Source organism: Aminobacter anthyllidis, assembly GCF_018555685.1.
GTDB lineage: Bacteria > Pseudomonadota > Alphaproteobacteria > Rhizobiales > Rhizobiaceae > Aminobacter > Aminobacter anthyllidis.
Genome location: NZ_JAFLWW010000008.1, coordinates 169328 through 225269 on the forward strand (window position 1 = coordinate 169328; position 55942 = coordinate 225269).

Annotated in this window: 48 protein-coding genes and 1 pseudogene (1 of these 49 only partly in view); 34 read left to right on the forward strand and 15 right to left on the reverse strand. The window is 63.4% G+C overall.

Features of this window, described 5'->3' with window-relative positions:
- The 5 genes in view from J1C56_RS24795 to J1C56_RS24815 are tightly spaced (at most 45 nt apart) and all read left to right on the forward strand, a layout consistent with a single transcriptional unit that may run on beyond the window.
- Positions 1-160, forward strand: the end of a protein-coding gene (locus tag J1C56_RS24795) for a FliM/FliN family flagellar motor switch protein (protein ID WP_214392671.1). Its footprint begins 773 nt before the window's first position; only the last 160 of its 933 coding nucleotides appear in the window; its start codon lies off the left edge, out of view; the stop codon is at positions 158-160.
- 45 nt (positions 161-205) lie between these two features.
- The gene (gene fliN, locus J1C56_RS24800) at positions 206-607 is read left to right on the forward strand and encodes a flagellar motor switch protein FliN (protein ID WP_214392672.1); all 402 of its coding nucleotides are present in this window, start codon (positions 206-208) and stop codon (positions 605-607) included.
- Positions 608-650: 43 nt separating this feature from the next.
- The gene (locus J1C56_RS24805; protein WP_214392673.1) at positions 651-1658 is read left to right on the forward strand and encodes a flagellar motor switch protein FliG; all 1008 of its coding nucleotides are present in this window, start codon (positions 651-653) and stop codon (positions 1656-1658) included.
- A 26-nt stretch (positions 1659-1684) separates the two neighbouring features.
- Positions 1685-2761: a flagellar biosynthesis protein FlhB gene (gene flhB / locus J1C56_RS24810; RefSeq protein WP_214392674.1), complete on the forward strand. Its 1077-nt coding sequence runs from the start codon at positions 1685-1687 to the stop codon at positions 2759-2761.
- Entirely contained in the window at positions 2758-3201 is a 444-nt protein-coding gene (locus J1C56_RS24815; protein WP_214392675.1) for a hypothetical protein, read from the forward strand. Before flhB ends, J1C56_RS24815 begins: the two co-directional genes overlap by 4 nt.
- 124 nt (positions 3202-3325) lie before the next feature.
- Here the strand turns inward: J1C56_RS24815 and J1C56_RS24820 are convergent, their stop codons facing one another.
- Positions 3326-4081, reverse strand: a complete 756-nt coding sequence (locus tag J1C56_RS24820; protein WP_214392676.1) for a helix-turn-helix transcriptional regulator — start codon at positions 4079-4081, stop codon at positions 3326-3328.
- Positions 4078-4779: a helix-turn-helix transcriptional regulator gene (locus tag J1C56_RS24825; RefSeq protein WP_214392677.1), complete on the reverse strand. Its 702-nt coding sequence runs from the start codon at positions 4777-4779 to the stop codon at positions 4078-4080. The genes J1C56_RS24820 and J1C56_RS24825 overlap by 4 nt, the downstream gene beginning before the upstream one ends.
- Before the next feature lie 410 nt (positions 4780-5189).
- On the opposite strand from J1C56_RS24825, the gene J1C56_RS24830 reads away from it, so the two are divergent.
- Positions 5190-6374 carry a TMEM43 family protein gene (locus tag J1C56_RS24830; protein WP_214392678.1) on the forward strand — a complete coding sequence of 395 codons (1185 nt, stop codon included), beginning with the start codon at positions 5190-5192 and terminating at the stop codon, positions 6372-6374.
- A 4-nt stretch (positions 6375-6378) separates the two neighbouring features.
- Here J1C56_RS24830 and J1C56_RS24835 read toward each other — a convergent pair whose 3' ends face one another.
- Both J1C56_RS24835 and J1C56_RS24840 read right to left on the reverse strand, forming a co-directional pair.
- The gene (locus J1C56_RS24835; protein WP_214392679.1) at positions 6379-7410 is read right to left on the reverse strand and encodes a histone deacetylase family protein; all 1032 of its coding nucleotides are present in this window, start codon (positions 7408-7410) and stop codon (positions 6379-6381) included.
- A gap of 17 nt (positions 7411-7427) precedes the next feature.
- A complete protein-coding gene (locus tag J1C56_RS24840) occupies positions 7428-8081 on the reverse strand; it encodes a TetR/AcrR family transcriptional regulator (RefSeq protein WP_214392680.1) in 654 nt (217 codons plus the stop codon).
- Between the two features lie 257 nt (positions 8082-8338).
- Here J1C56_RS24840 and J1C56_RS24845 point away from each other — a divergent pair, with 257 nt between their 5' ends.
- The 8 genes from J1C56_RS24845 to J1C56_RS24880 all read left to right on the forward strand — a co-directional run bounded on the left by J1C56_RS24845 (position 8339) and on the right by J1C56_RS24880 (position 17612).
- Positions 8339-10015, forward strand: coding sequence for an amidohydrolase (locus tag J1C56_RS24845; RefSeq protein ID WP_214392681.1), 1677 nt, complete (start codon positions 8339-8341; stop codon positions 10013-10015).
- 125 nt (positions 10016-10140) lie between these two features.
- A complete protein-coding gene (locus J1C56_RS24850) occupies positions 10141-11235 on the forward strand; it encodes an ABC transporter ATP-binding protein (RefSeq protein ID WP_214392682.1) in 1095 nt (364 codons plus the stop codon).
- A gap of 3 nt (positions 11236-11238) precedes the next feature.
- Positions 11239-12159 carry an ABC transporter permease gene (locus J1C56_RS24855; protein WP_214392683.1) on the forward strand — a complete coding sequence of 307 codons (921 nt, stop codon included), beginning with the start codon at positions 11239-11241 and terminating at the stop codon, positions 12157-12159.
- Complete coding sequence (locus J1C56_RS24860) at positions 12152-12952, forward strand: ABC transporter permease (RefSeq protein WP_214392684.1); 801 nt, start codon at positions 12152-12154, stop codon at positions 12950-12952. The genes J1C56_RS24855 and J1C56_RS24860 overlap by 8 nt, the downstream gene beginning before the upstream one ends.
- Positions 12953-12969: 17 nt before the next feature.
- Positions 12970-14004: an ABC transporter substrate-binding protein gene (locus tag J1C56_RS24865; protein WP_214392685.1), complete on the forward strand. Its 1035-nt coding sequence runs from the start codon at positions 12970-12972 to the stop codon at positions 14002-14004.
- A 108-nt stretch (positions 14005-14112) separates the two neighbouring features.
- Positions 14113-15147 carry an extracellular solute-binding protein gene (locus J1C56_RS24870; protein ID WP_214392686.1) on the forward strand — a complete coding sequence of 345 codons (1035 nt, stop codon included), beginning with the start codon at positions 14113-14115 and terminating at the stop codon, positions 15145-15147.
- A gap of 61 nt (positions 15148-15208) precedes the next feature.
- Positions 15209-16405 carry a serine hydrolase domain-containing protein gene (locus J1C56_RS24875; protein ID WP_214392687.1) on the forward strand — a complete coding sequence of 399 codons (1197 nt, stop codon included), beginning with the start codon at positions 15209-15211 and terminating at the stop codon, positions 16403-16405.
- Between the two features lie 28 nt (positions 16406-16433).
- Positions 16434-17612, forward strand: a complete 1179-nt coding sequence (locus J1C56_RS24880) for a serine hydrolase domain-containing protein (protein ID WP_214392688.1) — start codon at positions 16434-16436, stop codon at positions 17610-17612.
- 108 nt (positions 17613-17720) lie between these two features.
- On the opposite strand, the gene J1C56_RS24885 is transcribed toward J1C56_RS24880, so the two are convergent.
- Positions 17721-18707, reverse strand: a complete 987-nt coding sequence (locus tag J1C56_RS24885; protein ID WP_214392689.1) for a LysR family transcriptional regulator — start codon at positions 18705-18707, stop codon at positions 17721-17723.
- Positions 18708-19002: 295 nt separating this feature from the next.
- Here J1C56_RS24885 and chvE point away from each other — a divergent pair, with 295 nt between their 5' ends.
- The 5 genes from chvE to J1C56_RS24910 all read left to right on the forward strand — a co-directional run bounded on the left by chvE (position 19003) and on the right by J1C56_RS24910 (position 25045).
- The gene (gene chvE / locus J1C56_RS24890) at positions 19003-20070 is read left to right on the forward strand and encodes a multiple monosaccharide ABC transporter substrate-binding protein (RefSeq protein WP_214392690.1); all 1068 of its coding nucleotides are present in this window, start codon (positions 19003-19005) and stop codon (positions 20068-20070) included.
- 240 nt (positions 20071-20310) lie between these two features.
- Positions 20311-21852, forward strand: coding sequence for a multiple monosaccharide ABC transporter ATP-binding protein (mmsA, locus tag J1C56_RS24895; protein ID WP_214392691.1), 1542 nt, complete (start codon positions 20311-20313; stop codon positions 21850-21852).
- A complete protein-coding gene (mmsB, locus tag J1C56_RS24900; protein ID WP_214392692.1) occupies positions 21849-23105 on the forward strand; it encodes a multiple monosaccharide ABC transporter permease in 1257 nt (418 codons plus the stop codon). The genes mmsA and mmsB overlap by 4 nt, the downstream gene beginning before the upstream one ends.
- Before the next feature lie 162 nt (positions 23106-23267).
- Positions 23268-24263 carry an AraD1 family protein gene (gene araD1, locus J1C56_RS24905; RefSeq protein ID WP_214392693.1) on the forward strand — a complete coding sequence of 332 codons (996 nt, stop codon included), beginning with the start codon at positions 23268-23270 and terminating at the stop codon, positions 24261-24263.
- An 11-nt stretch (positions 24264-24274) separates the two neighbouring features.
- Entirely contained in the window at positions 24275-25045 is a 771-nt protein-coding gene (locus J1C56_RS24910; protein ID WP_214392694.1) for an SDR family NAD(P)-dependent oxidoreductase, read from the forward strand.
- A 193-nt stretch (positions 25046-25238) separates the two neighbouring features.
- On the opposite strand, the gene J1C56_RS24915 is transcribed toward J1C56_RS24910, so the two are convergent.
- The 4 genes from J1C56_RS24915 to J1C56_RS24930 all read right to left on the reverse strand — a co-directional run bounded on the left by J1C56_RS24915 (position 25239) and on the right by J1C56_RS24930 (position 28997).
- Entirely contained in the window at positions 25239-26258 is a 1020-nt protein-coding gene (locus tag J1C56_RS24915) for an aldose epimerase family protein (protein ID WP_214392695.1), read from the reverse strand.
- Between the two features lie 75 nt (positions 26259-26333).
- A complete protein-coding gene (locus J1C56_RS24920; RefSeq protein WP_246591904.1) occupies positions 26334-27566 on the reverse strand; it encodes an NAD(P)/FAD-dependent oxidoreductase in 1233 nt (410 codons plus the stop codon).
- 4 nt (positions 27567-27570) lie between these two features.
- Positions 27571-27885 (reverse strand): MocE family 2Fe-2S type ferredoxin, encoded by a 315-nt coding sequence (locus J1C56_RS24925; RefSeq protein ID WP_192568930.1) that lies wholly within the window; start codon positions 27883-27885, stop codon positions 27571-27573.
- 23 nt (positions 27886-27908) lie between these two features.
- Complete coding sequence (locus J1C56_RS24930) at positions 27909-28997, reverse strand: fatty acid desaturase family protein (protein WP_214392696.1); 1089 nt, start codon at positions 28995-28997, stop codon at positions 27909-27911.
- A gap of 161 nt (positions 28998-29158) precedes the next feature.
- Here J1C56_RS24930 and J1C56_RS24935 point away from each other — a divergent pair, with 161 nt between their 5' ends.
- The 12 genes from J1C56_RS24935 to J1C56_RS24990 all read left to right on the forward strand — a co-directional run bounded on the left by J1C56_RS24935 (position 29159) and on the right by J1C56_RS24990 (position 43209).
- Positions 29159-30190: a LacI family DNA-binding transcriptional regulator gene (locus J1C56_RS24935; RefSeq protein ID WP_214392697.1), complete on the forward strand. Its 1032-nt coding sequence runs from the start codon at positions 29159-29161 to the stop codon at positions 30188-30190.
- 141 nt (positions 30191-30331) lie between these two features.
- Positions 30332-31147 (forward strand): TIM barrel protein, encoded by an 816-nt coding sequence (locus J1C56_RS24940; RefSeq protein ID WP_214392698.1) that lies wholly within the window; start codon positions 30332-30334, stop codon positions 31145-31147.
- Between the two features lie 312 nt (positions 31148-31459).
- Complete coding sequence (locus tag J1C56_RS24945) at positions 31460-32398, forward strand: substrate-binding domain-containing protein (protein WP_214392699.1); 939 nt, start codon at positions 31460-31462, stop codon at positions 32396-32398.
- Between the two features lie 96 nt (positions 32399-32494).
- Entirely contained in the window at positions 32495-34033 is a 1539-nt protein-coding gene (locus J1C56_RS24950) for a sugar ABC transporter ATP-binding protein (RefSeq protein WP_214392700.1), read from the forward strand.
- Positions 34034-34061: 28 nt separating this feature from the next.
- Complete coding sequence (locus J1C56_RS24955) at positions 34062-35105, forward strand: ABC transporter permease (RefSeq protein WP_214392701.1); 1044 nt, start codon at positions 34062-34064, stop codon at positions 35103-35105.
- 100 nt (positions 35106-35205) lie between these two features.
- Positions 35206-36201, forward strand: a complete 996-nt coding sequence (gene iolG, locus J1C56_RS24960) for an inositol 2-dehydrogenase (RefSeq protein ID WP_214392702.1) — start codon at positions 35206-35208, stop codon at positions 36199-36201.
- A gap of 170 nt (positions 36202-36371) precedes the next feature.
- Positions 36372-38306 (forward strand): bifunctional 5-dehydro-2-deoxygluconokinase/5-dehydro-2-deoxyphosphogluconate aldolase, encoded by a 1935-nt coding sequence (locus J1C56_RS24965; protein WP_214392703.1) that lies wholly within the window; start codon positions 36372-36374, stop codon positions 38304-38306.
- A 64-nt stretch (positions 38307-38370) separates the two neighbouring features.
- Positions 38371-40221: a 3D-(3,5/4)-trihydroxycyclohexane-1,2-dione acylhydrolase (decyclizing) gene (gene iolD / locus J1C56_RS24970; protein WP_214392704.1), complete on the forward strand. Its 1851-nt coding sequence runs from the start codon at positions 38371-38373 to the stop codon at positions 40219-40221.
- Positions 40222-40363: 142 nt separating this feature from the next.
- On the forward strand, positions 40364-41281 hold the full coding sequence (gene iolE, locus J1C56_RS24975) for a myo-inosose-2 dehydratase (RefSeq protein ID WP_214392705.1): 918 nt from the start codon (positions 40364-40366) through the stop codon (positions 41279-41281).
- A gap of 60 nt (positions 41282-41341) precedes the next feature.
- Positions 41342-41545: a DUF3329 domain-containing protein gene (locus J1C56_RS24980; RefSeq protein WP_214392706.1), complete on the forward strand. Its 204-nt coding sequence runs from the start codon at positions 41342-41344 to the stop codon at positions 41543-41545.
- A 4-nt stretch (positions 41546-41549) separates the two neighbouring features.
- Positions 41550-42362: a 5-deoxy-glucuronate isomerase gene (iolB, locus tag J1C56_RS24985; RefSeq protein WP_214392707.1), complete on the forward strand. Its 813-nt coding sequence runs from the start codon at positions 41550-41552 to the stop codon at positions 42360-42362.
- Between the two features lie 40 nt (positions 42363-42402).
- Positions 42403-43209 carry a 3-methyl-2-oxobutanoate hydroxymethyltransferase gene (locus J1C56_RS24990; RefSeq protein ID WP_214392708.1) on the forward strand — a complete coding sequence of 269 codons (807 nt, stop codon included), beginning with the start codon at positions 42403-42405 and terminating at the stop codon, positions 43207-43209.
- Positions 43210-43246: 37 nt separating this feature from the next.
- On the opposite strand, the gene J1C56_RS24995 is transcribed toward J1C56_RS24990, so the two are convergent.
- The 5 genes from J1C56_RS24995 to J1C56_RS25015 form a co-directional block, all read right to left on the reverse strand.
- Positions 43247-44890 (reverse strand): GNAT family N-acetyltransferase, encoded by a 1644-nt coding sequence (locus J1C56_RS24995; protein WP_246591907.1) that lies wholly within the window; start codon positions 44888-44890, stop codon positions 43247-43249.
- A gap of 15 nt (positions 44891-44905) precedes the next feature.
- Positions 44906-46249, reverse strand: a complete 1344-nt coding sequence (locus tag J1C56_RS25000) for an HlyD family type I secretion periplasmic adaptor subunit (protein WP_214392709.1) — start codon at positions 46247-46249, stop codon at positions 44906-44908.
- A 12-nt stretch (positions 46250-46261) separates the two neighbouring features.
- A complete protein-coding gene (locus tag J1C56_RS25005) occupies positions 46262-48151 on the reverse strand; it encodes a type I secretion system permease/ATPase (RefSeq protein WP_420797431.1) in 1890 nt (629 codons plus the stop codon).
- Positions 48152-48769: 618 nt separating this feature from the next.
- The gene (locus tag J1C56_RS25010; protein ID WP_214392711.1) at positions 48770-50815 is read right to left on the reverse strand and encodes a type I secretion protein; all 2046 of its coding nucleotides are present in this window, start codon (positions 50813-50815) and stop codon (positions 48770-48772) included.
- A gap of 142 nt (positions 50816-50957) precedes the next feature.
- Positions 50958-52763: a hypothetical protein gene (locus tag J1C56_RS25015; RefSeq protein ID WP_214392712.1), complete on the reverse strand. Its 1806-nt coding sequence runs from the start codon at positions 52761-52763 to the stop codon at positions 50958-50960.
- 659 nt (positions 52764-53422) lie between these two features.
- Between J1C56_RS25015 and J1C56_RS25020 the strand changes: the two genes are divergently transcribed.
- On the forward strand, positions 53423-54286 hold the full coding sequence (locus J1C56_RS25020) for a helix-turn-helix transcriptional regulator (RefSeq protein ID WP_246591909.1): 864 nt from the start codon (positions 53423-53425) through the stop codon (positions 54284-54286).
- 7 nt (positions 54287-54293) lie between these two features.
- Entirely contained in the window at positions 54294-54776 is a 483-nt protein-coding gene (locus J1C56_RS25025) for a hypothetical protein (RefSeq protein WP_214392713.1), read from the forward strand.
- A 15-nt stretch (positions 54777-54791) separates the two neighbouring features.
- Here the strand turns inward: J1C56_RS25025 and J1C56_RS25030 are convergent, their stop codons facing one another.
- Complete coding sequence (locus J1C56_RS25030) at positions 54792-55349, reverse strand: transglutaminase-like cysteine peptidase (RefSeq protein ID WP_214392714.1); 558 nt, start codon at positions 55347-55349, stop codon at positions 54792-54794.
- A 186-nt stretch (positions 55350-55535) separates the two neighbouring features.
- Between J1C56_RS25030 and J1C56_RS25035 the strand changes: the two are divergent.
- Positions 55536-55942, forward strand: a pseudogene (locus J1C56_RS25035) (hypothetical protein); the annotation flags it as partial.

Sequence of the window (55942 nt, forward strand, 5' to 3'; positions counted from 1 at the left end):
CGAACTCGCCGAAAACACCCAGTCCAACGCGATTATCGCCGCCCGCGGCAAGACATTGTTTGCCTGCGAGTTCGGCAAGCTCGGCCAGAACTACACCGTACGCATCCGGCGTCCGTTCGACTCTACCGAAGAAACAATTGAAGGGATCGTCGCGGGTTGAGCGCTGCCTAGCAGCCACCGCGAACGACAGAACTGGAGAACACCGATGAGCAAGGCGCAGTCCAAGCCCGAGGTCGAAAAGCCCGAAATCGAGGAAGTCGAGGACGATCAGCTCAACCGTGCCATCGAAGAATTGCGCGGCGTTCTGAGCGAAGAGGAAAAACGACCAAGTGCTGCGAGCACCGCCGCCGCAGGCAACAACAGCGTGATCTTCGGCATTCCGGTCGAGGTGCAGATCGTATTGGGCAGCACCGAAATGCCGGTGTCCGAGCTGATGGCGTTGCAGAAAGGCTCGACCGTCGCGCTCGACCGACGCATCGGCGAACCGGTCGACGTCGTCGTCAATGGCCGCCGCATCGCCCGTGGCGAGATCACCGTGCTCGAAAGCGACCCGTCGCGCTTCGGCATCCGCCTGACCGAAATCGTTGCGGCGACCAAGAGCGCCTGAGGACTTTGACCGTGCTTACCCTCGCTTCTAGAAAGGCTTCCGCATGACGACGCTGGCGACGCTTACGCGGCCGCAGAAGGCGGCGGCCATATTGGTGGCGATGGGCAAGCCGTCGGCAAGCCGGCTGCTCAAGTTCTTCAAGCAGGATGAGCTCAAGGCGCTGATCGAAGGTGCGCGGCTGCTGCGCACCATCCCCCAGGCAGACCTCGAACGCATCGTCGCCGAGTTCGAGGCCGAGTTCACCGAAGGTGCCGGCCTGCTCGATTCGGCCGACAAGATGGACACGATCCTCAACGAGTCCCTGTCGCCGGAAGAGATGAACGCGCTGATGGGCGGCGCACCCCTGGCGATCAAGGACAACTTGCCGCCGGTGTGGCCGCAGGTCGAAAGGCTCGAAGCAACCCAGATCGGCGCATTCCTCGCCAATGAGCATCCGCAGACCGCGGCGATGATCCTGTCGAATCTCGCGCCGACCTATGCGGCAAGGGTGGTGTTGTCGCTGGAAAAGCCGGTGCGCAGCGAGATCATCAAGCGCATGATGGAACTGGCGAGTGTGCCGGAGGCCGCGACCAAGCTGGTCGAAGACCAGATCCGCAGCCGCGTCCTGACCGAAAGCGCCCAGAAGGACACTTCGGTTGGCCAGACGCGTGTCGCCAGCGTGCTCAACGAACTCGACAAGTCGCAGCTCGAAGAAGTCATGAGCGACCTGAGAGAGGTCGGCATGGCTGATCTCGACGCCATCCGGGCCCGGCTGTTCTCATTCGAGGACGTTCCGGCCATGTCGCAGAAGGCGCGCGTCGCACTGTTCGATGGGCTGTCGAGCGAACTCATCACGCTTGCCCTGCGCGGCACGGCGCTGCCGCTTGCCGAAGCCGTGCTGTCGTCGATCGGCGCACGCACGCGCCGCATGATCGAATCCGAACTCGGCCAGGGATCGGAAGGCGTTCAACCGGCCGATATCCTGCGCGCACGCAAGACCGTCGCCTCCACCGCTTTGCGCATGGCCAACGAGGGGCTCCTCGAACTGCCATCGACGCAGAACGCCGCCTGACCCCGTCGGCCGCGGTCTGCTGAGCGATGTCGGGCGAGGACAAAGACTCCAAAACAGAAGAGCCGACAGAGAAGAAAATCCGCGACACGATGGAGAAAGGCAAGTTGCCTGTCTCCAAGGAAATCGCGATCTTCACCTCGTTTCTGGCGATCATGGTCTACGCCGTGTTCTTCGCCGGCTCGGCGGTGACCGAACTTGGCGTCTTCCTGGCGAACTTTCTCGAGAAACCCGAGGCGTGGCCGCTCGGCACCGAGCGTGACGTCACCGAGCTCTACCAGGCCGTTGCAGTAGAAGTCGGCCGTGCCGTCGCCAGCCTGTTCCTGATGCTGATCGTGGCCGGAGTCGGCGCTTCGCTGATCCAGAACGTGCCGCAGTTCGTAGGCGAGCGAATCCGCCCGCAAGTCGACCGCATTTCGCTGACCAAGGGATGGAAGCGGATGTTCGGCGCGCAGGGCCTCGTCGAGTTCCTGAAGTCGCTGTGCAAGCTCGGCTTCGTCATGATCGTGCTCTACTTCGTGCTGTCGGACGATCATCGAAGGCTGCTCGCCGGCATGATCACCAACCCGGTTGCCTTCAGCGATGTCATTCGCGGCATCACCGTCGATATCCTGGTGGCGATCGTCTTCGTCATGGGGGCCATCGGCGTCGCCGACATCTTGTGGTCGCGCTTCCACTGGTTCCAGGAACAGCGCATGACCAAGCAGGAGGTCAAGGACGAGATGAAGCAGTCGGAAGGCGATCCGATCGTCAAGGCCCGCCTGCGTTCGATCGCCCGTGACCGCGCCCGCCAGCGCATGATGACGGCGGTGCCCAAGGCAACGCTGGTGATTGCCAACCCGACCCACTTCGCCATCGCGCTGCGCTATGTCCGCAACGAGGATGCAGCACCTGTCGTGCTGGCCAAGGGGCAGGACCTTGTGGCGCTGAAGATCCGCGAAATTGCCGAACAGAACGGCATTCCAGTATTCGAGGACGTGGCTCTTGCCCGCTCCATGTACAAGCAAGTTTCGGTGGATAGTGTCATTCCATCGCAGTTCTATCAGGCCGTCGCCGAACTGGTGCGGATCGTTTACGGAAACAGGGCTCAGCGCAATCCGTCATGAAAAATCAGCAGCATGCTTCGTCCCGTGAAGTCCTTGTCGCAACGGCCATCCAGCCGGTGGTGCGCGAATTGCGCCTCGTCGACCTGGCCGACTACATCGCCTTCATCCGGCTGGAGCATTTCGCCAACGTGGCGGATCTCGTCGATTCAGCGGCGGAGCTGTATTTCATGCCAGGCGCGCTGCGTCTCGGCCTGGGTGGCGAGGCGCATGTCAGCTGGACAGGCGCTCCGCGCATCGTTCTCGACCTCGAGCTCCGGCCCGAAGGGGCCGTGGTCTATTTCCAGCTGTCGATGACGGCCAACAACGCATCGGTGGAAGTCCACTACGTGTCGTTCGAAAAGCCCGATCCTGAGCCCGAAAAGAACACCGAATATCTCGCCGCGGCCATCCAGCACGCGATGATCAGGCAGACGGAAGCACCGCAGGCCGAAGCGGCCTAGGATTCAGGTGAGGCCGGCCTGCAAATGCCGGCTCCCTGCGCTTCCGGTGCTCACGTACTTGAATTTACGCTCCGCTCCGGTTCTCGGAATCCGCCATTTCGGCTCGGCCTGGCGTGACTCTACGTTAGTCGATCAGGCCCATCCGCAAGGCCTTGGCGACCGCATGCATGCGGTTGACGGCATTGAGCTTCTGCGTCGTCTGGGTGAGGTACTGGTTGGCGGTGTGGACCGAAAGCTTGAGCAGCTTGGCGATCTCTTCGCTGGTGTAGCCGCGCGAGGTCAGCTTCAGGCACTCGATCTCGCGACGCGACATCGACGGCAGGTCGCGGGACTGGGTGGAAATGATGCGGGCGACCGCATCGAACAGGGCAAAGCAGCGTCCGTGCAGGTCGTGCAGCGATTGTGGATTGGGCGAAAGCTCCGCGCCGGCGAAGATGAAAAGGCCGACCTGGCCGCGATCGGTGTAAACTGGGAAGGCGATGCCGCGGCCACTCTGCGCAAGCGGTTCGATGCGGCTCGTCCAGGGAAGTGCCGCAAAGGCCTGCGCCGCGTCGGCGTCGTCCGCCCACCAGCATGGCGCCGTCGACTGGCGCGCATGACGCATCAGGTGTTCGCCGATGCCGCCGCCAAGCAGGCGCGCCGCGGACATGGTGCTGGGATAGTCGGAATCAAAGCATGGCGTCAGCCGGCCGCTGTCGGCCGACGATCCGGCGAGGCACAGTGCGAAATCGCGGGCGCCGAGATCGACCGAGATCCAGCGGCAGCGCCTGGCGGCATCCGCGAGTGTGACGGCGTGCAGGCCCACCGGGTGTGGGGCGGCCGGCACGTCCTGTTGGAATTCGGGTGCGCGGCTCAGCTGCTTTGCCTGGGCGTAGCTCAAATGATGCCGCTCCTGATCGCGGTTGCAATCGCCATGGCGCGATTGGATGCCGACAGTTTCTGGATCGCGTGGGTGATGTAGCTGTTGACGGTGTTGGACGACACACCGAGGATCAGCGCCACCTCGTCGGTGGTCTTGCCTTCGGACACCCAAAACAGGCATTCGCGCTCGCGGTCCGAAAGCGGGTCCTGCATCGTCGCTGCGGCCAGCACGCTCGGCGCCTGCGACAGGGCATAGCAGCATTCGAGCTGGGTGCGCGGCATGACGTCGGGGTCGATGCGGCCGGCCTCGGCCGCCGAGAACAGGACAAACAGGCGCTGGCGGCCGACATGCAGGCGTAGCGCGAAGATTTCGGCATGGCCGAGCACGTCGAGCAGGCGGGCTTCCTCGCCGCCGAGCACTGCGGGTGCCTGGGAGGCAAGCAGGCTCTGCGGGCGGACGCCTGGCGCGCTGGCGAACGGGCCCTGGGCGAGGCCGGCGATCAAAGCGTGGCCGGCGAGCTGGATGGCGTCGTAGATCCAGTTCGAGGCGATGATCTGGAGATTGTCGCGTTCCTGGTCCTGGGCGATGGCGACGAGCATGTAGCCGTCGGCGCCGATCTCGTCGGTCAGGTTCATGAAGAAGGCGGTGAGATCGCTTCTGGATGCGAGCCTTGCTGCGACGGTGGTCTGTTCGTTGCGGGCTGCGAGGGCGGTCATCTCAAAAACTTCTGCCGGAATCCATTATGGAACCAGATTTGGGCGGTGCCCGAACCGGTCGAAAAACTCAAAACTTTGACGTTAAAAACGCGACGCGGACGCTTGGGCATCCATCGGCCGAATCCGTGCTGGTTGCGCGAAACCTGACGCGCTCTCCACCGGGGAAATCCCCAGTATTTCAGAGCGTTGGTGGTTCGCCGCGCCCCCCGAGGACCGGCTGATTCGGGTGTAATCTAACCCCTCGCGAATCGCTCCGCAAACATAATTGACAAAAAGTTAATTCAGAGTCCTTCGACAGACTCAAGGCGGGGTGAAACGTCGCGGAAACCTTGGGGAAAGCTTGCGAAAATCGCCATTGATCGGTCGGCACAATCGGCCTAACGCTGCGTCCACTTGGGCAGGGGAATGCAATGAGCGATCAATTTCGTGAAGTGACCAGCGTGTCGTGGTTCGGACGGATCAAGCGTTCGGTCGGCGGCGTGCTGGTCGGGCTGATCCTTGCCGTTGCCATGGTGGCAGTGCTGTTCTGGAACGAGGGCCGGGCGGTGACCACCGCGCGCTCATTGGCCGAAGGGGCGGGCGCCGTGATATCGGTGCCTGTCGACAAGGTCGATCCCGTCAATGAAGGCGAGCTGGTGCACACCACAGGCCCGCTGACCACGTCGGACGAGGTCAGCGATCCGGACTTCGCCATCGAGTCCAAGGGCGTGCGCCTGGTGCGTACCGCCGAGATGTTCCAGTGGGTTGAGAACTCCAAGTCGGAGACCAACACCAAGCTGGGTGGTGGCGAAGAGACCGTCACCACCTACAGCTATGCCAAGGAATGGCAGGACCGCCCGATCGCCTCCTCGGAGTTCAAGCAGGTAAGCAACCACCAGAACCCGCCGATGGAACTCGGTTCGCGCACGTTCCAGATCCATGAGGGCAAGCTCGGCGCCTTCACGCTGGACGAGCCGGTGTTCGACCGCATCGGCGACAGCAATCCGCTGACCATCACGCCGAGCCAGCTTCCAGATATCGCCGCGGCCTATCCCGGCACCGAACGTGTCAGCGTCGTCGATGGGCGCATCTATCTCGGCGCCAATCCGACCTCTCCGGCAATCGGTGACTACCGCATTGGCTACCAGTTGGTGCCATTAGGCGACATCAGTGTCATCGGGCGGCAAACCGGCGACAGGTTTTCGCCCTACCAGACGGTGGCCGGCGACGAGTTGCTGTTGGTCGACAGTGGCAGGGTGCCGGCCGACAAAATGTTCGCCGATGCGGTGAGCGTCAACACCCTCATCACCTGGCTGGTGCGCGCCGGCTGCCTGCTGTTGCTGGCTATCGGCTTCGGGCTGCTGCTGGCGCCGCTCGGCGTCCTGGCCGACGTGATTCCGTTTGTCGGCAGCATCGTGCGCATGGGCACCGGGCTGATCGCCTTCGTGCTGGCGCTGCTGGTGGGGACCGCGACGATTGCCATTGCCTGGTTCTGGTACCGGCCGCTGCTGGCGGTCGGCATCGCGGTTGGTGGGCTTGCTCTGGCCTATCTGCTGACGAGGTTCGGCAAACGCAAGGCGGCAGCCGCCGCGGCCCAGGCGGGCGCGACGGCTTAGCTCGTTACCGCCCTTCGAAACCGGTGAGCACGCCGACGGCGTTGACGCCGATTTCATCGACGGCGTAGCCGCCTTCCATGACGAACAATGTCGGCAGGCCGAGCTTGGCGATGCGGGCGCCGATCCTGGGATAGTCGGCGCTGGTCAGCTTGAAGTGGCTGATCGGATCCTTCTCGAAGGTGTCGACGCCGAGCGACACGACAACGACGTCCGGCGCATAGGCGGCGAGCTTCTGGCAGGCATCTTCCAGCGCCTCATTCCACTTCTCCCACGAGGTGCCGAACGGCATCGGGTAGTTGAGGTTGAAGCCTTCGCCCGCGCTTGAACCGCGCTCGTCGGCGTGACCGAGGAAGAACGGATACTCGGTCAGCGGGTCGCCATGCAGGTTGATGACCTGGATGTCGGGGCGGTCGTAGAAAATCTCCTGGGTGCCGTTGCCGTGGTGGTAGTCGACGTCGAGTACGGCGACGCGCTTGGCGCCCTGGTCGCGGAACCATTGGGCTGCAACGGCGGCATTGTTGATGAAGCAGTAGCCGCCCATGAAGGCAGCACCGGCGTGGTGCCCTGGCGGACGGCAGAGCGCGAAGGCGGCGCGTTCGCCAGCCTTGATGAGCTCGGCCGCGGTCAGCGCCACGTCATAGGACGACTTGATGGCGTCCCATGTGCCCTTCACGAAGCTCGCGCCGCCGTCGAAGGAATAGTAGCCGAGCAGCGCCTCGATGGTCTGGGGGCGGACGTCGCCGCGCAGGCCGCGCGTCGGCCAGGCGAAGGGAATGGCCGAGCCGGTCTTGCCGGCGGCTTCCCACTGCGGCCAGACGGTGGGCAGGAAGTCGATGTAGTCGGCGGTGTGCACCCGCTTTGCGGCGGTGAGATCGTGTATCTCGGGCGCCAGGATTTCCCCCAGCTTCTGATTTTCGATCCGTGCCTTGATGATCTCGGCCCGCGAGGGTTTTTCGAAGCCGGGCACGATGGCGCCGGCGACAAGCTCCATCTGGCCGCTGTGGCCGGCGTGGAGCGGCGAAAAGACTGTCTTCATGAAAATCCTTCCTGGTTTTAGTTGAGGTCGAGATAGGGGGCGACGAGGGCAAGCCACATGGTCTTGACGTCGTCCTGGATGAGATCGAAGGCCTTGCGGTCGCGCTTGAGCCCGACGAGGCGGCAGACGTGGCCGACTTCCATCATCACCACGCCGAGCCGGCTGGCGATGCCGTCCTCAAGGGCCGGGTTCACATGCTGCAGCCAGGCGGCGTAAAGCGCGATGATCTGGTCGTCATATTCGTTCTGGATGGGTCTGAGATCGGGATTGCCTGTTATGGCCTCGATGACAGGCATCAGGGTGGCGTTGTCGAGATAGAGCCTGGAGGTGTCGACGAAGAGCTTGTCCACCTCCTGCTGGAATTCGGCGCGGTTGGCGGGGCGGGGAGCTGCGATGCGCTTGGCGATCACCTCGGGAAACGCACCGAGCCAGCGACGGGCGAGGTCGAGCAGAATGGCTTCCTTGTTGGGGAAGTACTGATAGACCGAGCCGACGGACAGGCCGGCGCGCTGCGCGATGGCAAGCGTCGTCGGCGTCTTGGTTCCCTGTTCCCTCGTCAGGATCAGTGCCGCGTCCAGAATCCTGTCGACGACCTTGCTCGACCGTTCCTGTCGCGGCTGCTTGCGCGGGCTAAGCGCCGTCGTGGCCTTCTTTGTCAGACTGCGATTCACGGACTGAACTTCTCGCTCCCTGCTCGTCGCCATCATACACGAGAGACGTCCTCCACAACGCATCCCCGGGGAAACCCGCATATTGACAAACGCGAATAATTAGTCGCATTTTTTCTCGACGCTGTCTTTAGGGAAACAAGAGGAATTCCTGGGACAGCGAACCGGCCTCAGCCTTGCTGTCTGGTTGCATCACTCCTTGGGGATGGGGCAGCCGATGCGGGTTTGAACGCTCAGTCAGTCAAGTGCGCGGAGTCGCGATGTCTGTCCAAACGGTTCGCAATGCCGACCTGATCGTCATCAACGGTCGCGTGCTGACCATGGACTCGACCCGGCCCGCTGCCGAAGCGGTGGCCGTCAAGGACGGACTGATCGCAGCTGTCGGCGATAACTCCACGATCGAAGCGCTGCGCGGCCCCGACACCAAGGTCATCGACGCACGCGGCGGCTCGGTGGTTCCGGGCTTCATCGAAGCGCACATGCATCTCTTCTCCGGTGCCGCCGAACTTGCGCATTTGCAGCTTGCCGGCGTGCACGGCTTCGAGGCTTTGCGTGAGGCGGTGCTGGCCTATGCGGCTGAACGTCCGGACCAGCGCATGCTGGTAGCCCAGGGCGCCGACTACACGATCCTGGGCAGCGAGCGCGTGACGAGGCATCACCTCGACGCCATCCTGCCTGACAGGGCCTTCCTGATGGCGGCACCCGACCATCACACCTATTGGGCCAACACCAAGGCGCTCGAAATGGCCGATGTGCTGCGCGGGCGCGAATTGACGCCCGGCAACGAGATCGTCATGGGCGCCGACGGCCTGGCCGAGGGCGAGTTGCGCGAGAACGAGGCGTTCAACCCGGTGCTCAAGCTTGCGGGTGAGGAGCGCGTGCGGCTCGGCCTGTCGACGGGCGGCGAGCCCGACCCGATGCCCAATGCAGAGGAGCGTGCTGGCGACCGCGCCATCATGCGCCGCGGCCTCGACTGGTGCGCGCGCCACGGCATCACCTCTGTCCAGAACATGGACGGCAATTTTTACCAGCTGGAACTTCTGTCCGAGGTTGAGGCCGAGGGTGACCTGATCTGCCGGGTGAAGATCCCGTTCCACTACAAGAACTTCATGACGCTCGACATGCTGGACAAGGCGTCCGCCATGGCCGAGCGCTATGACAGCGACCGGCTGTCGTCGGGTCTGGTCAAGCTGTTTTATGACGGCGTGCTGGACTCCTGGACGGCCGTCATGATCGAGCCTTATGCCGACCGTCCGGACTGGGTCGGCGAGCCGCTGTTTTCGCCCGAGGAATTCAAGCGCATCGCCGCCGAGATCGACAGACGCGGCCTGCAGATCGCCGTGCATTCGATCGGCGACGGGGCGACACGCGCCGTGCTTGACGGCTACGAAGCTGCCGCAAGGACCAACGGCACGCGCGACAGCCGCCACCGGGTGGAGCATGTCGAGCTGACCACCGCTGATGACATCCAGCGCTTCGTCGACCTCGGCGTGATCGCCTCGATGCAGCCTCCGCACCCGCCGGGCGCGATGAGCTTTCCGCTGGAGCCGACGGTGTCGCGCATCGGCCGGGAGCGCTGGCCCTATGCCTATCCGACGCGCACCCTGATCGAGGCGGGCGCGCATGTGGTGTTCGCCTCCGATTGGCCGGTGGCGCCGATCGATCCGATCGAGGGCATGCAGGCGGCGATGCTGCGCAAGCCTTGGGCTGATGACATGCCCGACCAGAGCGTTTCGCTGCACCAGGCGCTGGCGGGCTACACGGTCGAGGGCGCCTATGCCGAGTTCAACGAAGATCGGAAGGGCCAGCTGAAACCGGGCTATTTCGGCGATTTGGTTGTGCTTTCGGCCGACATCGAAGCGACAGATCCGGCCGTGCTGCACGAGGTCCGGCAGGTGACGACCATCTGCGGGGGGCGGGTGACCTACCAGGCGTGAGCCGCATGGCAAGCGCCTGACGACATGACTGCGAGCCGTTGTTGCCAAGCCTGACGGCGTGTGGTGACAATTGAACGGGGAAAAAAGTTCCACTGTGAAGGTGGGCGGAACAATGGGGCGTTTGCGTGCCGGATACACCGGGTAAGAATGCGATCGAGGTTCGTGGGGTTCGTAAAGTATTCGGGACGGGAGAGGCGCAGGTCGCAGCGCTGGACACCGTTTCGGTTTCGATCAGGGAAAACGAGTTCTTCACGCTGCTTGGACCTTCCGGCTGCGGCAAGACCACGCTGCTTCGCCTGATCGCCGGCTTCGATTTCCCTTCGGAAGGTGAAATCCTGCTCTATGGCAGCGATATCGCGCCACTGCCGCCGTTCAAGCGGCCGGTCAACACGGTGTTCCAGTCCTACGCGCTGTTTCCGCACATGACGGTGGCGCAGAACATCGGCTTCGGCCTCGAGATGCTGGGCAAGCCGCGCGCCGAGATCGACGCCCGCGTCGCCGAGATGCTGAAGCTGGTGCGCATGGAGAAGCTCGCCAAGCGCCGGACGAGCCAGATCTCGGGCGGCCAGCAGCAGCGTGTCGCACTCGCCCGCGCGCTTGCGCCGCAGCCCAAGGTGCTGCTGCTCGACGAGCCGCTGTCAGCACTCGACTACAAGCTGCGCAAGGAGATGCAGATCGAGCTCAAGCGGCTGCAGCACGAGACCGGCATCACCTTCATCTTCGTCACCCACGACCAGGAAGAAGCGCTGACAATGTCGGACCGCATCGCGGTGATGTCATCGGGCAAGATCCTGCAGGTCGGCAGTCCGCGCGACATATACGATCGCCCGGCCGAGCGTTTCGTCGCCGACTTCATCGGCGAGACCAATTTCCTCGACGCCAGGATCGACAGCCTCGACGGAGGCAAGGCCAAGGTGACGCTGAAGTCTGGCGCCTCCATTTCCGCAACCGTTGCCGACGGCTTCAAGCCCGATGGCGACGCGACCGTCGTGATCCGGCCCGAGCACGCCAAAGCCGTCAAAGGGCAGGGCGACATCTCAGGCGTGGTCGAAAACGTCGTCTATTTCGGCACCGACACGCATGTTCACATCAAGCTGGACGATGGTGAGACCTTCACCGTGCGCCAGCAGAATGCGCGCGGCGCGGGAGCCACCTTCGAGCGTGGCGAGCGTGTCGGCGTGGTGATCGGCGACGACGCGGCCCAGATCCTGAAGGACTGAGCCATGGCCACTGCTGCGGAAGTCGAAAAACTCAATGAAAGCCGCGATGTTCGCAAGCGCTGGCTTTTGTCGGCGCCGGCGCTGACCATCATCTTCCTGGCGGCCTCAGGGCCGCTGCTGATCGTGTTGATCTACTCTTTCCTGACACCGGGACCTTATGGCGACGTGGTGTGGAAATTCTCCACCGAAGGCTGGGTGTCGGTCCTGCTTGAACGCGACATCTTCGATGACACGCTGGCCTTTGCCAGCGCGCATCTCACCATCTTCTGGCGCTCGCTGAAACTGGCCCTGATGGCGACCGTGGCGACGCTGATCTTCGGGTTCCCGACTGCCTATTTCATTGCGACGCGCTCGGAGCGGACCCGCGACATCTGGCTGTTTTTGATCACCATTCCGTTCTGGACCAACCTTTTGATCCGCACCTTCGCCGTGCTGCAGGTGATCCGCAACGAAGGCATCGTCAACACCGCGCTGATCAATCTCGGCATCATCGATCAGCCGATCCAGATGCTCTACACCGACTTCGCCATCATGGTCGGCATGGTTTATGTCTATCTGCCGCTGATGGTGCTGCCGCTTTATGCCAGCATGGAAAAGCTCGACTTCCGCCTCGTCGAGGCCGGCTACGATCTCTATGCCACCCGCTGGCAGGTGCTGCGCCGGATCATCTTCCCGATGGTCAAGCCGGGTGTCATCGCCGGTTCGATCCTGGTCTTCATTCCCGCCATCGGCGCCTATGTGACGCCGAGCGTCCTGGGCGGCGGCAAGAACATGATGTTCGCCAACCTGATCGAGCTGCAGTTCGGGCAGGGCCGCAACTGGCCGCTGGGGGCGGCACTGTCGATCACCGTCATGGCGATCGTCATGGTGGCGCTGCTGGTCTATGTCCGCAACACGTCGGGATCGGATGCGCGTCATGGCTAAGCGGTTTTCGATCCGACAGCAGACCGGCTTCACCGCCATCGCCGCGGCCTGCTTCGTGCTGCTTTATCTGCCGATCGTCGTGCTGGTCGCCTACGCCTTCAACGACTCGACCTCGGTGTCGGAATGGGGTGGCTTTTCGCTGCGCTGGTTCGTCTCCGCCTGGAGCAACGTGCAGGTGATCGACGCGTCGCTGCGTTCGCTGCAGATCGCTTCGTGTGCCGCCATACTGGCTACGATCGCCGCCACGATGGCGGCACTGGCGACGACGCGGACGCAAGCCTATCGCGGGCTGACCTTCAAATACGCCTTCATCAACCAGCCGCTGATGGTGCCTGAGATCGTCACCGGCGTTGCGTTGCTGATCTTCTTTGCCCAGATCAAGGTCGCCACCGGCTATTCGGGGCTGGGTTACCTGATTGCCGCGCATACGGCGTTCTGCATCCCCTTCGCCTATCTGCCGATCCGGGCGCGGCTTGAGAACATGGACCTGACGCTCGAACGGGCCGCCGCCGATCTTTACGCCACGCCGTGGAAGGCGTTCCGCCGCGTGACGCTGCCTCTTTTGTGGCCGGGCATCATCGCTGGCCTGATGCTCGCCTTCGTCATCTCGCTCGACGACGTCGTCATCACCGAGTTCGTCAAGTCGGGCGGGCAGGACACCTTGCCAACCTACATGCTGGGGCAGATCCGCCGCGGCATCACGCCGGAGGTCAATGCGATCTCGACCGTCTTCCTGCTCTTGTCGGTCGTCATCGTCACGCTGTTCTTCTTCTTGAGCAGGAAACGGGATTAATCAACGGGAGTGAAATGATGAACCTGAAATCCATGTCGATGGCGGTCAGCCTCGCGCTGCTGGCGTCGACCAGCCTGGCCTCGGCTGAAGGCGCGCTGAACATCTACAACTGGGGCAACTACATCAGCCCCGACATGATCAAGAAGTTCGAGGAGAAGTTCAGCGTCAAGGTCACTGTGACCGACTACGACTCGAACGACACCGCACTTGCCAAGGTGCGCCAGGGCGGCCACGGCTTCGACGTCGCCATGCCGTCGCAAACCTACGTGCCGATCTGGATCAGTGAAGGGCTGGTACTGGAGACCAATCCCGGCGGCATGGAGAACTTCAAGAACGTGGCACCCGAATGGGCCAATCCGGCCTTCGATCCGGGCCGCAAGTACACCGTGCCGTGGGCCTGGGGCACCGTCGGCGTGGTCGTCAACACCGACGTCTACAAGGGCGATATCAACACCTGGAAGATCGTCTTCGACACGCCTGAAGAGCTGAAGGGCAAGGTCAACGTCGTTCCCGAGATGAACGACGTCATGCATGCCGCGATCAAGTATGTCGGCGGCGAGCAGTGCACCGGCGACAAGGAAGTGCTGAAGAAGGTGCGCGACGTGCTCGTCGCCGCCAAGCCGAACTGGATCGCCATGGAATACAACACCATCGAGAAGATGGGCGCCGGCGACTTCAAGGCAACCAGCGACTGGAACGGCTCGGCGTTGCGCCAGCGCCTGAAGAACCCAGCCATCCATTACGGCTACCCGGTCGAGGGCTTCCAGTACTGGAGCGACAACGTCGTTGTCCTCAAGGATGCCAAGAATGTCGAGAATGCCAAGCTGTTCCAGAACTTCATGATGGACCCTGAGAACGCGGCGATGAACTCGGCCTTCCACCGCTATGCCAACGGCATCGCCGGCTCGGAGAAGTTCATGCCTGCGGACATGACCTCGGCGCCCGAGGTCGTGGTGCCGGAGGAGTTCAAGAAGAACGGCGAGATCCTGCAGACCTGCGCGCCTGAAGTGACGGCGCTCTACACCAAGATCTGGACCGAACTGCAGAAGTAGGCTTTGCGCGGGCCACGGCTGCCGGGATCGACGAAAATCGATCCCGGTAGTGACCCATTTCTTATCTGCCGCTGGCAGAAAAAATCATATGAATGAAAGGACATTGCCATGAAAACGAGATTGTCCGCCGCCACCACGGCCCTGGCGCTGCTGGCCGCAACCGGCCTCGCCGACGCCGAAGGTGCGCTCAACATCTACAATTGGGGCAATTACACCAACCCGGACGTCATCAAGAAGTTCGAGGACAAGTACAAGGTCAAGGTGACGATCACCGACTACGACTCGAACGAGACCGCACTTGCCAAGGTGCGCCAGGGCGGCAGCGGCTTCGACATCGCCGTGCCCTCGCAGACGCACCTGCCGATCTGGATCAAGGAAGGCCTCCTGCTCGAGACCAATCCCGGCGGCATGGAGAACTTCAAGAACGTGGCGCCCGACTGGGCCAACCCCGAATTCGACCCCGGCCGCAAGTATTCGGTGCCGTGGGCCTGGGGCACCCTTGGGACCGTCGTCAACACCACCACCTACAAAGGTGACATCAACACCTGGAAGATCATCTTCGAGACGCCCGACGAGCTGAAGGGCAAGGTCAACGTCGTTCCCGAGATGAAGGACGTGGTAACAGCCGCGATCCGCTATGTCGGCGGTGAACAGTGCACGGCCGACAAGGAGGTGCTGAAGAAGGCGCGAGATCTGCTGGTGGCGGCCAAGCCGAACTGGGTCGCCATGGAATTTGGCGCCATCGACAAGATGAAAGCCGGCGACTTCCAGGCTTCCACCACCTGGAACGGTGCTGCGCTGCGCATCCGCCTGGCGCGTCCCGAGGTCCACTACGGCTATCCGAAGGAAGGCTTCACCTTCTGGAGCGACAACGTCGTGGTGCTGAAGGACGCCAAGAACGTCGAGAACGCCAAGCTGTTCCAGAATTTCGTCATGGACCCCGAGATCGCGGGCGCGCTTTCGGCCTTCCACCGCTATGCCAACGGCATTGCCGGCTCGGAGAAGTTCATGCCGGCCGAGATGAAGGACGCCCCGGAAATCGTCATTCCGGAAGCCAGCAAGGCGCATGGTACGATGGCCCTGATGTGCCCGCCGGAGGTCGATGCGATCTACACCAGGATCTGGACCGACCTGCAGAAGTAAACACAGCGGGGTCCGGCGCACGCGCCGGACCCCATGCTCGCCTAAAGCGTGAGGTGACGCGATGAGTTCCTACCGCAACAGCGATGTGCCGCCCCCGATCATGCAGGGCTCGCCGCCGGCAATGCCGGTGCCGAAGGCAGCCTGGGACATGCCGCCATGGAACCGCTGGGCGTTCCAGCATGTGCGCGAGATCGTACCGACGGCGGAGGTGTGGCGCGGCGAAGGGCCGGTGCGCGCATTGCCGCGCGCGGAAACGGATCTCGACGGGCTGGCGGTCGTGGACAGCCAGGGCAAGCCGACGACGCTTTCGGGCCTGCTCGACGAGACCTATACCGACGGCTTCCTTGTGCTCAAGGACGGCAAGATCGCCTATGAGCGCTATTTCAACGGCATGACGCCGCGCACGCCGCATCTGTCGCAATCGGTGGCGAAGTCGGTGACGGGCACGGTGTTCGGCATTGTGGCCGGGCGTGGCATCGTCGACCCGAAGAAGCTGGTGACCGATTATCTGCCGGAACTGGCAACGACCGGCTGGAAAGGTGCCACCGTCCAGCAGGTGCTCGACATGACCACGGGCGTGCGCTTCAGCGAAGCCTATACCGATCCCTATTCCGACATCGGCCAGGTCGACGTCGCCTGCGGCTGGAAGCCGGTCCCCGCTGATACGGACCCCGACTTCCACTGGCCGCGGCATATGTTCGAGCTGATCGAGCGCCTGACCGAAACGACGCGGCCGCATGGCGCTGCCTTCGAGTATCGCTCGATTGAAACAGACGTGCTGGCTTTCATCATGGAACGCGCAACCGGCAAGCGGCTGCCACAGCTGGTTTCGGAAGAGCTGTGGCAGAAGATCGGCGCCGAAGAGAGCGCCTGTTTCACCGTCGACAGTGCCGGCTATGCGATAGCCGATGGTGGCTTCAACGCGACGTTGCGCGATTACGCCCGCTTCGGCCAGACGATCCTCGAAGGCGGCGCCGGCATCGTGCCCGCCGATTGGATCGCCGAGACGCGGAACGGCGTGCACGGCCCGAACTTCAGCACCTCGATGCCGGAAGCCAGCTACCGCAACCAGTTCTGGATCGAGGATCCGCGCTCGCGCGCACTGATGTGCCGTGGCGTGTTCGGGCAACTGATCCATATCGACTTCGACGCCGGCATGGTGACGGTGAAACTGTCGACCTGGCCCGACTTCACCTCCGTGCCCTATTCAGTGGCGACCCTGAAGGCCGTGCACGCGATATCGGCCGCACTCGCCTGACCGGAATACTCAGCAGCAAGGAAATATCATGACGTCATCAAACGCCTTCGAGCAGGCATTCGGTTTTGCGCGCAAGGATGTGACGCTCGGCAATTGGCGCGAACAGCCGTTCAACCGCTGGGCCTTCCAGAATGTCGGCGAGATGGTGCGCAGCGCGCGGATCCCGGCCGGGGAGGGCAAGGTCGAGAGCGCGTCGGTCGAGCTCGGCGGGCTTCTGGCGGAAACCGTGGCGACCAATGGCCGAAACGAGACCGTGGCCGGCTTCCTCGAGCGCTCGTCGACAGACGCGCTTGCGGTGATGAAGAAGGGGCGCTTCGTCGGCGACTGGTTCGCGCCCGCGATGCGGCCCGACGCGCGGCACATCATTTTTTCGATCTCGAAGTCGCTGACGGCGATCCTTGCCGGCGCACTCGGAGGCGAGGGCAAGCTCGATCCGAATGCGCCCGTGACGGCGTATGTGCCCGAAGCCAAGGGCTCGGTCTATGCCAATGCCACCGTGCGGCACGTGCTCGACATGACCGTCAGCCTCGATTTCGAGGAGGCCTATCTCGATCCCGAAAGCGCGTTTGCGCGTTATCGCCGCGCCACGATGTGGAACCCGGGCGGCGGGTCGGAGACGCTGCGCGAGTTCCTCGTTTCGCTGCAGCAGCTGGATGAGCCGCATGGAAAAACCTTTCGCTACCGTTCGCCCAATTCCGACCTGCTCGGCATCATCGTCGAACGCGCCTCGGGGCAACGCTACGCGGACCTGATGTCGGAGAAGCTGTGGCAGCCGCTGGGTGCGGTGCGCGACGGCTTCGTCAGCGTCGACGCGGAAGGTTCGTCGCGTGCCGCCGGCGGCGTGTCGGTAGCGGTGCGCGATCTTGCCCGTGTCGGCGAGATGATGCGCCAGGGCGGTGTGGCCGAAGGCGGGCGGATCGTGCCGCAAGCCTGGGTCGAGGACACGATCCATGGCGGCGACGCGGCAGCCTGGCAGCGCGGCACGATGACCAACCTGTTTGCCCAGGGGCGCTATCGCAACAAATGGTACCAGAGCGCCAACGCCAGCCAGGCCTATTGCGGCATCGGCATTCATGGCCAGTGGCTCTATGTCGACCCCAAGGCCGAGGTGGTGATCTCCAAGATGTCGTCTCAGGCGTTGCCGGTCGACGATCCGCTCGACCTCGACAACGTGGCGTTCTTCGAGGCGATCTGCGCAAGGATTTGAGGGGGCGGCGTTCGAGTTCTATCGAATACCCTCTCCGTCACGGCTTCGCCGTGCCACCTCTCCCCCACTTCATGGGGGCGAGGAACCCAATCCTTTGAGGCCGCCGCCCTACGCGATCTCGCGCAGGATGTGGTCGTGCAGCAGCTGCGCCGTGGGTGACAGGGTGCGGCCGTGCACGGTGATCAGGCTGTAGGGCTGGACGTTGATGTCGAAGGCGATCGGCAGGATTTCGATCGACCCGGCCAGTCCGCTCTCGCTGTTGACGAATTTCGCGACGTCGATGGCGATGGGGGCGATGGCGTCCGACTGCGCCACCATCACCAGCGTCAGCAGCAGCGAACTGGTGTTGAGGATGCGGTCGGGCATGCGCACGTTGCGGCTCATGAAGATGCCTTGCACCGTCTGGCGCAGCAGCGAACCGCCGGGCTGGAACACCCAGTCGAACTCCGCGAGGCGCTCCAGCGCGACAGTGCCGGACCCGGCCAGCGGATGGCCACGGCGGACGATGAGGCAGGCTTTCTCGATGCCGATGATGCGGCTTTCGAACAAGCGCGGGTCAAGATCGTCGGGCACGCGGGCGACGATGAAATCGTGGCGCGACGCCAAAAGTTCGCGTGCCAGCACGGCACTGGTCTCGATCTGGACGCTGATTTCGATGCGCGGGTAGCGCTCGCGGATCTTGCGGATCGCCGGCACGGCCAGCTCGATTGCCGGCGCGGTGACGGCACCCATCGCAACGGAGCCGCCCTTGCCGGATTTGAGGTCGGAGATCTCGCGGTCGACCTGCTGCATCTCGAGCAGGATGGCGCGGCCGCGGCGGGCGAGGGCTGCGCCATAAGGCGTGAGCCGGATGCCGCGCGGCAACCTTTCGCAGATCTGCACGCCGAGGATGTCCTCGATCTCGGAGATCATGCGAGAGGCGGCCGGCTGGGAGATGTTCATCACCTGGGCCGCGGCGCTGATCTGGCCATGATCCTCGAGCGCCACCACCATGCGCATGTGGCGCAGCTTGAGGCCGCTGCGCAGCAGGGTTTCGTTGTCGCTGATGCGCACGCTGGAGCCGGTCGTGCGGACGTCGTTCTGGATGTCGACCATAATGCCAATCCTTCCATGCCGGCCTGTCATCCGAGCCAGACGGCGGAAAGCATATCAGAAATGATATGCCATGAACCTGAATTTGCATTTGACTGTTATGTCACATTCCCCGACGTTAAGAGCCGTCGCGAGTTCGATGTCAGCCAGCCGGAGGCTGGCGCATCGAGCGGAGGAAACGCAGGGCTCGCGGCCTTTTGGGAGAAAGTCACAGAATTTGGCTTAGCCGCGCCGTTCATGGCGGGGCCACGCGCGAGCGTTTGCATCCGCGCGCCGGCACTTCACAAGGGAGAAGAAGGTGAAGATCATCAAGACGTTCGTAGCCGCCCTGGCAGTTGGCCTCTCGGCCATGACCTTTGCGGCCGATGCCCAGGACAAGGGACTGGTTGGCATCGCCATGCCGACAAAGTCCTCGCTGCGCTGGATCGCCGACGGCGATGCGCTCAAGGCGGCCCTGGAATCCAAGGGCTACACCGTCGACATGCAGTATGCAGAAGACGATATCCCCAACCAGCTCGCCCAGATCGAGAACATGGTGACCAAGGATGCCAAGGCGCTGATCGTCGCGTCGATCGACGGGACGACGCTGTCGGCCGTTCTCCAGCAGGCTGCCGACAAGGGCGTCAAGGTCATCGCCTATGACCGTCTGATCCGCGACAGCGGCAATGTCGACTATTACACCACCTTCGACAACTTCAAGGTTGGCGTGCTGCAGGCGGAATCGCTGCTCAAGGGCCTTGGCTATCCGGGAAAGCCCGGCCCGTTCAACATCGAGCTGTTTGGCGGCTCGCCTGACGACAACAACGCCTTCTTCTTCTATGACGGCGCCATGTCGGTGCTCCAGCCGCTGATCGACAAGGGTACGCTCGTCGTCAAGTCGGGCCAGATGGGCATGGAAAAGGTCGGCACGCTGCGCTGGGACGCTGCGGTCGCGCAGGCCCGCATGGATAATATCCTCTCCGCCAACTATTCCGACGGCAGCCGCGTCGATGCGGTGCTGGCACCTTATGACGGCCTGTCGCGCGGCATCATCTCGTCGCTGCGCGGCGTTGGCTACGGCACAGCCGAACAGCCCTGGCCGATCATCTCCGGCCAGGATGCCGAAGTACCTTCGGTCAAGGCGATCATCGCCGGCGAACAGTATTCGACGGTGTTCAAGGACACCCGCGAGCTGGCCAAGGTGACGGCAAATCTCGTCGATGCCGTGCTTGCCGGCGGCAAGCCGGAGATCAATGACGAAAAGACCTATAACAACGGCGTCAAGGTCGTTCCGTCCTACCTTCTGGTCCCGGTCTCGGTCGACAAGTCCAACTACGAGCAGATCGTGGTCGGCTCCGGCTACATCAAGGCGGAAGAGCTGAAGTAGGCCCAGGCGCCCTTCTCGGACCTCACCCTTCTCCCGCAACGCGGGGGAAGGGCAGGCTCCAGGCACAGGCGTTTTCTTCTCTCCAGAAGTGCGGCAGACTGCGCTGCCTGTTGTATCAGAGCGCCGCGCGCCCGAACGACGCACAAGGTCGCTCTAGCACTTTGAATTTGCGTATTTTGCCAACGCCAAGTGATGTCACTTCGCTGCAAAATGCGTGGCCATGCTGGATCGAGAGCTCGAATGACCAACAGCACCATTCTGGAAATGCGCGGCATCACCAAGACGTTTCCTGGCGTCAAGGCGCTGGAGCAGGTCAATCTGCAGGTCAAGCGCGGCGACATCCATGCCATCTGCGGCGAGAACGGCGCCGGCAAGTCGACGCTGATGAAAGTGCTTTCCGGCGTCTATCCCTTCGGCAGCTACGAGGGCGAGGTCGAGTACGAGGGCAAGGAGTGCCGCTTCAATGGCATTCACGACTCCGAAAAGCTCGGTATCGTCATCATCCACCAGGAACTTGCCCTGGTGCCGCTGTTGTCGATCGCCGAAAACATCTTCCTCGGCAACGAGCAGGCCAGCCGCGGCATCATCAACTGGGACAAGGTCCAGCGCCGCGCCGGCGAGCTGCTGAAGAAGGTCGGCCTGAAAGAGGCCCCCGACACGCTGATCACCAATATAGGCACCGGCAAGCAGCAACTGGTCGAGATCGCCAAGGCGCTGGCCAAGGACGTCAAGCTGCTCATTCTCGACGAGCCGACAGCCTCGCTGTCGGAAAAAGACAGCCACGCGCTGCTCGACCTTTTGCTCGAGTTCAAGACGCAAGGCATCACCTCGATCATGATTTCGCACAAGCTGAACGAGATCAAACGCATCGCTGATCAGATCACCGTCATTCGCGACGGCAAGTCGATCGAAACGATGGACAAGGCTGACATCACCGAGGACCGTATCGTCACCTCGATGGTCGGCCGTGCGCTGGAAAACCGCTACCCGTCGCGAACGCCGAAAATTGGGGAGACGATCTTCGAGGTGAAGAACTGGTCGGTCTATCACCCGCTCAACCTCGAACGGCAGGTCATCAAGAACGTCAATCTGTCGGTGCGCAAAGGCGAGGTGGTCGGCATTGCCGGGCTGATGGGGGCAGGGCGGACCGAACTGGCGATGAGCGTCTTTGGCCGCACCTATGGCGCCAAGATTTCCGGCGAGGTGTTCCTGCACGGCAAGCCGGCGGATACCAGCAATGTCGGCAAGGCGGTCGCCGCCGGACTCGCCTACGCCACCGAGGACCGCAAGGTCTACGGCCTCAACCTCATCGACCATATCAAGCACAATGTGACGATCGCCAACCTGCCCGGCATCTCGTCGAAGTCAGGCGTCATCGACGACAACAGCGAGGTCAAGGCGGCCAACGAGTACCGCAAGAAAACCAACATCCGTTCGTCGAGCATCTACCAGATCACCGGCAACCTTTCCGGCGGCAACCAGCAGAAGGTGGTGCTGTCGAAGTGGCTGTTTGCCAATCCCGACGTGCTGATCCTCGACGAGCCGACACGCGGCATCGATGTCGGGGCGAAATACGAGATCTACACGATCATCAACAAGCTGGCGGAGGAAGGCAAAGGCATCCTAGTGATCTCTTCGGAGATGCCTGAGCTGCTCGGCATCTGCGACCGCATCTACGTGCTGAACGAGGGCCGCATCGTCGGCGAACTCTCAGGCGAGGAAGCATCACAGGAAAAGATCATGCGGGCGATCGTCCGCGGCGAGGAGAAGGTAGCGTCATGAGCACGGAAACCGCACCGCCCGTCGTCAACGCGGCCAAGGCCTCGATGCAGGGCGCGATGAAGGAAAACTTGCGCGAATACGGGCTCGTCCTGGCGCTCGTCATCATCATGGTCTTCTTCCAGGTGATGACCAACGGCATCCTGTTCCTGCCGGTGAACCTCACCAATGTCGTTCTCCAGAACTCCTACATCATCGTCATGGCGCTCGGCATGCTGCTGGTGATCGTGGCCGGCCACATCGACCTGTCGGTCGGCGCGGTGGCTGGCTTCATTGGCGCGGTCGCGGCATTGCTCATGGTCGACTACGGCGTCAATCCGCTGCTTGCCGGGCTGCTGTGCATCGCGCTGGGTGCCGCCATTGGCGGCGTGCAGGGCTATTTCATCGCCTACATGAAAATCCCGTCCTTCATCGTCACCCTGGCGGGCATGCTGGTGTTCAAGGGGCTGCTGCTCAACGTTCTGAGCGGCCGTTCGGTCGGCCCGTTCCCGCCGGTGTTCCAGCTGCTCAGTGCCGGTTTCATTCCCGACTTCCTGGGACCGGTGACCCTTGTCGCTCCAACGCTCAACGCTGCCGGCGGGCCGACGCCAGGAACGGGTATCGTGCTGCATTCGACGACGATGCTGATCGGCATCCTGATCGTAGCGGCAATGCTCTACTTCGCCTTGAAGAGCCGCAGGAACCGCGAAGAGCATGGCTATGCCGCCGAGCCGTTCTCGTTTTTTGTCGTCAAGAACCTCGTCCTGTCGGGGATCATCCTGTTCCTGATGTACAAGTTCGCCTCGTTCAAGGGCTTGCCCAACGTTCTTGTCGTCATGGGTATCCTGATCGCCTTGTTCGTCTTCGTGACGAAGCGCATGACGTTTGGCCGGCGCATCTACGCCATGGGCGGCAACGAGAAGGCCGCCAAGCTGTCGGGCATCCAGACCGAGAGGCTGACATTCTACATCTTCGTCATCATGGGCATGCTGGCGGCCCTTGCCGGCCTGATCTATTCCGCGCGCCTCAACATGGCGACGCCGAAGGCGGGTGCCGGGCTTGAACTCGACGTCATTGCGGCGGTGTTTGTCGGCGGTGCGTCGGCACTCGGTGGCGTTGGCCAGGTTGCCGGCGCTGTCATCGGCGCCTTCATCATGGGCGTCATGAACAACGGCATGGGGGTGATGGGCATCAACATCGACTGGCAGCAGGTCATCAAGGGCCTGGTGCTGCTCGGCGCCGTCGCCTTCGACCTCTACAACAAGAAGAAGGCTTAAGCCGCGGCAAGCGGCTGAAGGCGCCGCCGCACGGCGGGGCCGCAATCTGAAAGACCAAGATTTTGGACGCCGAGCGGCGATGGCCGCTTGGCGAAGGGAATGGATTTTCGCCCATCGCCGGCAAGGAGGCCAGCGGCGCGGCGAAGGCAAGGGAGTACCGGAATGCTGATGTCCCAGATTGTCTCCGCCGACGGCAAGAGTCGGGTGGCGGTGCGCGAGGACGAGACCGCGCGGTTGGTCAACGACGCCAAGTCGGTCTACGCGCTTGCCTTGGAGGCGGTGCGCGCGGGGACGTCGCTTGCGACAATCGTTGCCGACCGCGGCCTGGGCGAGACAGTTGATCTGGCCGCTGCCTGCAAGGCCGGCCAGTTGCTGTCGCCGGTCCGGCATCCCGACCCGGCGCATCTGTATCTTACCGGCACCGGGCTCACCCATCTCGGCTCGGCGGCGACACGCGACAGCATGCACAAGAAGCTCGACGCGGAGGGCGAGCAGGCGCTGACCGATTCCATGAAGATGTTCCGCATGGGTCTCGAAGGCGGCAAGCCGGGGCGCGGGCAGGCCGGCGTGCAGCCGGAATGGTTCTACAAGGGCAACGGCAACATGGTCGTCGATCCTGGCAAGGCGTTGGTGTCGCCGCACTTTGCGCTCGATGCGGGCGAGGAGCCGGAGATCGCCGGCATCTACCTTGTCGGTGACGACGGCACGCCCTACCGCATCGGCTTTGCACTCGCCAACGAGTTTTCCGACCACGTCACCGAGCGCATCAACTATCTCTATCTCGCCCATTCGAAGCTGCGGAACGCCTCGTTCGGCCCGGAGATTTTGGTCGGCGACCTGCCTGCCGATATCAGGGGGGCGTCACGCATCGTCCGCGCCGGCAAGACGATCTGGGAAAAGCCGTTCCTGTCGGGCGAAGCCAACATGTCCCACGCGATCGCCAATCTCGAGCACCATCATTTCAAGTACGGCGTGTTCCGCCAGCCCGGCGACGTGCACGTGCACATGTTTGGCACCGCGACGCTGTCCTTCGCCGATGGGGTGAAGGCCGAACCCGGCGATGTGTTCGAGATCGAAGCCGCGGCATTCGGGCTGCCATTGCGCAACCCGCTCAAGCTGGCGCGGGCGACGGCACCGGTTGCCGTACGGACTCTTTAGGGATCTGGACAATGAGCATTGAGACGATGGCGCAATACCCGAGCCTCAAAGGCCGGCCGGTGCTGATTTCAGGCGGGGCAACCGGGATCGGCGAAGCCCTGGTGCGGAACTTCGCCGCGCAAGACGCCAAGGTCGGCTTCGTCGATCTCGCCGAGGCCGAAGGCAATGCGCTTGCCGATGAGCTGACGGCGGCAGGCACGACAGTGGCGTTCCGTTGCTGCGACATCACCAACATCGAAGCCTATCGCGATGCGATATCAGGGATCGAGGCACTGCACGGGCCGACCCTGGCGCTGGTCAACAATGCCGCCAACGACACCCGGCACGATTGGCGCGAGGTGACGCCTGATTATTTCGACGCCCGCGTCGCGGTGAACCTGCGGCATTCGTTCTTCGCTATCCAGGCGGTGGCGCCGGGCATGATCGCCGCCGGCGGTGGCGCGATCGTCAATCTCGGTTCGATCGGCTGGATGAAGGCGTCGGGCGGCTATCCGGTCTATGCGTCGTCGAAAGCGGCCGTGCACGGCATGACGCGCTCCTTCGCCCGCGACCTGGGCAAGCACGGCATCCGGGTCAACACGCTGGTACCGGGCTGGGTGATGACCAAACGCCAATTGGAGTTGTGGGTCGACGACGCGGCGAATGCCGAGATCGACAAGGGCCAGTGCCTGGCTGGGCGCGTGCTGCCCGACGACATCGCGCGCATGGCGCTGTTCCTCGCCGCCGACGATTCAAGGATGTGCACGGCGCAGAATTTCGTCGTCGATGGCGGCTGGGTGTAGGCGGACGCTTCTCGACGTCGAGCGAGGCGACCCCCACCCCTAACCCCTCCCCACAAGGGGGAGGGGGACGCATTTGCGCTTGTTTCGCGAAAGCAGGTGGAAGGGCGGAGGCGCGCCAAGTTTCCCCTCCCCCCTTGTGGGGAGGGGTTAGGGGTGGGGGTATTCAGGCGCGTCCCCTCAATTGTCTTCGCGGTTAGTCGACCATCGAGAAGCGATATTCGGTGACCTGCGAGTAGATTTCGTCGGGCCTCAGCACGGCACTCGGAAAGTGCGGGTGGTGGATGGCGTCGGGAAAGCGCTGCGGCTCGAGGCAAAGCGCGCCATGGCGCACCGGCTCGATGCCGCCGCGCAACGGCGGGGCGACCGGCAGGAAGGCGCCGTCATAGAACTGCAGCCCGGGTTCCGTGGTCCACAAGTCGAGCCGGATGCCCGACAGTGGGCCTTCCAGCCGAGCGGCATGCCACGGCTCGGGCGCCGGCTGCATCGCCAGCACCCAGTTGTGGTCATAGGCGCTGTGCGCGTCGTCCGGACCGTTGCGGACGGGGCGAAGCGCGCGGAAGTCGAAGATCGTGTCGTCGACGGCGGGCACCTCGCCGGTCGGGATGTTGTGATCATCCACTGGCGTGTAGGCCTCGGCGGCGATCTTGAGGCGGTGGTCGAGGATGGAGCCCGCACCATCGAGATTGAAATAGGCGTGGGCGGCGAGGCTGACCAGCGTCGGCGCATCGGTGCGAGCGCCAAGCGCGATGCGCAGGCGGCCGGCGTCGAGCGCATAGCGGCAGGTGGCGATGACCTTGCCGGGGTAGCCCTGATCGCCAGCCTGCGAGATCAGCGCCAACAGGACCGAACTGTCGTCGGCGTCGACGACGAGCCAGTTGCGGCGGAAGAACCCGTCGCTGCCGCCATGAAGATGGGTGCGGCCTGCCTCGTTGAGATCGAGCTGGAATGCCTGCCCATCGAGCTCAAAGCTGCCACCGGCGATGCGGTTGGCGCAGCGCCCGGCGATGGCGCCGAAATAGCCGCCATGGCTGAGGTAGCCGTCGAGGTCGTCGAAGCCGAGTATGACCGAACGCGGACCGTTGGGCGTCGTGACGATCAGATCGGCAAGTGTCGCGCCGAAGGTCAGGACTTTTGCCTCGATGCCGTCGGCGGCGATGGTGATCGCCTGCACCACGCTGTCGTCGGGCATTCGACCGAATTCGCTGATCGGCATGTTGGTTCGCTCCGCGCGGCCATCGGGCCCTGCGCAGCGTCGTGCAAACCGGCACGATTCTCAAGCGGCTTTTGCCTAGGCGGCAAGCAGGCTCTTGAGCTTGACCGACGGCGCGGCCAGCGCGCCGATATCGGGGTGTGCTGACCTCGCGATCAGCATCTCGGCGAGGCGGATATCGCGCGCGACAGCATTGCCCGGACCGATGCCGCTGGCGGCGACGAGCCGGCCATCTTCCTTGAGATGGAACAGGATGAAGGCGCCGTCGTCGAGGTCGCGGCGGACGGTGTCTTCGCCTTCGTCGGGCAGGCCGGCGATCTGCAGGCTGAGCCCGTACTGGTCGGACCAGAACCACGGCACGCAGGCGTGGGCTTCCTCGGCGCCGAGCATGTTGCGGGCGGCGAGCGCGCCATGTTCCTGTGCACTGCGCCAGGCCTCCAGCCGGACGCGGCGGTCGTCGTATATCGCCAGCGGAAACGAGCAGCAGTCGCCGGCGGAGAAGATATCTGGATCGCTGGTGCGCAGCTGCGCGTCGACGGCGATGCCGTTGTTGAGGGTCAGCCCGGCGGATTCGGCCAGCGTCGTGGCAGGCACGGCGCCGATGCCGATGATGGCGAGATCGGCAGTGACCTGCAGGCCGCTTGCAAGCGTGATGCGGACGGAGGTGCCGTCGTTGCTGATGGAAGCGATGCCGTCGCCGCAGACGATATCGACGCCTTCGGCGGCATGCGCCTCGTGGACGATGGTTGCGATTTCTTCCGGCACGCCGCGCATCAGGATGCGCGGTTGCGCCTCGATGATGGTGACGTCGGCGCCGAGCCTGCGGGCGGATGCTGCGAGTTCGAGGCCAATGAAGCCGCCGCCGATGATGGCGACGTGGCAGCCCTGGCGTAGATGGGCACGGATGGCGAGGGCGTCGTCGAAGGTGCGGAGGTAGACGCAGCGCTGCCCAAGACCGGAGAGCGGCAGCCTGCGGGGGGTGGCGCCTGTGGCGACCAGCAGCTTGTCGTAGTCGAGGTCGGAGCCGTTGCTCAGGCGGACGGAGCGGTTGGCGCGGTCGATCGATGTCGCCGAGGTCGCGCCGAGCAGGTCGATACGGTGTTCGGTGAGGCGGGCAGCATCTGATATGGCCTTGATGGAAGGCGCCTCGGGGGCGACCATCGCGTCCTTGGACAGCGGCGGGCGCTCGTAGGGGAGATGCGCTTCGGCGCCGACCAGCGTGACGGCGCCGTCGTAGCCGGCTTCCCGCAGGGCGAACGCAGCGCGCGTGCCGCATTCGCCTGCCCCGATGATGACCATTCCCGCCGACATCGTATCAACCCAGCTGGACGAAGACCTTGCCGGCGTCGACTTTCACCGGATAGGTCCTGAGGTTGACGCAGACAGGCGCGCCGCGGGCGGCGCCGGTCTTGTAGTTGAAGCGGCCATTGTGCTTCGGGCATTCGATGATGTCGCCCATGACCAGCCCTTGCGACAGGTGGATCTGCTCGTGGGTGCACAGGCCGTCTGTGGCGAAGAATTCGTCTTCCGGGCTGCGGTACAGTGCGAAGGTGCGCCCGGCATGGTCGAAGCGGATGACGTCTTCCTCGTCGATGTCGTCGGCCGCGCAGGCCTCGATCCAGTCGCTCATGTCTCTCTCCCTGTGTTTGAAGGCTATTCGGCGGCCAGCGCCGTTTCGCTGTGGAACTCCTCGCGATAGGGCCGCGCCGTTGGCGGCAGTTCGCGCTTGACGAAATAGTCCTCGTTGCGGAGCTGGCGGATGAAGGCGGGCAGCATCTCGCGGTAGCCGGCCCAGAGCGACGGGCTTGGTGCCGGCAGGTCGTGCCTGATCATCGCGTGCAGCCTGGGCAGCGCGTGGTAGGGCACCATCGGGAACATGTGATGCTCGACGTGGTAGTTCATGTTCCAGTAGATGAAGCGGCTGACCGGGTTCATCAGCACTGTGCGGCTGTTGAGGCGGTGGTCGGTGACGTTGTCGGCGAGGCCGCCATGCTGCAGCAGGCCGGTGAGCACGTGATGCCAGGCGCCGTAGAGGCGGGGCAGGCCGACCAGCATCAGCGGCAGCCACGAGCCGAGGTAGACGGCAAGCGCGATGGTGACCAGATAGATGGCGAGCCAGATGCGGGCGATGCGGATGGCCCTGGGCTGCTCGCTTTCGGGGATGAAGGTCTTTTCGTCGGCGCCGATCACGCCTGATGCGTTGCGGACCATGTCGACCATGGCGTGCCAGGCGTCGAGCAGGCCGAAGAAGTTGAGCACCACGCGCAGCAAGTCCGGCGGGCGCATGACCGCGATCTCGGGGTCGCGGCCGACGATGACGGTGTCTGTGTGATGGCGGGTGTGGCTCCAGCGCCAGGTCACCGGATTGCGCATGATCATGAAGCAGGCGATCTGGTAGACCGCGTCGTTCATCCAAGGCGTCTTGAAGGCGGTGCCGTGGCCGCATTCGTGCCAGCGCGAGTCGGTGGCCGAACCGTAGAGCACGCCGTAGCAGAGGAAGAACGGCACGCACCACCAGCCGCCCCAAAGTGCCGCCCCGGCAGCACCAAATGTGATGAGCAGGCCGAGCCAGATCGCCGTGTCGCGGATGGCCGGGCCGTCGGAGCGCTGCATCAGCTCCTTCATCTGCTTGCGCGGAATGTCGGTGTGGTACCACTCGGCGGCGGCGAGGCCGCTCTCGACGGCGCGGCGCGCGCTTTCTCCCACAAGGCTGTAGTCGCGCGCCAAAGGCGTCACGGTCATGGCTCTCTCCCTGGAAGTCGGAAACGGTTCCGCGATGGGTGCTGGAAATCGTTCACTGCAGGGATGGTAACCGATGATGCTATTTTTTCAATCATCGCATGATAGTTTCTATCATTTTCTATCATGATGAAGTATAGTGGGCGTCTGCTGCAGGAGCGGATATGAGCAAGCGCCCGACCATCACCGATCTCGCCCATGCCTCGGGCGTCAGCGTCGCCACCATCGACCGGGTGCTGAACGGGCGCTTGCCGGTGCGCGAGGAAACGCAGCGCCGCGTCTATGAGGCGGCGACCTCTATCGGCTATCACGCCGCCGGGTTGATCGCGCAGCGCATGCGCAAGGAGCTGCCGGTGCATCGGCTCGGCTTCCTGCTGCTGCGCCCCAGGGATGTGTTCTACCGTGCCTTCGCCAACGAGCTGGAAAAGGCGATCGCCCAGGCGTCCGGTTTCCGCGGCACCGCGGCGATCGAATTCGCCGATACGCTGGCGCCGGAAGAAATCCTGGAAAGGCTGCGGCGCCTGGCGGCGAGCTGCCATGCGGTTGCACTGGTCAGTCCCGACCATCCGATCGTGACGGCTGCGGTGGCCGAATTGAAGCAGCGCGGCATTCCCGTATTCTCGCTGCTGTCCGACTTTGCCACGGGCATTCGCGAGGGGTATGTCGGCATCGACAATCTCAAGGTCGGGCGCACGGCTGCCTGGATGATCTCGAAATGCGCCCGCAGGCCAGGCAAGGTGGTGCTGTTCGTCGGCAGCCACCGCTTCCATGGCCACGAACTGCGCGAGATCGGTTTTCGCGCTTTCTTCCGCGAACGCGCGCCTGATTTCACGCTGATCGAGACGATCGTCAACGACGAGTCCCGCGAGATCACGCAGGAAGTCGTTGCGGGTCTGCTCAGGCAGCATGAGGACCTCGTCGGTTGCTACGTCGCTGGCGGTGGCATCGAAGGGGCGATCTCCGCGCTGCGCCAGGCAAGGCCCGATCCGCTGCCGGTACTGGTCTGCAACGAGATCACAGTCGACACGCGCGCAGCTCTCGCCGACAATCTGGCCGGCATGGTGATCGCAACGCCGCTGGCGCCATTGTGCCGCGAGCTGGTCGGGTTGATGGCGCATGCAATCGAGGAAGGAGCAGCCAATGCTCCCGGGCAGACTTTCCTGCCCTTCGACATCTTCCTGCCTGAGAACATCTGATCCATCATGCATCCGGAAATGCGAATCTATCAGAGAATGATGGATTCTTGTCATTATCCGGATTGACTATTCCATTTATTGGGAGGATTGGAACGAAAATATCGCATCTTGTCGGCCGCGATCCCGGAGGAGAAAATTGGCATGACCAGCAAGCTCATTTTCGCGCTGAACCATATGGTGGCCCCCGGGCTGGAGCCGGCGGCGTTCTTCGCGCTGTGCCGCGAGCTCGGTATCAGCGACGTCGAGATCCGCAATGATCTCGCCGGCAATGCCATCCTCGACGGTACGCCCGCTGGGGTCATTCGCGACCTGGCCGCGGAAAATGGAACATCCATTACAAGCATCAACGCGCTGCAGCGTTTCAACGAGTGGAATGATACACGGCAAGCCGAAGCGATCGAGCTTGCCGACTATGCCCGCGACGTCGGCGCCACAGCTCTGGTGCTTGTACCGGTCAATGACGGGTCGGGGCAGGCGGACGGCGAACGCCAGCGCAACGTCAGGGAGTCGCTGACGGCACTGAAGACCATCCTCGGCGACCGCGGCGTGCGCGGCCTTGTCGAGCCGCTTGGTTTCGAGATCTGTTCATTGCGCTCCAAGCGCGAGGCAGCCGCGGCGATAGCCGATGTCGGCGGCCTCGACGTTTTCCGGCTTGTGCATGACACGTTCCACCATCATCTCGCCGGCGAACCCGACATTTTCCCCGGAATGACCGGTCTGGTGCACATTTCCGGCGTCGACGATCCCGCTGTCGGCGTGGCCGACATGCGCGACCCGCACCGAATCCTGGTCGATGCCGGCGACCGGCTCGACAATGTCGGGCAGATCCGGGCGCTGATTGCTGGCGGCTATTCCGGACTGCTGTCGTTCGAGCCGTTTTCGCCCGCCGTGCACCATCTCGCTGACCCGCAGGCGGCGTTGGCACAGAGCATCGAATTCATCCGCTCGCGGGTCTGATCGCGCTCCACAAACGCAGGAAAGCCAGAGGCCGGCCGCATCGGGCCGGCCTCTTTGCGTTTGTACGCAAGATTGATCGCGCTGGAATGGAATATCGCTTGACGTTCGGGCGGAATATGGAATAAACATTTCATATTATAAAAACACGGCCCGAACATTCTGAATTCAGGGTCGACACCATCGGGAGGCGGGCGGCACTTGTACATCGCAGAGGAGCGATGGTGGCGCCCGTGGATATGAGCCCTTCGGCGCAGCCGCGGGCTTCCGGCACTGTGGGGTGCAGCCGGGCACCATTCGTGGAGGAGAGTAATCATGAAGAAGTATTTGCTCGGCGCTGCCATTTCCGCGCTGATGGCCGGCTCTGCGTTTGCCGGCGACGTCGGCGTCAGCATGGCCAATTCGGACACCTTCCTGACTGTCCTGCGCAAGGGCATCGAGAAGTCCGCGGCCGATGCCAGCCAGCCTGTCGTCATCGAAATCGCTGACGACGACGTCAACAAGCAACTCAGCCAGGTCCAGAACTTCATCGCCGCCAAGGTCGATGCCATCATCGTCAATCCGGTCGATACCTCGGCCACCGGGCCGATGACCAAGCTCGCCAACGACGCCGGCATTCCGATCGTCTATGTCAATCGCGAGCCGATCGACGTCGGCGCGCTGGGTGCGAAGGGCGCCTTCGTCGGCTCGAACGAGGTCGATTCCGGCACGCTGGAAACCAAGGAAGTCTGCCGCATCCTGAAGGAAGCCGGCAAGACCGAGGCGGGCATCCTGATCATGGTCGGCGACCTCGCCAACCAGGCAGCCGTGATGCGCACAAAGGACATCCACGACGTGAACGCCGGCAGCGAATGCGGCGTCAAGCTGAACGTCATCGACGAGCAGACCGCCGGCTGGGATCCGGTCAAGGCACAGGACCTGATGACCAACTGGATCGCCGCCGGCCACAAGCCGGATGCCGTTATTTCCAACAACGACAACATGGCGATCGGCGCGATCAACGCCATGAAGGCGGCCGGTTGGGACATGAAGAGCGTGATCGTGGCCGGCGTTGACGCCACCCAGGAAGCGCTCGCCTACATGAAGGCCGGCGACCTTGACGTGACCGTGTTCCAGAACGCTGCGGCACAGGGCGGCGGTGCAGTCGAAACGGCGATGAAGCTCGCCAAGGGCGAAGCGGTGACGTCGCCTGTGTGGGTTCCGTTCGAGCTGGTGACCCCGGCGAATATGGACAAGTACACGACCAAGAACTGATATGATCTGACCAATGCGCCGTCGGCCAACGGCGGCGCATTTCCCCACAAGGACCACGCCCGCGCGAAAAGTCGGGCCGGCCTGGGAGGACCAATCATGCAAGACACTGGCACGATGGAAGCGGCGCCTGCGGGCGGTGCCGCGGTGGACGGCGGCTATCTTCTCGAGGTCGAAAACGTCCGCAAGGAGTTCCCGGGTGTCGTCGCCCTCGACAATGTCCAGCTTCGCCTCAAGCGTGGCAGCGTGCATGCCCTGATGGGCGAGAACGGTGCCGGCAAGTCGACGCTGATGAAGATCGTGGCCGGCATCTACACGCCCGATTCCGGCAGCTTCAAGCTGCGCGGCGAGGACATCAAGCTGCGCGGCCCGCTCGATGCGCTCGAACATGGCATCGCCATGATCCATCAGGAGCTCAACCTGATGGCACCGATGACAGTGGCGGAAAACATCTGGATCCGGCGCGAGCCGACAAGCCGGTTCGGCTTCATCGACCATGGCGAGATGCGGCGCAAGACGGTCGCGCTGTTCAAGCGGCTCAACATCGACATCGATCCCGACATCCAGGTTGGCACGCTGAGTGTCGCGAGCCGCCAGATGGTCGAGATCGCCAAGGCGGTGTCTTACGAATCCGACGTGCTGATCATGGACGAGCCGACTTCGGCGCTGACCGAGCGCGAGGTCGATCACCTGTTCACCATCATCCGCGCCCTGCGCGAACAGGGCAAAGGCATCATCTACATCACCCACAAGATGAACGAGCTGTTCGAGATCGCCGACGAGTGTTCAGTGTTCCGGGATGGCAAGTACATCGCCACCAAGGCGTCGACCGAGGTGACCCGCGACGACATCATCCACATGATGGTCGGCCGCGAGATCACCCAGATGTTCCCCAAGGAAGAGGTGCCGATCGGCGACGTCGTGCTGTCGGCCAAGGGGCTGACGCTCAAGGGCGTATTCACCGACGTTTCCTTCGACGTGCGTGCCGGCGAAATCCTCGGCATCGCCGGCCTTGTCGGCTCGGGCCGCTCGAACATCGCCGAGACGATCTTCGGCGTGACACCGGCTGATGGCGGCACGATCGAGCTGTTCGGCAAGACCGTGCGCATAGACAGTCCGGCGACCGCCATGAAGCACGGCATGGCCTTCCTGACCGAGGACCGCAAGGAAACCGGCTGTTTTCTCCTGCTCGACATCCAGGAAAACACCCAGATGGCGGTGCTGCAATCGGGCTACGTCAAGAACGGCTTCGTGCAACAGAAGCAGCTTGGAACGGATTCGGTCGAGATCAGCCAGGCACTCAGGGTGAAGACGCCCGACATGGCCGAGCCGATCATCAACCTGTCCGGCGGCAACCAGCAGAAGGTGCTGATCGCGCGCTGGCTTTTGACCAGGCCGAAAATCCTCATCCTGGACGAGCCGACGCGCGGCATCGACGTCGGCGCCAAGGCCGAAATCCATCGCCTGATCTCGAAGCTCGCGGGGCAGGGCGTGGGGGTCATCATGATCTCGTCCGAAATGCCCGAGGTTCTGGGCATGAGCGACCGCATCATGGTGGTGCACGAGGGCCGTGTCACCGGCTTCCTCGACCGTGCCGAAGCCAGCCAGGTCAAGATCATGGAACTCGCGTCGCACTGACGCCAATTAGCTCAAGGGTGGAAGAACCATGTCGACGAACGAGATTGCGGGTTCCGCAAACGTCATCGGAAGCAAGAAGCGCCTGCCGCCGGAGGTTTCCATCCTCGGCGTGCTGATCGGCATCGCCATCGTCTTCGAAATTCTCGGTTGGATATTCGTCGGCGACAGTTTCCTTGCCAACAAGCAGCGCCTGTCGATCATCATCCTGCAGGTGTCGGTGATCGGCATCATCGCGGTTGGCGTGACGCAGGTGATCATCACCGCCGGCGTCGACCTGTCCTCGGGCTCGGTCGTCGGCCTGGCCGCCATGGTGGCGGCAAGCCTGGCGCAGACATCCGCCAATCCGCGCGCCGTCTATCCCTCGCTGACCGACATGTCGCCGATATGGGCGATCCTGGCCGGCCTCGGCGTTGGCCTGCTCGCCGGCATGGTCAACGGCTCGCTGATCGCCCGAACCAAGATACCGCCGTTCATAGCCACGCTCGGCATGATGGTGTCGGCGCGCGGCCTGGCCAAATGGTACACGCTCGGCCAGCCGGTGGCGCTGCTCGACGAGAGCTTCACCTGGTTCGGCAAGAGCTTCAACATCATGGGCTTTCCGCTGCCGCTGCCGGTCATCGTCTTCCTGCTCGTCGCCGTCATTTTCCACATCGCACTCGGCTATACCCGTTACGGCAAATTCACCTATGCCATCGGTGCAAACCCGCAGGCGGCGCGCGTCTCGGGCATCAATATCGGCGGCCACCTGATCAAGGTCTATGCCATCGCCGGCCTGCTTTCGGGCCTGGCAGGGGTGATGACCGCCGCCCGCGCCGCCTCCGGCCAGCCGGGCATGGGCGTCGCCTACGAACTCGACGCCATTGCGGCGGCGGTCATCGGCGGCACCTCGCTGTCGGGCGGCGTCGGGCGCATCACCGGCACGGTCATCGGCACGATCATCCTCGGCGTGCTGACTTCGGGCTTCACCTTCCTCAAGGTTGGCGCCTACTATCAGGAAATCATCAAGGGCATCATCATCGTGGCGGCCGTGATCATCGACCAGCACCGCCAGAACAAGCGCAAGAAGGCTTGAAGAAAAACAGGGCCGCCCGGCATCCCGTCGGCGGGCGACCCCATCCCTACAGATCAAGATTGCAGGCCCGGACGGTGCGGGCCACGGAAATGAGGTTGTCATGACAGTTCGGTTTGGTGTCCTGGGCGCAGGCCGCATCGGCAAGGTCCACGCCAAGGCAGTGGCGTCCAATGCTTCGGCCAAGCTCGTTGCGGTAGCGGATGCGTTCGAAAAAGCGGCGAACGATCTGGCCGACGCCTATGGCTGCGATGTGCGTTCGATCGAGCAGATCGAGGAAGCATCCGACATCGATGCGGTGGTGATCTGCACGCCGACGGATACCCATGCCGACCTGATCGAGCGTTTCGTGCTCGCCGGCAAGGCGGTGTTCTGCGAAAAACCGATCGACCTCGATGCCAAGCGCGTCGAACAGTGCCTCGCCGTGGTCGAGAAGGCCGGCGGCACGCTGATGGTCGGCTTCAACAGGCGCTTCGATCCGCATTTCGCCGCCGTGCGCAAGGCGATCGACGACGGCGCCATCGGCAAGGTCGAGCAGGTAGTGATCACCTCGCGCGATCCAGGCCCGCCGCCGGCGGAGTACATCACGCGCTCGGGCGGCATCTTCCGCGACATGACGATCCATGATTTCGACATGGCGCGCTTCCTGCTCGGTGCCGAGCCGGTTGCGGTGACGGCGACCGCGTCGGTGCTTGTCGACAAGAAAATCGGCGAGCTTGGCGATTTCGACAGCGTCAGCGTCATCCTGGAGACGGCGAGCGGCCAGCAATGCGTGATCACCAATTCGCGCCGCGCCACCTATGGTTATGACCAGCGCATCGAGGTGCATGGTTCGGACGGCATGGTGGCGGCCGAAAACCAGCGCGCCGTGTCGATCGAGGTCGCCAACGGCAAGGGCTATACGCGCCCGCCGCTGCACGACTTCTTCATGACCCGCTACACCGAGGCCTATGCCGCCGAGATCGCCGCCTTCGTCGCCTCCGTGACCAAGGGCGCCAAGGTTTCGCCAAGCGGCCGCGACGGGCTGATCGCGCTGCAGCTTGCCGATGCCGCACTGAAATCTGCCAAGGAAGGCAAGACGGTCCGCCTCAAGGGCTGAGTGCACGGCAAAGCCGCCCCTCGGCCTCAGCAGGCGAGGGGTGGCGAAGCACAATCCGTCGAAGGAATGAACATTCCGATTGACTGATTTGTGGAATTGAAATTTCATTGTTTGGCCTGTTGCAATTCACGCGAGGCAGGCCGGCGCGGCGGAGCGACCGGGAGGAACACATGGTAGATCCCAATACCCAGCCCACACTGCTGCTCGACGTCATCACCATCGGCCGCGCCTCGGTCGATCTCTACGGCCAGCAGACCGGTTCGCGGCTCGAGGATGTCGCCTCCTTCGCCAAGTCGGTCGGCGGCTGCCCGGCCAACATCGCCATTGGCACGGCCCGGCTCGGCCTGCGTTCGGCGCTTTTGACACGCGTCGGCGACGAGCACATGGGCCGTTACATCCGCGAGCAGATGCTGCGCGAGGGCGTTTCCGACAAAGGGCTGGTGACGGACAAGGAGCGGCTGACCGCACTTGTCTTGCTGTCGGTCGAGAACGACCGCACCTTTCCGCTGATCTTCTACCGTGAGAACTGCGCCGACATGGCGCTTGTCGAAGACGACATCGACCCTGACTTCATCCGTTCGGCCAGGGCGATCGTCGTCACCGGCACGCATTTTTCGCGGCCCTCCACCGACGCCGCGCAACGCAAGGCGATGCGGCTGATCAAGGCGGCCGGCGGCAAGGTGGTGTTTGACATCGACTACCGCCCGAACCTGTGGGGGCTGGCCGGCCATGCGGCGGGCGAAAGCCGCTATATCGCGTCCGACGCCGTTTCCAACCACCTCAAGGGCGTGCTGGCCGATTGCGACCTGATCGTCGGCACCGAAGAAGAGGTTATGATCGCCTCTGGCGAAGGCGAGCTTCTGGACGCGCTGAAGACCATCCGGGCGCTGTCGAACGCGACAATCGTGCTCAAGCGCGGGCCGATGGGCTGCATCGTCTATGACGGGCCGATCTCAGACGACCTCGAAGCCGGCATCGTCGGCAAGGGTTTTCCGATAGAGGTCTACAACGTGCTGGGCGCGGGCGATGCCTTCATGTCGGGTTTCCTGCGCGGCTGGCTCGGCGGCGAAAGCCTCGCGACGTCGGCGACCTGGGCCAATGCCTGCGGCGCCTTCGCCGTGTCGCGGCTGCTGTGCTCGCCGGAGATTCCGACCTTCGAGGAGCTGCAATTCTTCCTCAAGAACGGCAGCAAGCTGCGCGCGCTGCGCAAGGACGAGGCGATCAACCACGTTCATTGGGCAACGACGCGGCGCAGCGAGATCCCCTCGATGATGGCGCTTGCCTGCGACCACCGCCTGCAGCTGGAAGACATTGCCGAGCGCGTTGGCGCCGACCCGGCGCGCATCCGCGACTTCAAGGTGCTGGCGGTCAAGGCCGCCGCCAAGGTTGCCGGCGGCCGCGACGGCTACGGCATGCTGATCGACGAGAAGCATGGCCGCGAGGCGATGTTCGAATTCGCGCGGCACCCCTTTGCCTGGATGGGGCGTCCGGTGGAACTGCCGGGTTCTCGGCCGCTGCGCTTTGAGTTCTCGCAGGACATGGGCTCGCAGCTTGTCGAATGGCCTGTCGATCACACCATCAAGTGCCTGTGCTTCTACCACCCTGACGATCCGGCCGAACTCAAGACCGAACAGCAGCAGAAGCTGCGCACTTTGTTCGAGGCGGCTCGGAAAGTCGGCCGCGAACTTCTGATCGAGATCATCGCCGGCAAGCACGGCAAGCTAGACGAAAACACCATTCCGCGTGCCCTGGAAGAGCTCTACGCGCTCGGCATCAAGCCCGACTGGTGGAAGCTCGAGCCGCAGGCGTCGGCTGCAGCATGGAAGAAGATCGAGGCGGTCATCACCGACAGCGACCCTTATTGCCGGGGCGTCGTGCTGCTCGGTCTCGAGGCGCCGCTGGTTGAACTGGAAGTGGCGTTCGCGGCGACCGCCGACGCATCCGTAGTCAAGGGCTTCGCCGTCGGACGCAGCATCTTCGCTCATGCGGCGGAAGAGTGGCTGGCCGGCCGGATGAACGACCAGGCGGCGGTCGACGATATGGCCCAGCGCTTCGAACAGCTGACCAAGGCATGGCTTGCGGCACGGGACCGTCGGGCGGCATAAATCGAAAGACAGCTGAAGCGAGGCCGGCATCCCGGATGCGCCGCTGCAGCGGGAGGAGAAGACGATGACCAACACCGTTCGCCTGACCATGGCGCAGGCGCTGACGCGCTACCTGACGCGGCAGATGACAGTTATCGACGGCAGGATGGTGCCGTTGTTTGGTGGCGTCTGGGCGATCTTCGGCCACGGCAATGTCGCCGGCATCGGCGAGGCGCTGTACCAGGTGCGCGAGGAGCTGCCGACCTATCGCGCCCATAACGAGCAGGCGATGGCGCATGCGGCGATTGCCTACGCCAAGACCAATTTCCGCCAGCGAATGATGGCGGCGACCAGTTCCATCGGCCCGGGCGCGGTCAACATGGTGACGGCGGCGGCACTTGCCCACGTCAATCGCCTGCCGGTGCTGCTGCTGCCCGGTGACGTGTTCGCCAACCGCGTGCCTGACCCGGTGCTGCAACAGGTCGAGGATTTCGGCGACGGCACGGTTTCAGTCAATGACTGTTTCCGCCCGGTGTCGCGCTATTTCGACCGCATCATGCGGCCCGAGCAGATCATCCCGGCGCTGGCACGCGCAATGCAGGTGCTGACCGATCCGGCTGAATGCGGGCCGGTGACGCTGTCGCTGTGCCAGGACGTGCAGGCCGAGGCCTATGACTATCCCGAGAGCTTCTTTGCCGAGCGCGTGTGGACGCCGCGCCGGCCGCGTCCGGACCGTGACGAACTCGCGACCGCGGCCGAGGTGCTGAAGTCGGCGAAGAAGCCGCTGATCGTCGCCGGCGGCGGTGTCCTCTATTCCGGCGCTTCGGCGGAACTCGACCGCTTCGTCGAGGCCACCGGCATCCCGGTCTGCGAGACGCAGGGCGGCAAGTCGGCGCTGACCGACGAACATGGGCTGAACATGGCGGCGGTCGGCGTGACCGGAACGGCCGCTGCCAACAGGCTCGCCGAGGAAGCGGATGTGGTGCTGGCGGTCGGCACGCGGCTGCAGGATTTCACCACGGGTTCGTGGTCGCTGTTCAAGAATTCGGGCAAGACCATCATCGGGCTTAATGTGCAGCCCTTCGACGCCGGCAAGCACCGTGCGCTGCCGCTGGTGGCCGACGCACGGGAAGGGCTCGTCGAGCTAGGTGCTGCGGTGGCCGGCTACAAGGCGCCAGCGTCCTGGACCGAGAACGCGAAGGCGGGCAAGGTCGAATGGCGCAAGGCTGCGGCCAAGGTGACGGCGGCGACCAACGTCGCGCTGCCGTCGGACGCGCAGGTGATCGGGGCGGTGCAGCGCACGCTGGGCAGCGAGGTCATCGTGCTGCATGCCGCCGGCGGCCTGCCGGGCGAAATGCACAAGCTGTGGCAGGCGGGCAGCCCGGGTTCCTACCATTCCGAATACGGCTTTTCCTGCATGGGCTACGAGATCGCCGGCGGGCTGGGTGCCAAGATGGCGCGGCCCGACAGGGAAGTCGTCATCATGATCGGCGACGGCTCCTATTTGATGCTGAATTCGGAGATCGCAACCTCTGTCATGCTTGGCCTGAAGCTCACCATCGTGCTGCTCGACAACCGCGGCTATGGCTGCATCAACCGGCTCCAGATGGCGACCGGCGGCGCCAACTTCAACAACCTGCTCCGCGACAGCCGCCACGAGGTGCTGCCTGACATCGACTTTGTGGCGCATGCGAAGAGCCTTGGCGCAAACGCCGAAAAGGCATCGTCTATCGCCGATTTCGAGGCAGCGCTCGGCCGGGCGCGGAAGAGCGACCGGACGACGGTGGTGCTGATCGACACCGACCCGCTGATCTCGACCGGCGAGGGTGGCCATTGGTGGGATGTGGCGGTGCCCGAGGTGAGCGTCCGTGCCGAAGTGAATGCCGCCCGCATGGGCTATGAGGAGAAGCTCAAGCTGCAGCGGGTTGGAGACTGAGGAGTTTGCCCTCCTCCTTGTGGGAGGGTCAGCGCGAAGCGACGGGGTGGGGGTGCCCGGCGTCGCGCTCTTTCATCATTATCCCCACCTGCGCCTGCGGCGCGACCTCCCCCCAAGGGGGAGGTAAGAATGGAGAACTGACGTGAAAGCCAAACTGGGCATGTCCCCCATCGCGTGGTGGAACGACGATCTTGCCGAACTGAGCGATGATGTGTCGCTGGAGGAATGCCTGCGCCAGTCGCGTTCGGCAGGCTTCACCGGCATGGAGCAGGGCCGCCGTTTCCCAAGCACGCCAGGCGAGATGCTGCCGATCCTGAAGAAGGCCGACGTCACGCTGTGCGGCGGCTGGTTCTCGGGCACGCTGGTCAATGAGGAGCTCGCAGCCAACAAAGACCGCATCCAGCCGATGATCGACCTGTTCAAGGCGGTCGATGCACCCTGCATCGTCTATGGCGAGGTCGGCCGTTCGATCCAGGGCGACCGTTCGAAGCCGCTTGCCGGCAAGGCAGTGCTCTCTGACGACGAGATGAAGACCTATGCCCGCAAGCTGACCGCGTTCGGCGAATGGTGCGCGGAACAAGGCATGCCGCTGTCGTATCATCACCATATGGCGGCGGTGGTGCAGTTCGAGCACGAGCTGGACGCTTTCATGAAGCATTCGGGCGAGGGCATCCCGCTGCTGCTCGACGCCGGCCACCTCGCCTTTGCCGGCGGCGACGTGCTGCGCGCCATCGACAAGCATCACAAGCGCATCAACCATGTGCATGTGAAGGACGTGCGCATGGACGTCATTGCCGCGCTTGACTGGACGAAGCAGTCGTTCCTCGATGCAGTTGCGCTCGGCGCCTTCACCGTGCCTGGCGACGGCTCGCTCGACTTCGGCAAGATCGTTCAGAAATTCGCCGACCATGGCTATGAGGGCTGGTTCGTTGTCGAGGCCGAGCAGGACCCCAGGAAGAACCCGCCGCTGAAGATGGCCGAGGTCGGCCATGCCGAGCTGATGCGGGTGATGACCGCCGCCGGCTACACGGTGGAGACGCAAGGTTTTCCCAATGCTTGAGCGTGGCGTTCTTGCCAGCTACGATCCGCGGATGTTGATCGGCGAGGCAGCGAGCATTTGATGCAGGATCAGAACCATCCGTTCCTGAAGCCGTTGTGGCGGCGCATTGCGCTGGTTGCGTTCTGCGCTGCCTGGTCGATCTTCGAGTTCGTCACCGGATCGGCTTTCTGGGGAACGCTCGCCGGCGGCATGGCGGCCGTCGGCGCCTACCAGTTCCTGATCGCCTACAAGCCTGACGCCGATGGCGAAGCCGGCAAGGAGTGAGACGATGTCCAGACTTCTGATCAAGCCCAAGCATGGCACCGGACGCGTCACCCATGTGACGCCCGAAAGCGCCGGCTGGACCTATGTCGGCTTCGACCTGCACAAGCTCGAACCGGGGGACACGTTCGGCGACTGGACGGCCGACCGCGAGACCTGCCTGGTGCTGGTCACGGGCAAGGCGCATGTCCGGGTCGGTGAAGACGATCTCGGCACGCTGGGCGAGCGCATGTCGCCTTTCGAAGGCAGGCCGTGGTCGGTCTACGTGCCGGCGGGCGGCGACTGGTCGGTACGCGCCGAAACCAATGTCGAGCTCGCCGTGTGCACAGCACCCGGGCTTGGCGGCAACCTGCCGGTGCGGGTGATCGGGCCGGATGACGTCAAGCAGGAGACACGCGGCAAGGGCACCAACACGCGCTACGTCACCAACATCCTGCCGGAAGGCGAGCCCGCGGATTCGCTGCTGGTGGTCGAGGTCATCACACCGGGCGGCCACACCTCGAGCTATCCGCCGCACAAGCACGACCAGGACAACCTTCCCGCTGAATCGCTGCTGGAGGAGACCTATTATCACCGGCTCAACCCGCCACAGGGTTTCGCCTTCCAGCGCGTCTATACCGAGTTCAACGATGCCGGCCATCGCGAGCTCGACGAGGCGATGGCGGTGGAGGACGGCGACGTGACGCTGGTGCCCAAGGGCTATCATCCGTGCGCGGCCTGCCACGGCTACGACCTCTATTATCTCAATGTCATGGCCGGGCCGAAGCGGACGTGGAAGTTCCACAACGCCAAAGAGCATGAGTGGCTGCTGAAGGCGTAAAGCCGGGCAGTTTCCGCATTCCAGAGCGAAGGAAGAAACGATGGCACGCAACAGGCCAACGGTCGCGGATTTGCGCGCGCTGAAAGGCAAACGGCAACTGTCGAAGCTCAGGGTGACGACGCTGGAGGAGGCGGAGGCCGCCGAGCGTGCCGGCATCGATCTTCTGTCGTTGACCTATGCGCTGATGCTCGATCCGCGTTTTCGTGACGCAGCACCGACCTGCTTTGCCGTGCCCGGCGACGAATACGGCATGATGGGGGCGACGAGTAGCGAGATCCTGCGGACGGCGGTCAAGCTCAGGGCTGCGAGCGCCGACGCCGTCTATTGCTCGGCGAGCCTCAAGACGATCCGCCGGCTGCGCGACGAGCATATCCCGGTCTGCGGCCATGTCGGGCTGATCCCAACGCATTCGACCTGGACCGGCGGCTTCAGGGCAGTTGGCAAGACCGCCGAGACGGCGGCGCTGGTGTGGAAGCAGGTCAAGGATCTCGAGGATGCCGGCGCGTTTGCGGCCGAGATCGAGGTGGTGCCGGCTGAGGTTGCGGCGGCGATCTCGAAGCGCACCTCGCTGGTGTTGATCTCGATGGGAGCGGGTGCTGGCTGCGACGCGCAATATCTGTTTGCCGAAGATGTGCTCGGGCTCAATCGCGGCCACACTCCGCGCCACGCCAAGGTCTATCGCAACCTGGCTGTGGAGTATGACCGCATCCAGCAGGAGCGGATTGCAGCGTTCAGGGAATATGCCGGCGACATCGCCAGCGGCGCGTATCCGGCGACCAGCCACATGGTCGGCATCGACGCCGGGGAGTTGCGCAGGTTCGAGGAATTTCTGAGCGGGCAGGCCTAGGCCTGCCCGCTCCGGAAGGCGGTTCGCATATCGGCGTCTAAAGCGCCGTACTCAGAACTCGCGTCACCGGCTTCCGATCCGGATTGAGCATGATGTAGCTCGGCCGAGTTTCCAGTTTCAGTCGCTTGAGCATGATCCTGGTCTTGGCCAGCAGCGTGTCGTCGCGCGATGCGGCCTTGAGCTTGTGCTCCAATGCTTCCAGTGTTTCGATGGCTTCTTCGCTGCGCTCCAGCGCGGCGAGGCTCTTGGCCAGCGAGAACTCGGCTCCGGCGAAATCGGGTGCGAGCGACAGCACCTTGCGGAACGCATCAGCGGCCTCGATGTGCCGGGACAGGGCCTGCAACTCCAATCCCACCCTGAGCCATGCCTTGGTCGATGTCGGCACCGTAGTCGCGAGCGTCTGGTAATGCGCCAGTGCCTCGCGGTGCTCGCCCTTGGCCGACAATAGCTGGCCGATGCCATAGAGCGTGCGGGAATGGGTGGCATCGCTGGCAAGGATCTGGCGGTATCCGTTCTCCGCTTTTGCCAGTTGCCCCTGCTGATGGAAGCGCGTGACCTCGGCAAAAATGGAGTTGAGCGAACGAGGATCGAGACGGTCGCCGGCATTGCGCCCGCTCTTGGTGTAGATCTGGGCGCAGTTGATCTTGCTCTCGGTCACGCCGAAGGCAAATTTGTAGGGCTCGTCGCCGCGCAGGAAATCATAGGTCGTGAGGCCGTTCTCGATAGCCAGCTTGATGCAGTGGCCATGCAGTATCAGGCCGGCGGGAATGGAGGTTACGGTCTCGTCCCGACCGGCCATGAAGAACAGCAACGCCTTCTTGACCGGGTCGACGAAGATGGCGAGGGCGCCCAGCGGTCGGTCGCCTTGCCACAGGACCGGCAGATACAGCGTGCCGTTCTTGAAACTGTCTCGCAGCACGCGGCGATTGTTGTGCAGGATGGCGGCCAGGCGATCGCCCTTGCGGGCGCCCCATTTCACCCGCCAGAGTTCAAGCAGCGTGTCGATGTCGCGCTCGTAGGTGTCTGCGTCGGCACGGGTGATGCGCAGTTCGCCCGCATCGACCTTGCGCAGGAAGCGCCGAAGCTTCTGCCTGGTGTTGGTGCTGAGTACATTGTCGAGATAGCCGTCGAAGGTGTCGGGCAGAGCGGCCGCGAAACAGCGGCAGTTGTCGACATTGTCAGCCGCATTGACGCGGCTGAACTCGCGCATCGCGAAGATGTCGCGCGAGAACTGGCCGATGAAGGCGAAGACGCGCTCGCGCGACATGCGCAGGTTTTCGAGATTGAGCCGCGCCCAGCCCATCTGGGCGACATGGCGGCCGAAGGCCCGCAGCGCCTTTTCGGCATGCTCCGGATCACAGATGGCGCCGGTGTAGTCGGCGGCATTGTTGCCGGCCATGCTGATCTCGTTGAAGAACAGGCCGGTCTTGCCGCTCATGCGGGTACGCATGCGCAACGGCATCAGCGCGACATAGGGTGATCCCGGATTGCCGAGGCGCGCGGCGAGCACGAACCAGGCGCCCTTGTAGACGCGCATGTAGGGCACCAGCCAGTTCCACGAGATGAAGAACTGTGCCTCCGGGTCGGCCTTGTACAGGCGCTCCCAGTCCTGCTGCAGCTTGGCCAGCACTTCAAGATCGGTAATGACGTCGACCTGCATCTCTGTCCCCCTCAACGACATGGCGTCCCCCTTCGCTCAACGCTCCATGAATGCGCGCGACATGCTGTCGGCGATCGGCTTGGTCAGATATCTGAAGAAGGTCCGCTCCTCGGTCTGGACCAGCACCTCGGCCGGCATGCCGGGCGTCGGCGTGAAGCCGTGGACGCGCGAAATCTGGTCCGCCGGCAGGCTGACGCGGGCGACATAGACTTCGCGTGCCACCGGACCCGACGTATCGGGAAGGGCGTCGGCGGAGACATAGATCACCTGGCCTTCGAGCACCGGTGTGGTGCGCCGGTTGAGGGCGGTAAGCTGCACCGTTGCCTTCTGGCCGACACGGACGCTGTCGATGTCGGTGCGGGAGATCAGCGCCTCGATCACCAGCGGCACGTCCGACGGCAGGATCTCGACGATCGGCTTGCCGCTTTCGATGACGCCGCCTGATGTGTGGTAATACATGCGCACGATGGTGCCGGCGACCGGTGCGTTGATTGTCACACGGCTGAGGATGCTCTTGGCCTGGCGAAGCTGCTCGCGGATGGTATCGAGGTCGCCCTCGAGGTTCTGCAATTGCTCGAGCGCGGCCTGCTTGTAGGCTTCCTCTGTCTGCTTGATCTGTTGGTCGAGCTTGATCACCTCGGCGCCGATTTCAGAGACCTGGGCGGCGAGTCGACCGATCTGCCCCTCGGCATCGGCCATGGCGCGCTGGATAGCCTTGATTTCGGTAGCCCGGAGCAGTCCCTTGTCGAGCAGCGACTTCTTGCCGGCATACTCTTCCTTCATCAAAGCCAGCTGCCGTTGCACCGCGTCATGCTGTTGCTGATAGCCGTCGGCGCGGTAGCGGTAGGCTGCTATGTTTTGTTGCAGCAGGCCGATCTCGCTCTGAAGCTTGCCGCGTGCGGCGGTGAAATTCAGCTGCTGACCGTCGACGATCGGCTTGATCTCCGGATCGTCGATGTTGTCGCTGACGTTGCTGGGGAAGGATATGCTGGGAGCGCCACTGATCTCGGCGTGCAACCGCGCGGCGATGGCATCGAGGCGGACCTGGCGCAGGAAGAGCTGACGCTCGCTGGCTTCTGCTGCCGTTTCATCGAGGCGGACGAGAGGCTGGTCGTAGGTGACGACGTCACCTTCGCTGACCAGCAATTCCTTGATGATGCCGCCTTCCAGATGCTGGACGACCTTGTTTTGGCCGGCGGCGGCGAATGAACCCTGCGCGATGATGGCCGCGGCGAGCGGAGCGGTGAGCGCCCAGGTGCCGAAACCGCCGAAGGTGACCAAGATCAGCAAGAGACCGATCTTGGTCTGCTTGGCGATCGAGCGCGGCACGTCGGCGTACCATTCGAGGTCATGGACCTTTACGATTGCCGTGTCGCTCATGACTTTGTCCCCTTACGGAATCTGGTGGCCGAACGAACCGCCCTCGATGCTCAACCCCCGCTGGGCAAGCGCCTGCAGCACGTCTTGCCGCTGACCGAACAGGGCGACCGTTCCGTTCACCAGGAGCAGAATCTTGTCGACGCTGTGCAGCAGTGCCGGCCGTTGCGTGATGGTGATGACGGTGATCTTGTTTTCCTTGGCGTGCTGAAGCGCGCGCGCGAGCGCCACGTCACCGGCCGCGTCGAGGTTGGAGTTCGGCTCGTCGAGCACGACCATTCGCGGATTGCCGAAGAACGCGCGCGCCAGTGCGATGCGCTGCTTCTGGCCGCCCGAAAGAGGCGCGCCGTCGGCGGCGACGAATGTCTCGTAGCCATGCGGCAAGGTGGAGATCATTTCGTGCACGTCGGCGAGCTGTGCCGCCTGGTAGATATCGGCGTCGCTGGCGTCGTCGCGCATGCGGGCGATGTTGGCCTTGATCGATGCGGGGAACAGTTGAACGTCTTGCGGCAGATAGCCGATGTTCTCGCCGAACTGGCGCTGATCCCAGTTGCGCAGGTCCATCAGGTCGAGGCGCACATTGCCTGACGTCGGCAGGATAGAACCGACCAGCATTTTGCCGAGCGTGGTCTTGCCGGCGCCCGAATTGCCGATGATGGCAAGGGAGTCGCCGGGGGCCAGCGCAAAGGTGATGCCGTTGAGCACGACCCGCTTGGTGCCCTGGGGCACGAACAGCAGGCGTTCGACGTCGAGCCGGCCTTCCGGACGCGGCAGGTTGAGCCGTTCGAAGTTGAGCGGCGAGCTTTGCAGCAGGCTGGCAATGCGGCCGTAGGCGGCACGCGACTGCACGACCTGGTTCCAGCCTTCGATGGCGCCCTCGATCGGGCCGAGCGCGCGGCCGGCGATGATCGACGCGGCGATGACCATGCCGCCGCTGAGATGGCCATCCAGTGCGAGATGCGCGCCCCAGCCGAGCATGGTGACCTGGGTGAGTAGCCGGACCGCCTTGGATATCGCGGCGAAGGCGATGTTGCGGTCCTGTGCGAGAACCTGCGCCCTGAGCGAGCCGGCAGTGTCCTTGCCCCAAATGCGGACAGCCTCGGGGATCATGGCGAGCGCGTTGATGATCTGCGAATTCCGCGACATCGAGTCGAGATGCAGGTTGGCCTTGCTCTGGTACGAATTGGCTTCGCTGAAGGAGGCAGCAGTCGATCGCTGGTTGACGATGGTGATCAGGAGCAACAGCAACGCCGATGTGACGACGATGAAGCCGAGATGCGGATGCACGAGAAACACGGCAAGAACGAACAACGGAGCGAGTGGGGCATCAAGCAGGGACAGCAAGGTGCCCGAGACGAGGAATGAACGCAGTTGCCCGAGGTCGCTGAGCGTCTGGTATTCACGGCCGTTGCTGTGGAGCGCGGCGCGCGCCGCGGCACTCAGGATCGGCGCGCCGAGCTGGGCGGCCACCTCGACGGCGGTACGCATCAGGATGAAGCGACGGATCGCGTCGAACATCGCCTGGAGGATCACGGCGCCGACGATCACGATCGTCAGCATGACCAGGGTGTCGACCGAGCGGCTGGTCAGCACGCGATCGGAGATCTGGAAGAGATAGAGCGGGATTGCGAGCACGAGAACGTTGCTGGCCAGCGTGAACAGCATGACGATCAGCAGGTTGCGCTTTACGACGCTGAGGCCGGTCTTCAGCGAGGCTGAGAAATCGACCGGGCCGAGGCGCTTGTGGAAGACGCCACCGCCGCCGCCACCGCCTCCGCCGCCACCACCGCCGCTGTCGATGTCGCCGCCGTTCGGGCCTTTGGCTTCAGGCAGTTTTTCCCTTGCCTTGATCGGCCCGTTGTCGGCGTCGATCACCTTGCCGACCGGCATCGACGTGTCCTTCATTTCAGGCTTTGCCGGCCCTTGCGGTTCGCTTACCCGCATGTCGGGGGCCGGGGAAGCTGATGCCGCCGGTTGTGGCGCCTCCTTGGGCGCTGGCCTAGCTTGAGGAGCCGCAGCCTGGGATTGGGGCGCGGCAGTGGGTTCCTCCGGAGCTGCACGCTGAGCCGGTTTGGGCGGCGTGCCGGGCGCTGTTTCGGCGGGGGCAGACGCTGGGGGGCGTTGAGCCGTGGCGCTCCGCTCCGGAGGTATGATCGAGGGCTCTGAAGGCCTCTGGGATGGCTGCTGCGCGTGCGCGGTCCTGGCGCTCGCCTGGGGAGCTTGCGGCGCAGGTGCCGGGGCCTCCGGCGGCTTGCGTTCTGCCGGGCTGGCCTGAGCCGCCGCCTTGTCGCCGGCAGCGTCGTGCAACTCGCCCACCACGTTTTCGATATACCGCTCCAGCCTGTCCAGCGCCTGCTCCTGAGGAGCTACGGCATTCGACAGGCGGGCCTGCTGCAAGGGCTTGGGCTCTGATGTCCGCGGACGTGCCGGCGAACTGTCCTGGTTGTCGCCTTCATCAGGCGCGTTATGAAAACCACTCCAGCCTTCACGGTCGTCAGTCATCTTGTGCCCCTCTAATTCGGCTCAGCCCAGCATGTGCTGCATGACGTCGGCCGATCCGGAATCGGCGGCTTGCGGTGTGATGTTGGTGCCTTGGGAAGCGTCGCCGGTGTCGTCGCCATTGCCGTCATCGAGGAAAGCTACCGCTTCGTTGACGAGCGTGTCCGGATCCTGCCCGCCCAAATCCGGCTCGCTCGACACGAGGTTGGCCTGGATCAGGATCTCGTCGGAGTAGCTGTCGCCGCCGACATAGATCTTTGACGCGCCGTCGACGTCGACGATGGTGGCGTCGTTGACCAACTGGTTGCCGCCGGTTGTGATCGTCCATTCCGCATCGGGATTGGCGACCATCTGGTTCATGGCAAGCGCCACCTGGTCGCTGTCGCCTACCACGGTGGTCTGCTTGATGTACTGCAGATTGTAGATGTCGCCGGAGATGTAGAGCACGCGCAGCACGCCGATGCCGGCGAATGCGGCGTCCTGCAGGATCGAGTTCGGCAACTCCTTGTTGCCGGCCGCGAGGTCGGCTGCTGCCGTGTCGTAGCCATCGGGCAGCGGCTCGCAGGTGCCCGCGCCGACATTGACGATGCTCGCCTGGTTCCACAGCAGGTTTTCGCCCGTCGAGGCGGAGCCTTCGCCCGTCGTCTCGAAGCCGTCGACGGCGCCGATCATATCGTTGTCGAGCAGCAGGTTGAGCTGGCAGATGATGCTGGCGTCGTAGACGTTGCCACCGACAATGATGAGGTCGTAGTAGCTGCCGAGCTCGTACAGGCTGAGGCCGTTGAAGGCGGTGTTGTCGCCGGTCGAAACGACGGACTGAACGCCCGACGAGGAAGCGATGACGACGTCATTGTCCATGACGAACGCGTATTGCTCGATCCAGTTCATCATGAGCAGGTCGCCCGAAATCTCGGTGACCACGTAGTAGGCAGGGAAACCTGCAGGTGGAGGCGCGGCCTCGCCGCCGGTGTCGGCGGAGGGGTCGATGTGCTTGAACATCGCTATGTTGAAGCTCTGGTTTTCACCACCCGGATCGAACGGCCAGCCGCCCACCGCCGCGCCGACGCTGTCGACATCGCAGGTGCCGTTGATCTGGACGATCGCGTTCAACGAGAAGTGGTCGCCCATGACGGCTATGACCTCGGCCGAGACCCACTCGTTGACCACGACGGCGTTGTTGATGACGGAGTTGCCGCCTGTGCTGATCTCGACGCGCGGGTTCACCGTGCCGTCGCCCCAGCCGTCCATGAAGTCGGCGGAATCAGGAGGTGTGTCCATGTCGAGCGGACCGTCCGGTCCAGCTACGTCCTCCTCGTCGTCCTGTTCCTTCAGGAAGTTGACGTAGTCCTCCATCTTGGGAACATCGGCCTCGTCGACCAGCTGGCCGTTGAGGTATGTGCCTTCGATGGTCTCGCTCTTCACGGTAAAGACGTCGGCGTGGCCGTGGTCGGCAGCATCGAATGCGTCGAACCGGTCCACGGCGGTGGTCACGAAAGTCGCCATCTCCTCGGTCGTGCCTGGAAGTGTCAGGTCGTCGATCGGCGACAAGTCGGCCGCTGCCTGTTGCAACTCGTCCAGCGCGCTGTTGTCCGGCGCTGCCGGAGTGAACTTCAAGCCGCTGCCGCCGAAGCCGACATAGTCGTCGTCGGAGAGCTGGATGTCCTGAATGATGATGGCGGCCAGATCGCCTGGCGGGTCGATATCAGGCAGGACGACGCCGCCCGACCCGACCGTCGTGCCATCGGGAAGACGGGTGAAATCGTGCAGGAATGGCCCGTCGGGGACCGGTACATCAGGAGGAGTGAAGGCAACCTTCGACCAGACGGTGACCTGCTCGATCTCGGGCCGCATCGCCAGATACGGCACATGCGGATCAAAATCCTTGAGGGTGTGAGAGGCGTCGACCTTGATGGCGACGGTTTGCGGGTCCGGAAGCTGCTCTTCGGCCTGTTGGGTCGCCTTGAACCCATCATAGGCCTGCTTCTGACGTGCTGCCTCGACATTCATATCGAAGAGCCCGACGAAGTGGGCTATCGCGTCAGAGACCTTGTCCAAGTAAACGGAATTCATCTGCCTAGCCTCCGCCCCTTTGTGAACGGAGCAGCAGCGCCTAGGCGCTGCCGCCGGTCACGTTTGAGGACTGCGCGGAAAACTCCGCGCAGTCCGTTTCGTTTGGCTGTTGGTCGCAAATCATTCGACCGGCGCCAGGCGATCAGGCGTTGTCGTCTTCGCCTGTCAGCGTCTCGGTGAAGTTGCCGCCGACAACGGTCATGTCGACCGTATTGCCTTGCAGGTTGGCACCCATCACGATCTGCTGGTTGAAAGCGCTGGTGTCGATGATGGCGTCGGCGCTGGCGAAGCTTTCACCAGTGACATAGCCGTCGTCGGAATTGCCCGAGCCCCAGTTGCCGCCCGCGCCACCTGCGCCACCGGCTCCACCAGTTGCTGCGCCGACCGTGCCGCCGCCGCCGCCGCCGCCGCTCCAGGCGGCGCCGCCAGTGGCGTTGCCGCCAGTGCCGTCAGCCCAGGCTCCGCTCAGTGCGTTGCCGCCGTCGCCGTCGCCATAAGCCCAGGCGCTGCCGCTCGTGCTTGCGCCGCCAGTTGCCGCGCCTGCGGTAGCCGAACCACCGGTCCCTGCGCCGCCGCCGCCGCCGCCGCCGCCGCTGCCTTCGCCGCTGCCGTCACCGTCGCCGTAGCCGACGCCTGCGCCGAGGCCGAAGCCGAGAGCATTGCCAGTATCGCCATTGGCATCGCCGGCGTTCGCCTTGGCGTCGCCGCTGTCGGCGTCGGCGTTGCCGGAATCCGCGTCGCCGCCGCTGCCGGTGTCGGACTTGGCATTGCCGCCGTCACCCTTGGCGTCGCCGCCTTCACCGAAGTTCAGGATCGGAAGGATCGGCACGAATGCGTCGATGCCGTCGCCGCCGTCACCCTTGGCGTCGCCGCCTTCGGTATCGCCATTGTCGCCACCGTTGCCAGCATCGGCCTTGCCGGAATCTGCATCGGCATCGCCGCTGTCGGCCTTGGCATTGCCGCCATCGCCCTTGGCATCGCCCGAGTCAGCTTCTCCTGCGCCGAGACCAAGTCCAGCTCCGAGACCGAGGCCGAGGCCGAGACCGAGACCGGTGCCGCCGTCGCCACCGCGACCGCCGTCGCCCTTGCCGCCGTCAGCGTCGGTGTCGGCGCTGCCGCCCTTGCTGTCGCCGCCTTCAGCCTTGGTGTCGCCCTTGGCGTCGCCACCCAAGGCTGCGCTGAGCGCCAGGCCACCTTCGCCCTTACCGCCATCGGCTTCGCCGCCCTTGGCATCGCCGGAGTCGCCGCCATCGGCTTCGCCAGCCTTGGCGTCGCCGCCGCCGCCGCCGCCGCCATCGGCATTGATGCCTTCTTCAGCGGATGCATGGCCGCCCTTGGCGTCGAACTCTTGCTTGAAGTCGCCGTCGTTCTTGACGGTAGCTTCTTCAAGCTTGTCGTTGTCGACCATGTCGGCGGTCTGGGTGATGACGAATGCGTTGCTGTTGGCGCCCATCGCGCCGGTCAAGACGTCCTTGAAGCTGATGTCGTCGCCCGGATTGTAGTTGACGTCGCCGTCCTTGCTGAAGAGCACGTCGCCCTTAACGTTGCCGTCGATGTCGGCGAAATCATTGTCTTCCTTGTAGTCGCCGAGACGGCCGTCGAGCTCGACATCAACGTCGACGTCTACCTCGACCTTGGTCTCGTTCTTGTTCTCGTTGGTGTTCTCGTTCTTGGATTCGTTCTTGTTCTCGTTGTCGTTGTTGTTCTCGGACTCGTTCTTGTTTTCGTTCTCGTTCTTGGATTCGTTCTCGTTTTCGTTCTTGGATTCGTTCTCGTTCTTATTCTCGGACTCGTTTTCGTTCTTGTTCTCGTTGTCGGACTCGTTTTCGTTCTTGTTTTCGTTTTCGTTCTTGTTTTCGTTCTCGCTGTCGCCGCCCAAATCAATGTCGTTGCCGACGAATTGCAGGCCAAACGCGTTGAGATTGTTGCTGTTACGATCAGATGACATCGTATTGTCCTCGGTTGGGACCGCAGTCACTTGACCGTTCTCATCTTTCACACGGTCTTGGGTTCACGCGGTCGGTTGAGTTTTCGATGGAGAAACGATGGGTCGCCTGGCTGAGGGGACTGATAGCCGGGTACCCTGAACTCAGTTCTGGATGGCTGAAGACCTCCCCGTTGTTGGCGGGGTGGGGGGCTCGGATTCTCACAATGTCGTGAACGCGAGGCCGCTACAGATGGCCAAAATTGCGACTGATTGCTGAATCTCAAGCACCCACGCCCATGTTGCTTGAACCAACAAAGTTTGTGGCCGTGACCCGGAAATTGTAAGCTGACAGTTCGCGCTAGGCTGTTTGGGTCAGCATGCCAAGAAGTCGCGGCGCTGATCTAGCTATTGCAGCCGATGATCGGTCAGAAATATTGACCTCTTGCCACAAATCTACAATTGCGAGTCATTTTCAGGAGAATTGCCCAAGTTCCGGCTGCTTGCATCGGGCAAAAGGCGATGCCGATGATCGTATGGTTGGGCTAGCCGAAATAGGCCGAAGGGCTAGCTCGCTTGAGCGTCGAATTGTCCGGAAGGGCTATGCCGGGGCATTCGCTAGCTCATCTTGCATATACCGAACCGTTAACAAGCGGTATATGGTATCTAAACAATGGTCCCCAATGGCGGCAACTGGGGGAAAAAAGACGCGCATTTGTGAACATTGGGTGGGTGAACTCATGTACCGAGTGGCAATTCCCAGCGCACGCCGCGCTAACGGAGCGGATGGCTCCGCTCAGAAAACCTGCAAGACGTTGCTGATCGTTGCTCCGGCCGACTTCGTGTCGGAGAGCCTTATCTTTGCGATCGAACGCGAATTCCACTGGATCACCGTCGATCAGGTGCCGACGCTCGCTGATGCCTGCGTGGGCTTCGATGCTCCTGTGTCGCTGATCCTGGTGGAGGCCAAGCAGCTGCCCCAGGTCGCGGCCCAATCCGAACGGCTGGCGCTTCTGCATCCGTCGGCGCAGATCATGCTGATCCAGGAAGACGGGCGGCAGGAGGTTTCGATCCGCGACGTGGTCACGGCGCGCAATGTGCGCGGCGTTCTGCCGATGAATCTCAAGCTCGACGTATGGCTGTCAGTTGTCCGCCTGGTCTTGCGCGGCGGCGAGTATTTTCCGTTGTCACTGTTCGAGCCGATCATCGAAAGGCGGCGCGCCGGCGCTACCGGGCCTGCCGTCAGTTTCGACGCGCCATCGAAGGCACAAGTCCCACAGGACAATGAGGTGGACGACTTCGACGAACTCACGGAGCGCGAATTGCAGATTCTGGCCATGGTCGCCCGCGGCCTGCAGAACAAGCTGATCGCCGCAGCACTCGGCCTTTCCGAGCACACGGTGAAGATCCATCTGCACAACATCATCACCAAGCTCGGCGCCCACAACCGCACCGAGGCCGCCGCAGTCTATCACAAGCGGCGGGAAAGCGGCGAACGACGCGTTGGCGATGTCGCCGTGCTTCATGCGCAGCAAACGTTGTCATGAGAGCAAGATGCCGCGTTTCCAGGACGTGCTGCTTACCGTTGGCCAGCTCAACTACACCTGGACCAACACCGAGAGCCTGCTCATCTACCTGATCGCCGGTCTTGCCAAGGTCGACAAGGAAACGGCGATCATCATCTTCCTGACGTTGAACACGACGCGCGCGCGCCTCGACCTCGTCGAGCGGCTCGCCAAGATGGCGAAGACACCGCAGGCCTGCCGGGACGCCGTGCTTTCGGTTGCCGATCAGCTGACGCACCAGGGCAAGCTGCGAAACAAATACAGCCATTGCATCTATTCGTTCGACGAGACCGGCACGCGCGCAAGCACCCAGCTGATGCGTATCTTCGACAGCAAGGACAGCGTTCGCTACGGCAAGAACGAGGAACTCGACGACAACGAGATGCATCGCATCTCGGCCTCGATCGAGGCGATCAGGGACATCAACCGGCAGATATGGAAGATCGTCGAGGACAATTCGTTTCCGCACTGAGCGGACCGAGTAACCTCAGGCACCGATACGCGTCCACCTGCCGCTTTCCGACTGCGACTGCCGCGCAAAGTAGCGGTAGGGTGTGCTCTTCCAGTTCCTGATGGCGCCAGTACGGTTGTCCAGGATGAGATCTCCGCTGTCGGTGCGCACCGTCAGCACCGTGTGTCCGGTGCCGCCATAGGTGGCGACGGTCAACAGCAGTGTAGAGGCCGGCCAGCCAAGCTTGCGCAACTCGTTCTTCTTGAGAATGGCGATGTCTTCGCAATCGCCCACCGATGTCGGCAGCCGCCAGTCGTCGTCACGTCCTGTTGTGGCGATGTCTTCGCGCTGCTGGATGCGCTGGTTGACGGAGGCATTGACCCTCTTGAGGTCGCGCATGCGCGCTTCGGTCAGCGCCATTACCTTGGTCTTGCCGGCGGTGCTGCATAGTCCCGGTTGTCTAGCGCAAAAGGTGTTTGCCGCCGGCGGGGCAAAGGCATAGCCGACGGTACTCATGCTTGATCCTGAGGTGGCAGACTGGCTGCAGCCAGCCGAAAGCAAGGCGATCGCAACGAGCGCCGCGAACTTCTGCATGTGCTGTTCCCCCTCTCAATGGGTACTAGCAGACAGCATATTAGAGCTAGATAAATCAACCCATGCGGGCGGGCTTTGCACCGATTTCAAAAGGGCGTATGCTTAACAAAGTGTTTCCGATGATCGGAACACGTGATCATAGCGCCAGTTTGGGGACGGGCGCATTTTTTCCCTCAGGAGGAAGAAATGACTACGTACCCAACCTGCGTGCGCAGGATTCACACGATTCTGCTGGTTTCCTCGGCTCTTGCGGCAGTCAGCTTTGTTTTCCCCGCTTCAGCTCAGAGCAACGTGCGGCCACGCATGGCGGCCGCGCAATGCCAGCCACTCTCCCAAAGCAACTATGAAATGTGCTGCATCGCGCTCAATCGCAGCAGCATCATGTCGGCTGACGAATTGGCACAATGCCCACCACTGACCACGTCGCTGATCGCGGCCGTCTTGGCCGGCAGCGAAAATGACGGCGATGACGGCGGCACCGGAAGCGACGGTGACGGCGACGGCGATGGTGACGGTGATGGTGACGGCGATGGCGACGGTGACGGCGACGGCGATGGCGACGGCGACGGTGATGGCGACGGCGATGGCGACGG

What these genes read in the sequence shown, in the direction of transcription:
- fliN (WP_214392672.1), top strand. Translation starts at nt 206, where the DNA reads ATGAGCAAGGCGCAGTCCAAGCCCGAGGTCGAAAAGCCCGAAATCGAG.
- J1C56_RS24805 (WP_214392673.1), top strand. Translation starts at nt 651, where the DNA reads ATGACGACGCTGGCGACGCTTACGCGGCCGCAGAAGGCGGCGGCCATA.
- flhB (WP_214392674.1), top strand. Translation starts at nt 1,685, where the DNA reads ATGTCGGGCGAGGACAAAGACTCCAAAACAGAAGAGCCGACAGAGAAG.
- J1C56_RS24815 (WP_214392675.1), top strand. Translation starts at nt 2,758, where the DNA reads ATGAAAAATCAGCAGCATGCTTCGTCCCGTGAAGTCCTTGTCGCAACG.
- J1C56_RS24825 (WP_214392677.1), bottom strand. Translation starts at nt 4,779, where the DNA reads ATGACCGCCCTCGCAGCCCGCAACGAACAGACCACCGTCGCAGCAAGG.
- J1C56_RS24830 (WP_214392678.1), top strand. Translation starts at nt 5,190, where the DNA reads ATGAGCGATCAATTTCGTGAAGTGACCAGCGTGTCGTGGTTCGGACGG.
- J1C56_RS24835 (WP_214392679.1), bottom strand. Translation starts at nt 7,410, where the DNA reads ATGAAGACAGTCTTTTCGCCGCTCCACGCCGGCCACAGCGGCCAGATG.
- J1C56_RS24845 (WP_214392681.1), top strand. Translation starts at nt 8,339, where the DNA reads ATGTCTGTCCAAACGGTTCGCAATGCCGACCTGATCGTCATCAACGGT.
- J1C56_RS24855 (WP_214392683.1), top strand. Translation starts at nt 11,239, where the DNA reads ATGGCCACTGCTGCGGAAGTCGAAAAACTCAATGAAAGCCGCGATGTT.
- J1C56_RS24860 (WP_214392684.1), top strand. Translation starts at nt 12,152, where the DNA reads ATGGCTAAGCGGTTTTCGATCCGACAGCAGACCGGCTTCACCGCCATC.
- J1C56_RS24865 (WP_214392685.1), top strand. Translation starts at nt 12,970, where the DNA reads ATGAACCTGAAATCCATGTCGATGGCGGTCAGCCTCGCGCTGCTGGCG.
- J1C56_RS24870 (WP_214392686.1), top strand. Translation starts at nt 14,113, where the DNA reads ATGAAAACGAGATTGTCCGCCGCCACCACGGCCCTGGCGCTGCTGGCC.
- J1C56_RS24875 (WP_214392687.1), top strand. Translation starts at nt 15,209, where the DNA reads ATGAGTTCCTACCGCAACAGCGATGTGCCGCCCCCGATCATGCAGGGC.
- J1C56_RS24880 (WP_214392688.1), top strand. Translation starts at nt 16,434, where the DNA reads ATGACGTCATCAAACGCCTTCGAGCAGGCATTCGGTTTTGCGCGCAAG.
- J1C56_RS24885 (WP_214392689.1), bottom strand. Translation starts at nt 18,707, where the DNA reads ATGGTCGACATCCAGAACGACGTCCGCACGACCGGCTCCAGCGTGCGC.
- mmsA (WP_214392691.1), top strand. Translation starts at nt 20,311, where the DNA reads ATGACCAACAGCACCATTCTGGAAATGCGCGGCATCACCAAGACGTTT.
- mmsB (WP_214392692.1), top strand. Translation starts at nt 21,849, where the DNA reads ATGAGCACGGAAACCGCACCGCCCGTCGTCAACGCGGCCAAGGCCTCG.
- araD1 (WP_214392693.1), top strand. Translation starts at nt 23,268, where the DNA reads ATGCTGATGTCCCAGATTGTCTCCGCCGACGGCAAGAGTCGGGTGGCG.
- J1C56_RS24910 (WP_214392694.1), top strand. Translation starts at nt 24,275, where the DNA reads ATGAGCATTGAGACGATGGCGCAATACCCGAGCCTCAAAGGCCGGCCG.
- J1C56_RS24915 (WP_214392695.1), bottom strand. Translation starts at nt 26,258, where the DNA reads ATGCCGATCAGCGAATTCGGTCGAATGCCCGACGACAGCGTGGTGCAG.
- J1C56_RS24920 (WP_246591904.1), bottom strand. Translation starts at nt 27,566, where the DNA reads ATGTCGGCGGGAATGGTCATCATCGGGGCAGGCGAATGCGGCACGCGC.
- J1C56_RS24925 (WP_192568930.1), bottom strand. Translation starts at nt 27,885, where the DNA reads ATGAGCGACTGGATCGAGGCCTGCGCGGCCGACGACATCGACGAGGAA.
- J1C56_RS24930 (WP_214392696.1), bottom strand. Translation starts at nt 28,997, where the DNA reads ATGACCGTGACGCCTTTGGCGCGCGACTACAGCCTTGTGGGAGAAAGC.
- J1C56_RS24935 (WP_214392697.1), top strand. Translation starts at nt 29,159, where the DNA reads ATGAGCAAGCGCCCGACCATCACCGATCTCGCCCATGCCTCGGGCGTC.
- J1C56_RS24940 (WP_214392698.1), top strand. Translation starts at nt 30,332, where the DNA reads ATGACCAGCAAGCTCATTTTCGCGCTGAACCATATGGTGGCCCCCGGG.
- J1C56_RS24945 (WP_214392699.1), top strand. Translation starts at nt 31,460, where the DNA reads ATGAAGAAGTATTTGCTCGGCGCTGCCATTTCCGCGCTGATGGCCGGC.
- J1C56_RS24950 (WP_214392700.1), top strand. Translation starts at nt 32,495, where the DNA reads ATGCAAGACACTGGCACGATGGAAGCGGCGCCTGCGGGCGGTGCCGCG.
- J1C56_RS24955 (WP_214392701.1), top strand. Translation starts at nt 34,062, where the DNA reads ATGTCGACGAACGAGATTGCGGGTTCCGCAAACGTCATCGGAAGCAAG.
- iolG (WP_214392702.1), top strand. Translation starts at nt 35,206, where the DNA reads ATGACAGTTCGGTTTGGTGTCCTGGGCGCAGGCCGCATCGGCAAGGTC.
- J1C56_RS24965 (WP_214392703.1), top strand. Translation starts at nt 36,372, where the DNA reads ATGGTAGATCCCAATACCCAGCCCACACTGCTGCTCGACGTCATCACC.
- iolD (WP_214392704.1), top strand. Translation starts at nt 38,371, where the DNA reads ATGACCAACACCGTTCGCCTGACCATGGCGCAGGCGCTGACGCGCTAC.
- J1C56_RS24980 (WP_214392706.1), top strand. Translation starts at nt 41,342, where the DNA reads ATGCAGGATCAGAACCATCCGTTCCTGAAGCCGTTGTGGCGGCGCATT.
- iolB (WP_214392707.1), top strand. Translation starts at nt 41,550, where the DNA reads ATGTCCAGACTTCTGATCAAGCCCAAGCATGGCACCGGACGCGTCACC.
- J1C56_RS24990 (WP_214392708.1), top strand. Translation starts at nt 42,403, where the DNA reads ATGGCACGCAACAGGCCAACGGTCGCGGATTTGCGCGCGCTGAAAGGC.
- J1C56_RS24995 (WP_246591907.1), bottom strand. Translation starts at nt 44,890, where the DNA reads ATGTCGTTGAGGGGGACAGAGATGCAGGTCGACGTCATTACCGATCTT.
- J1C56_RS25000 (WP_214392709.1), bottom strand. Translation starts at nt 46,249, where the DNA reads ATGAGCGACACGGCAATCGTAAAGGTCCATGACCTCGAATGGTACGCC.
- J1C56_RS25005 (WP_420797431.1), bottom strand. Translation starts at nt 48,151, where the DNA reads ATGAAGGACACGTCGATGCCGGTCGGCAAGGTGATCGACGCCGACAAC.
- J1C56_RS25010 (WP_214392711.1), bottom strand. Translation starts at nt 50,815, where the DNA reads ATGAATTCCGTTTACTTGGACAAGGTCTCTGACGCGATAGCCCACTTC.
- J1C56_RS25015 (WP_214392712.1), bottom strand. Translation starts at nt 52,763, where the DNA reads ATGTCATCTGATCGTAACAGCAACAATCTCAACGCGTTTGGCCTGCAA.
- J1C56_RS25020 (WP_246591909.1), top strand. Translation starts at nt 53,423, where the DNA reads ATGGCGGCAACTGGGGGAAAAAAGACGCGCATTTGTGAACATTGGGTG.
- J1C56_RS25025 (WP_214392713.1), top strand. Translation starts at nt 54,294, where the DNA reads ATGCCGCGTTTCCAGGACGTGCTGCTTACCGTTGGCCAGCTCAACTAC.
- J1C56_RS25030 (WP_214392714.1), bottom strand. Translation starts at nt 55,349, where the DNA reads ATGCAGAAGTTCGCGGCGCTCGTTGCGATCGCCTTGCTTTCGGCTGGC.